General features: G+C 69.8%; 52 protein-coding genes and 1 pseudogene (1 of these 53 running past the window's edge). 24 read left to right on the plus strand and 29 right to left on the minus strand.

All coding sequences use genetic code 11. The features are described 5' to 3' along the window. Positions 1 to 2 precede the first annotated feature (2 nt). Together ACIHCQ_RS28765 and ACIHCQ_RS28770 are read left to right on the plus strand one after the other, a co-directional pair. Positions 3 to 809 (plus strand): MBL fold metallo-hydrolase, encoded by an 807-nt coding sequence (locus ACIHCQ_RS28765; protein ID WP_399668414.1) that lies wholly within the window; start codon positions 3 to 5, stop codon positions 807 to 809. Beyond that, the gene (locus tag ACIHCQ_RS28770; protein ID WP_399668417.1) at positions 800 to 1,213 is read left to right on the plus strand and encodes a nuclear transport factor 2 family protein; all 414 of its coding nucleotides are present in this window, start codon (positions 800 to 802) and stop codon (positions 1,211 to 1,213) included. The genes ACIHCQ_RS28765 and ACIHCQ_RS28770 overlap by 10 nt, the downstream gene beginning before the upstream one ends. Positions 1,214 to 1,245: 32 nt before the next feature. On the opposite strand, the gene ACIHCQ_RS28775 is transcribed toward ACIHCQ_RS28770, so the two are convergent. Further along, entirely contained in the window at positions 1,246 to 1,962 is a 717-nt protein-coding gene (locus ACIHCQ_RS28775; protein ID WP_399668420.1) for a class F sortase, read from the minus strand. Positions 1,963 to 2,086: 124 nt separating this feature from the next. After that, complete coding sequence (locus tag ACIHCQ_RS28780; protein WP_399668423.1) at positions 2,087 to 3,103, minus strand: hypothetical protein; 1,017 nt, start codon at positions 3,101 to 3,103, stop codon at positions 2,087 to 2,089. A 481-nt stretch (positions 3,104 to 3,584) separates the two neighbouring features. Here ACIHCQ_RS28780 and ACIHCQ_RS28785 point away from each other — a divergent pair, with 481 nt between their 5' ends. Both ACIHCQ_RS28785 and ACIHCQ_RS28790 read left to right on the plus strand, forming a co-directional pair. Further along, positions 3,585 to 5,960 (plus strand): helicase-associated domain-containing protein, encoded by a 2,376-nt coding sequence (locus tag ACIHCQ_RS28785; RefSeq protein ID WP_399668426.1) that lies wholly within the window; start codon positions 3,585 to 3,587, stop codon positions 5,958 to 5,960. A 40-nt stretch (positions 5,961 to 6,000) separates the two neighbouring features. Then, positions 6,001 to 6,597 carry an HD domain-containing protein gene (locus ACIHCQ_RS28790; protein WP_399668430.1) on the plus strand — a complete coding sequence of 199 codons (597 nt, stop codon included), beginning with the start codon at positions 6,001 to 6,003 and terminating at the stop codon, positions 6,595 to 6,597. 26 nt (positions 6,598 to 6,623) lie between these two features. Here the strand turns inward: ACIHCQ_RS28790 and ACIHCQ_RS28795 are convergent, their stop codons facing one another. The 11 genes from ACIHCQ_RS28795 to ACIHCQ_RS28845 all read right to left on the minus strand — a co-directional run bounded on the left by ACIHCQ_RS28795 (position 6,624) and on the right by ACIHCQ_RS28845 (position 19,231). Further along, the gene (locus tag ACIHCQ_RS28795; RefSeq protein WP_399668433.1) at positions 6,624 to 7,496 is read right to left on the minus strand and encodes an ATP-grasp domain-containing protein; all 873 of its coding nucleotides are present in this window, start codon (positions 7,494 to 7,496) and stop codon (positions 6,624 to 6,626) included. Between the two features lie 154 nt (positions 7,497 to 7,650). Continuing rightward, positions 7,651 to 8,676, minus strand: coding sequence for a glycoside hydrolase family 11 protein (locus ACIHCQ_RS28800; RefSeq protein WP_399668436.1), 1,026 nt, complete (start codon positions 8,674 to 8,676; stop codon positions 7,651 to 7,653). Between the two features lie 525 nt (positions 8,677 to 9,201). After that, positions 9,202 to 9,930: an ABC transporter gene (locus ACIHCQ_RS28805; RefSeq protein WP_399668439.1), complete on the minus strand. Its 729-nt coding sequence runs from the start codon at positions 9,928 to 9,930 to the stop codon at positions 9,202 to 9,204. Further along, positions 9,927 to 11,453, minus strand: coding sequence for an ABC transporter permease (locus tag ACIHCQ_RS28810; protein ID WP_399668441.1), 1,527 nt, complete (start codon positions 11,451 to 11,453; stop codon positions 9,927 to 9,929). Before ACIHCQ_RS28810 ends, ACIHCQ_RS28805 begins: the two co-directional genes overlap by 4 nt. Beyond that, a complete protein-coding gene (locus tag ACIHCQ_RS28815) occupies positions 11,450 to 12,316 on the minus strand; it encodes an ABC transporter ATP-binding protein (protein ID WP_399668444.1) in 867 nt (288 codons plus the stop codon). The genes ACIHCQ_RS28810 and ACIHCQ_RS28815 overlap by 4 nt, the downstream gene beginning before the upstream one ends. After that, positions 12,313 to 13,176, minus strand: coding sequence for a zf-HC2 domain-containing protein (locus ACIHCQ_RS28820; RefSeq protein WP_399668447.1), 864 nt, complete (start codon positions 13,174 to 13,176; stop codon positions 12,313 to 12,315). Before ACIHCQ_RS28820 ends, ACIHCQ_RS28815 begins: the two co-directional genes overlap by 4 nt. Next, a complete protein-coding gene (locus tag ACIHCQ_RS28825) occupies positions 13,173 to 13,715 on the minus strand; it encodes an RNA polymerase sigma factor (RefSeq protein ID WP_399668718.1) in 543 nt (180 codons plus the stop codon). The genes ACIHCQ_RS28820 and ACIHCQ_RS28825 overlap by 4 nt, the downstream gene beginning before the upstream one ends. Positions 13,716 to 13,947: 232 nt before the next feature. After that, complete coding sequence (locus ACIHCQ_RS28830) at positions 13,948 to 16,995, minus strand: tetratricopeptide repeat protein (protein ID WP_399668449.1); 3,048 nt, start codon at positions 16,993 to 16,995, stop codon at positions 13,948 to 13,950. 316 nt (positions 16,996 to 17,311) lie between these two features. Beyond that, positions 17,312 to 17,731 (minus strand): hypothetical protein, encoded by a 420-nt coding sequence (locus tag ACIHCQ_RS28835; protein WP_399668452.1) that lies wholly within the window; start codon positions 17,729 to 17,731, stop codon positions 17,312 to 17,314. A gap of 204 nt (positions 17,732 to 17,935) precedes the next feature. Continuing rightward, positions 17,936 to 18,193: a hypothetical protein gene (locus ACIHCQ_RS28840; protein ID WP_399668455.1), complete on the minus strand. Its 258-nt coding sequence runs from the start codon at positions 18,191 to 18,193 to the stop codon at positions 17,936 to 17,938. A gap of 51 nt (positions 18,194 to 18,244) precedes the next feature. Beyond that, positions 18,245 to 19,231, minus strand: a complete 987-nt coding sequence (locus ACIHCQ_RS28845) for a formylglycine-generating enzyme family protein (protein ID WP_399668458.1) — start codon at positions 19,229 to 19,231, stop codon at positions 18,245 to 18,247. A 131-nt stretch (positions 19,232 to 19,362) separates the two neighbouring features. Here ACIHCQ_RS28845 and ACIHCQ_RS28850 point away from each other — a divergent pair, with 131 nt between their 5' ends. From ACIHCQ_RS28850 to ACIHCQ_RS28875, 6 genes are all read left to right on the plus strand, one after another. After that, complete coding sequence (locus ACIHCQ_RS28850; RefSeq protein WP_399668461.1) at positions 19,363 to 20,565, plus strand: ROK family protein; 1,203 nt, start codon at positions 19,363 to 19,365, stop codon at positions 20,563 to 20,565. A 31-nt stretch (positions 20,566 to 20,596) separates the two neighbouring features. After that, positions 20,597 to 21,403: an ABC transporter permease gene (locus ACIHCQ_RS28855; protein ID WP_399668464.1), complete on the plus strand. Its 807-nt coding sequence runs from the start codon at positions 20,597 to 20,599 to the stop codon at positions 21,401 to 21,403. Beyond that, positions 21,400 to 22,179, plus strand: a complete 780-nt coding sequence (locus ACIHCQ_RS28860; RefSeq protein ID WP_399668467.1) for an ABC transporter ATP-binding protein — start codon at positions 21,400 to 21,402, stop codon at positions 22,177 to 22,179. Before ACIHCQ_RS28855 ends, ACIHCQ_RS28860 begins: the two co-directional genes overlap by 4 nt. 153 nt (positions 22,180 to 22,332) lie before the next feature. Then, positions 22,333 to 23,313, plus strand: coding sequence for an aliphatic sulfonate ABC transporter substrate-binding protein (locus tag ACIHCQ_RS28865; protein WP_399668470.1), 981 nt, complete (start codon positions 22,333 to 22,335; stop codon positions 23,311 to 23,313). Beyond that, a complete protein-coding gene (locus ACIHCQ_RS28870) occupies positions 23,310 to 24,824 on the plus strand; it encodes a sulfatase-like hydrolase/transferase (RefSeq protein ID WP_399668473.1) in 1,515 nt (504 codons plus the stop codon). Before ACIHCQ_RS28865 ends, ACIHCQ_RS28870 begins: the two co-directional genes overlap by 4 nt. 372 nt (positions 24,825 to 25,196) lie before the next feature. Next, complete coding sequence (locus ACIHCQ_RS28875) at positions 25,197 to 26,540, plus strand: family 43 glycosylhydrolase (RefSeq protein ID WP_399668476.1); 1,344 nt, start codon at positions 25,197 to 25,199, stop codon at positions 26,538 to 26,540. 110 nt (positions 26,541 to 26,650) lie between these two features. Here ACIHCQ_RS28875 and ACIHCQ_RS28880 read toward each other — a convergent pair. Next, positions 26,651 to 26,860: pseudogene (locus ACIHCQ_RS28880) on the minus strand (peptide-methionine (R)-S-oxide reductase); the annotation flags it as partial. 298 nt (positions 26,861 to 27,158) lie between these two features. Here ACIHCQ_RS28880 and ACIHCQ_RS28885 point away from each other — a divergent pair. Then, on the plus strand, positions 27,159 to 31,511 hold the full coding sequence (locus tag ACIHCQ_RS28885; RefSeq protein WP_399668479.1) for a hypothetical protein: 4,353 nt from the start codon (positions 27,159 to 27,161) through the stop codon (positions 31,509 to 31,511). Further along, a complete protein-coding gene (locus tag ACIHCQ_RS28890) occupies positions 31,508 to 32,383 on the plus strand; it encodes a serine peptidase (RefSeq protein WP_399668482.1) in 876 nt (291 codons plus the stop codon). Before ACIHCQ_RS28885 ends, ACIHCQ_RS28890 begins: the two co-directional genes overlap by 4 nt. An 82-nt stretch (positions 32,384 to 32,465) precedes the next feature. Here the strand turns inward: ACIHCQ_RS28890 and msrB are convergent, their stop codons facing one another. The 4 genes from msrB to ACIHCQ_RS28910 all read right to left on the minus strand — a co-directional run bounded on the left by msrB (position 32,466) and on the right by ACIHCQ_RS28910 (position 35,693). After that, positions 32,466 to 32,873 carry a peptide-methionine (R)-S-oxide reductase MsrB gene (gene msrB / locus ACIHCQ_RS28895; protein ID WP_399668485.1) on the minus strand — a complete coding sequence of 136 codons (408 nt, stop codon included), beginning with the start codon at positions 32,871 to 32,873 and terminating at the stop codon, positions 32,466 to 32,468. A 34-nt stretch (positions 32,874 to 32,907) separates the two neighbouring features. Further along, positions 32,908 to 34,308, minus strand: coding sequence for a UDP-N-acetylmuramate--L-alanine ligase (gene murC / locus ACIHCQ_RS28900; RefSeq protein WP_399668488.1), 1,401 nt, complete (start codon positions 34,306 to 34,308; stop codon positions 32,908 to 32,910). Positions 34,309 to 34,370: 62 nt separating this feature from the next. Then, on the minus strand, positions 34,371 to 34,841 hold the full coding sequence (locus ACIHCQ_RS28905; protein ID WP_399668491.1) for an indole-3-glycerol phosphate synthase: 471 nt from the start codon (positions 34,839 to 34,841) through the stop codon (positions 34,371 to 34,373). Positions 34,842 to 34,919: 78 nt separating this feature from the next. Beyond that, on the minus strand, positions 34,920 to 35,693 hold the full coding sequence (locus ACIHCQ_RS28910; protein WP_399668494.1) for a pyrimidine reductase family protein: 774 nt from the start codon (positions 35,691 to 35,693) through the stop codon (positions 34,920 to 34,922). Between the two features lie 37 nt (positions 35,694 to 35,730). Between ACIHCQ_RS28910 and zapE the strand changes: the two genes are divergently transcribed. The 4 genes from zapE (at position 35,731) to ACIHCQ_RS28930 (ending at position 40,294) form a co-directional block, all read left to right on the plus strand. Continuing rightward, positions 35,731 to 36,828 carry a cell division protein ZapE gene (gene zapE / locus ACIHCQ_RS28915; RefSeq protein ID WP_399668497.1) on the plus strand — a complete coding sequence of 366 codons (1,098 nt, stop codon included), beginning with the start codon at positions 35,731 to 35,733 and terminating at the stop codon, positions 36,826 to 36,828. A gap of 42 nt (positions 36,829 to 36,870) precedes the next feature. Then, entirely contained in the window at positions 36,871 to 37,296 is a 426-nt protein-coding gene (locus tag ACIHCQ_RS28920; protein WP_399668500.1) for an OsmC family protein, read from the plus strand. Positions 37,297 to 37,446: 150 nt separating this feature from the next. Continuing rightward, the gene (locus ACIHCQ_RS28925) at positions 37,447 to 38,805 is read left to right on the plus strand and encodes an alkaline phosphatase PhoX (RefSeq protein ID WP_399668503.1); all 1,359 of its coding nucleotides are present in this window, start codon (positions 37,447 to 37,449) and stop codon (positions 38,803 to 38,805) included. 133 nt (positions 38,806 to 38,938) lie between these two features. Then, entirely contained in the window at positions 38,939 to 40,294 is a 1,356-nt protein-coding gene (locus ACIHCQ_RS28930) for a nucleobase:cation symporter-2 family protein (RefSeq protein WP_399668506.1), read from the plus strand. On the opposite strand, the gene ACIHCQ_RS28935 is transcribed toward ACIHCQ_RS28930, so the two are convergent. Next, positions 40,284 to 40,700: an organic hydroperoxide resistance protein gene (locus ACIHCQ_RS28935; RefSeq protein WP_399668509.1), complete on the minus strand. Its 417-nt coding sequence runs from the start codon at positions 40,698 to 40,700 to the stop codon at positions 40,284 to 40,286. The genes ACIHCQ_RS28930 and ACIHCQ_RS28935 overlap by 11 nt on opposite strands. Before the next feature lie 106 nt (positions 40,701 to 40,806). Between ACIHCQ_RS28935 and ACIHCQ_RS28940 the strand changes: the two genes are divergently transcribed. Then, a complete protein-coding gene (locus ACIHCQ_RS28940) occupies positions 40,807 to 41,301 on the plus strand; it encodes a MarR family winged helix-turn-helix transcriptional regulator (protein WP_399668512.1) in 495 nt (164 codons plus the stop codon). A 54-nt stretch (positions 41,302 to 41,355) separates the two neighbouring features. Here ACIHCQ_RS28940 and ACIHCQ_RS28945 read toward each other — a convergent pair whose 3' ends face one another. From ACIHCQ_RS28945 to ACIHCQ_RS28975, 7 genes are all read right to left on the minus strand, one after another. Continuing rightward, positions 41,356 to 42,201: a DUF3152 domain-containing protein gene (locus ACIHCQ_RS28945; protein WP_399668514.1), complete on the minus strand. Its 846-nt coding sequence runs from the start codon at positions 42,199 to 42,201 to the stop codon at positions 41,356 to 41,358. 207 nt (positions 42,202 to 42,408) lie between these two features. Continuing rightward, positions 42,409 to 43,224 carry an ABC transporter permease gene (locus ACIHCQ_RS28950; RefSeq protein WP_399668517.1) on the minus strand — a complete coding sequence of 272 codons (816 nt, stop codon included), beginning with the start codon at positions 43,222 to 43,224 and terminating at the stop codon, positions 42,409 to 42,411. Further along, a complete protein-coding gene (locus ACIHCQ_RS28955; protein ID WP_399668520.1) occupies positions 43,221 to 44,207 on the minus strand; it encodes an ATP-binding cassette domain-containing protein in 987 nt (328 codons plus the stop codon). Before ACIHCQ_RS28955 ends, ACIHCQ_RS28950 begins: the two co-directional genes overlap by 4 nt. Positions 44,208 to 44,371: 164 nt before the next feature. Further along, complete coding sequence (locus ACIHCQ_RS28960; protein ID WP_399668522.1) at positions 44,372 to 44,824, minus strand: SRPBCC domain-containing protein; 453 nt, start codon at positions 44,822 to 44,824, stop codon at positions 44,372 to 44,374. Next, positions 44,821 to 45,177 carry an ArsR/SmtB family transcription factor gene (locus ACIHCQ_RS28965; RefSeq protein WP_399668525.1) on the minus strand — a complete coding sequence of 119 codons (357 nt, stop codon included), beginning with the start codon at positions 45,175 to 45,177 and terminating at the stop codon, positions 44,821 to 44,823. The genes ACIHCQ_RS28960 and ACIHCQ_RS28965 overlap by 4 nt, the downstream gene beginning before the upstream one ends. 173 nt (positions 45,178 to 45,350) lie before the next feature. After that, entirely contained in the window at positions 45,351 to 46,739 is a 1,389-nt protein-coding gene (locus ACIHCQ_RS28970) for a S1 family peptidase (RefSeq protein WP_399668528.1), read from the minus strand. A 144-nt stretch (positions 46,740 to 46,883) separates the two neighbouring features. Next, positions 46,884 to 47,396, minus strand: coding sequence for a cupin domain-containing protein (locus tag ACIHCQ_RS28975; protein ID WP_399668532.1), 513 nt, complete (start codon positions 47,394 to 47,396; stop codon positions 46,884 to 46,886). A gap of 137 nt (positions 47,397 to 47,533) precedes the next feature. On the opposite strand from ACIHCQ_RS28975, the gene ACIHCQ_RS28980 reads away from it, so the two are divergent. Further along, positions 47,534 to 48,376, plus strand: coding sequence for a polysaccharide deacetylase family protein (locus ACIHCQ_RS28980; RefSeq protein ID WP_399668535.1), 843 nt, complete (start codon positions 47,534 to 47,536; stop codon positions 48,374 to 48,376). Here ACIHCQ_RS28980 and ACIHCQ_RS28985 read toward each other — a convergent pair. From ACIHCQ_RS28985 to ACIHCQ_RS28995, 3 genes are read right to left on the minus strand one after another with little or no spacing between them, the layout of a single operon-like run. Continuing rightward, a complete protein-coding gene (locus ACIHCQ_RS28985; protein WP_399668538.1) occupies positions 48,336 to 49,034 on the minus strand; it encodes an ABC transporter in 699 nt (232 codons plus the stop codon). The two genes, ACIHCQ_RS28980 and ACIHCQ_RS28985, sit on opposite strands and share 41 nt — an antisense overlap. Further along, entirely contained in the window at positions 49,031 to 49,873 is an 843-nt protein-coding gene (locus ACIHCQ_RS28990) for an ATP-binding cassette domain-containing protein (RefSeq protein ID WP_399668541.1), read from the minus strand. Before ACIHCQ_RS28990 ends, ACIHCQ_RS28985 begins: the two co-directional genes overlap by 4 nt. 44 nt (positions 49,874 to 49,917) lie before the next feature. After that, the gene (locus ACIHCQ_RS28995; protein ID WP_399668544.1) at positions 49,918 to 50,595 is read right to left on the minus strand and encodes an AIM24 family protein; all 678 of its coding nucleotides are present in this window, start codon (positions 50,593 to 50,595) and stop codon (positions 49,918 to 49,920) included. 72 nt (positions 50,596 to 50,667) lie between these two features. On the opposite strand from ACIHCQ_RS28995, the gene ACIHCQ_RS29000 reads away from it, so the two are divergent. The 6 genes from ACIHCQ_RS29000 to ACIHCQ_RS29025 all read left to right on the plus strand — a co-directional run. Continuing rightward, the gene (locus ACIHCQ_RS29000) at positions 50,668 to 51,453 is read left to right on the plus strand and encodes a peptidyl-tRNA hydrolase (RefSeq protein ID WP_399668547.1); all 786 of its coding nucleotides are present in this window, start codon (positions 50,668 to 50,670) and stop codon (positions 51,451 to 51,453) included. 112 nt (positions 51,454 to 51,565) lie between these two features. After that, a complete protein-coding gene (locus tag ACIHCQ_RS29005; protein ID WP_399668550.1) occupies positions 51,566 to 52,339 on the plus strand; it encodes a DUF4142 domain-containing protein in 774 nt (257 codons plus the stop codon). Between the two features lie 153 nt (positions 52,340 to 52,492). After that, positions 52,493 to 53,905, plus strand: coding sequence for a DUF692 family multinuclear iron-containing protein (locus tag ACIHCQ_RS29010; RefSeq protein WP_399668553.1), 1,413 nt, complete (start codon positions 52,493 to 52,495; stop codon positions 53,903 to 53,905). Then, positions 53,902 to 54,855: a TIGR04222 domain-containing membrane protein gene (locus ACIHCQ_RS29015; protein ID WP_399668556.1), complete on the plus strand. Its 954-nt coding sequence runs from the start codon at positions 53,902 to 53,904 to the stop codon at positions 54,853 to 54,855. The genes ACIHCQ_RS29010 and ACIHCQ_RS29015 overlap by 4 nt, the downstream gene beginning before the upstream one ends. A gap of 146 nt (positions 54,856 to 55,001) precedes the next feature. Then, positions 55,002 to 55,829 (plus strand): DUF4142 domain-containing protein, encoded by an 828-nt coding sequence (locus tag ACIHCQ_RS29020; protein ID WP_399668559.1) that lies wholly within the window; start codon positions 55,002 to 55,004, stop codon positions 55,827 to 55,829. Beyond that, a protein-coding gene (locus ACIHCQ_RS29025; RefSeq protein ID WP_399668721.1) for a TIGR04222 domain-containing membrane protein crosses the window boundary here: on the plus strand, positions 55,748 to 56,068 show its 5' portion. 408 nt of this gene lie beyond the right edge of the window; the window shows 321 of its 729 coding nt (coding positions 1-321); it begins with the start codon at positions 55,748 to 55,750; its stop codon lies off the right edge, out of view. The genes ACIHCQ_RS29020 and ACIHCQ_RS29025 overlap by 82 nt, the downstream gene beginning before the upstream one ends.

The raw sequence follows: 56,068 nt of genomic DNA on the forward strand, positions 1-56,068 counted from the left end.
CCATGAGCACCCTCTCTTTCAAGGTCCTCGACCTCGACTTCCCCGTCGGCAGCAAGAACAAGACCGCCACCCTCGTCACCGGCGAGGACGAGGCCCTGCTCGTCGACGCCGGCTTCACCCGCGCCGACGGCCACCGCCTGGCCGCCGAGATCCTCGACGCCGGCAAGACGCTGACGACCGTCTTCATCAGCCACGGCGACCCGGACTCCTACTTCGGCGCCGAGGTCGTCGCCGACACCTTCCCCGACGCGACGTTCGTCGCCACCCCGCACGTCATCGAGCACATCCAGCACTCCTACGAGGGCAAGCTCAAGGCATGGGCGGCCCTCGGCGCGAACCTGCCCACCCGCCTGGTCGACCTCACCCCGCTCACCGGCGACATCGCTCTCGAAGGCCACCGCTTCGAGCTGAAGGGCGGCCCCGCCGGCCTGCCCGACCGCCACTACCTCTGGCAGGCCGAGTACCGTGCGATCCTCGCGGGTGTGCTGCTCTTCCAGGGCGAGCACGTCTGGGTCGCCGACACCGCCCGGCCCGAACAGCGTGCCGCCTGGATCGCCCTGCTGGACGACATGGCCGCGCTCGACCCGCGGCTCGTCGTCCCGGGCCACCGGCTGCCCGGTACCGCCACCGACCTGAGCGCCATCACCGGTACCCGTGAGTACCTGGTCGCCTTCGAGGAGGAGCTGAGCAAGGCCGCGGACGGGGCCGCACTCACCGACGCGCTGACCCGGCGCCACCCCGGCCACGGCATGCTCATCGCCGCGCAGATCGGTGCCAAGGTGGCCAAGGGTGAGATGACATGGGGCTGACCGGCTCGCCCGCCCCTGCCCCTGCCGACGTCGTACGCCGCCAGTACCTGGCCTCGGCCGCAGGAGACCTGGAAGCCCTGCGCGCCACCCTCGCCCCGGACGTGGAGTGGACCGAGATGGCGGGCTTCCCGCTCGCGGGCACCTACCGGACCCCCACCGGCGTCACCTCCCAGGTAATGGAGAGACTCGGCGCCGATTGGGACGACTGGACCGCCCACGACGACACATACGTCACCGAGGGGCAGAACGTGGTTGTCCTCGCCCTCTACACGGCCACCAACAAGGCCGCCGGCAAGGCACTCAACGTACGCGTCGCCCACCACTTCACGGTGCGCGGCGGGCAGATCGTACGCTTCGAGCAGTTCGTGGACACAGCCGGCGTCCACGCCGCCATGCGGCCCTGACCCTCGCCCTGCTCCTACGGCTCGAGATCGGGTCAGGCGCGCTTGGCCGAGTCGAGGTGGGCGAACACCACGACGTTGTCCTCGTAGTTCTGGGTCTCCTGGTCGAAATTGCCACCGCAGGTGATCAGGCGCAGCTGCGGCGAAGGAGTGTCGGCGTAGACCCGGTCGTCCGGGAAGTCGGCCTTGCTGAAGGTATCGACGGTGTCGACCTTGAACCGTGCGACGATGCCGTCCGCACGGGTGATGTCGACCCTGCTGCCTGGCTTGAGCAACCTGAGCTCCAAGAACACGGCCGGACCGGTCATGGTGTCGACATGGCCCACGACGATCGACGAACCGCGCTCGCCGGGCGACGCCGCGCCCTCGAACCAGCCGACGAGGTTGTTGTCGTCCTTGGGTGGTGCGTTGAGCCGTCCGGAGGCACCGATCGACAGCGCGGTGAACGGCGCGTCGACGTCGATCTCCGGGATTGAGATCCGCTTCGGCACAGACCTCGGCAGCGCCAGACCGGCGCGGGCAGCCGACTGCGACGGGGAGGGATGTGTGGCGTGGGGTGTGGCGGGGGCGACCGCTGCCGGACCGGCCTGCGGTTCGAGACCTGCGGGGGTGTCCAGGTCGTTGTGGATCAGCAGGGCACCCAGCACCACGGCTGCTACGGGCAGCAGCAGAGCGCGGCGGCGCGTGCGGGACAGGGGTGCGGTCCGGGGTGGCTTGGGTGGCTTCGTCTGGGGAGACTGCCGGGCGGCCATGGCGCGGTTGCCTTTCGTGACCAGGGCGGTGGTGAGGGGGCGGGCCGAAGGGGCCGGCGCCGCGGTCGCCCCTCCGGGGATGAAGGCGACCGCGGCAGCGCAGCGACTGGCAAGGAGAGCGTGATCAGGACGCGGCGGAACCCGATGTGCGGCGCCGCAGGATGTACGTCCCGGCACTCAGGCCCCCGAGCAGCAGCACGGAGCCTGCGGCAAGGCTGCCTCCGGTCTGTGTCATGCCGCCGCCGCCGGCGTGGACACCGCCCTCAGGCTTGTCTTTGTCCTCGTCCTTGTCCTCGTCCTTCTTGCCGTTGTCCTTGTCCTCGTCCTTGTCCTCCTCCTTGCCGTTGTCCTTGTCCTTGTACTCGTCCTTGTACTCGTCCTTGTCCTTGTCCTTGTCCTTGTCCTTGTCGCCGTTGTCGTCCTTCTTGTCGTAGTCGCCCTTGTCGCCCTTGTCGTGGTCGCCCTTGTCGTGGTCGTCGTCGCCGGCCGGGGTCATGGCGAGCGCTCCGGCACCCGCGTGGACACCGCCCTCGGGCTTGTCCTTGTCTTCGTCCTTGTCCTCGTCCTTCTTGCCGTTGTCCTTGTACTCGTCCTTGTCCTCCTCCTTGCCGTTGTCCTTGTCCTTGTACTCGTCCTTGTACTCGTCCTTGTCCTTGTCCTTGTCCTTGTCCTTGTCGCCGTTGTCGTCCTTCTTGTCGTAGTCGCCCTTGTCGCCCTTGTCGTGGTCGCCCTTGTCGTGGTCGTCGTCGCCGGCCGGGGTCATGGCGAGCGCTCCGGCACCCGCGTGGACACCGCCCTCGGGCTTGTCCTTGTCTTCGTCCTTGTCCTCGTCCTTCTTGCCGTTGTCCTTGTCCTTGTCCTTGTACTCGTCCTTGTCCTTGTCCTTGTCCTTGTCGCCGTTGTCGTCCTTCTTGTCGTAGTCGTCCTTGTCGCCCTTGTCGTAGTCGCCCTTGTCGCCCTTGTCGTGGTCGCCCTTGTCGCCCTTGTCGTGGTCGTCCTTGTCGTGGTCGTCACTGCTGTACGAAGTGCCACTGGCCAAAGACACAAGCTCGGCGGCCGTCACAGCGTTCGCTGCCGGAGCGGAGATCGCGAGGGCCGCGGTGACGGCGGCCGAGGCGAACAGGGTGCGGGTAATGCGCATGGGGTCATTCCTTTCGCCACGACTGCGAAGGCCGGCCCTGTGCCGGCTCAAGCGGATCGCAGCAGCGACGTGATCACCTTCAACCGGATCGCGACTCCTCACCACCGGAGAACGTCCGCATGGGAGTAAGGCCATGGGCCCTTCGGGTGGCTGACGCTCCATAACGCCCGGTCGGGCAGCACGTCAGTGCCGCAGAAGCTTCACCCGTGCGGGAGGGGCAGACGGGTAACGGCGGCCGGGATCGCCGCGTGGAGCAGAGCGAGGCTGTTCCTCTTCGCGGATTCACGCGTCTTGCGGACCCTCATCCCGGCGACGGGCACCGTCGGCAGTCCGGGGCCGTCCGCGGATGCCCTGGCACGGGAATCGCGGGGCACGCGGGGCATCACTAGAAGAGTCGGCCGGTTTTGTCAAGCCCGCAGGGCCAGGCGGAAGACAGACACTACCGTGGGGAGGTCAATCTCAGTTCGGTACCTCAGAACAGGTGATACCCATCAGCGGCTCCCGCAGTTCAGCGCTGACCCGTTGGCTCCGCACGCTCGACGCCGACCGGCTGCGGCGGATCCTGGAAACCCGCCCCGACGCCGTACGCGCCCCGGAGCCGGCGACTCTCGGCGAGCTCGCCGACCGGTTGCAACGGCCAGGTTCCGTCGCCTTGGTCATTCCCCGGCTGCCGCTGCCGTGCCTGCAGGCCGCCGAGGCGCTCGCCGCGTTGCGGCCGCCTGTTCACCCGGCCCGCCTCGAGCAGCTGCTCGAGGCGGACGGCGCCGCAGTCGAGGTGGCGCTGAGCATGCTCGCCGAGCACGCCCTGGCCTGGCCCGGCGCGTCGGGTGAGCTGCACATGGCGGCGGCACTGCGCGAGGCCTGGCAGACGCCGCTCGGCCTCGGGCCCGGACTCGAGGAGCTGCTCGCCGCCAAGACCTCCGAAGAACTGCGCCAGATCGCGTCGGCATTGGGGCTCCCGCCCGTGACCAGAAAGCAGGATCGACTCCAGGCCGTACTGAAGCACCACGGCGACCCCGGTCTGCTCGGCAAGCTGATCGCCTCTGCCCCGCCACGCGCCCGGGAGCTGCTGGAACAGCACACCGGCGAGGAGCCGCCGGTACTCCTGATGAGTGGCGCACCCGCTCCGGACTCCGCGAGGCGCTGGCTGCTGGACCGGGCGTTGCTGGTCGGGCACGAGTGGGCGTACCAGCCTGCCCGGGTGCCCGCCGAGGTGACACGCGCGCTCCGCGGCCCCGGCTGGCACGCCCCGTTCACCCCTGGGCCGCCGGAGCCCAAGCTGGTGCGTCTCATGGCGGCCGAGGTGGACCGCGAGGCAGCCGCCGCGGCCACGGCCTTCGCCGGGCAGGCCGCCGCGCTGCTCGCCGAGTGCGCGGCGCACCCGCCGGCCGCACTGAAGTCGGGTGGGATCGGGACCCGCGAACTGGCCCGCATGGGCAAGGCCGTCCAGTGCGAGGAGCCCGTGGTCCGGATGGTGCTGGAGAGCGCCTACGCGGCCGGGCTCCTGGCGTACGAGGGCAGGGCGCTGCTGGTCACGGCGGCGTACGACGCCTGGGCCGGGCAGGAGCCCGCCGACCAGTATCCCGTACTGCTCCAGGCCTGGTGGGAGCTCGGCTGCACCCCGTCGGGCTCGCGCGACGACGAGAACAAGGCGGTGCCGGCGGTGGGCCGGACCCCTCCCTGCGCCGGTTGCCTGGCTGCCCGGCAGGGGCTGCTGACCGCCCTCGCGGACCTGCCTGAGGGGTACGGCGTGCGCGATCCGGCCGACCTGGGTGACCGTATCGCCTGGCAGCGTCCTTTCGCGGACGAACTCCCGCAGGACGCGACACCGTTCGCCGGGCTGATCCGGGAGGCCGAGCTCCTCGGCGTGCTCGGGCGCGGCGCCCTGTCCTCGCTCGGAGCCGCCCTGACCTCGGACGATCCCGCCATGCTGCGCGACCGGGCCGCAGGTCTGCTGCCCACCGCCACCGGCACGGTCCGCCTCGGCGCGGACCTGACCGCCGTGGTGACCGGTCAGCCCACCGCCGGCCTGGCGGCACTCCTGGACGCGCTCGCCGACCGGGAAACCCGCTCGGCCGCCTCCGTGTGGCGATTCAGTACGGCCTCACTGCGCCGTGCCCTCGACGCGGGACGCACCGCGGACGGCATGAGGACCGATCTGTCCGCCGTGACAGACGGACCACTGCCGCAGCCCCTCGGCTACCTGATCACCGACGCGGCGCGCCGTCACGGGCAGGTCCGCGTGGCCCCGGCGGCATGCGTACTCCACAGCGACGACACGGCGCTGCTCGGCGAGATCACCGCACACCGCGCGCTGTCCGCACTCGGCCTGCGCAGGCTCGCCCCGACTGTCCTGCTCTGCCGCCTCCCACTGCCCGAGACCCTGGACGCACTGCGCGCCGCGGGATACGCCCCGGCGGCCGAAACGGACGACGGCACGGTGCGCCTCGAACGCCCCGAACGGCCCCGCGCCACACCCCGCCCCCTCCCCCGCCCACGCCGCACCGCGACACGACCCCAGCGCCGACCCCCGGAGCTCGCGGTCCGCCTGCTGGCCGCCCCCGACCGAGCGCCTCACCCCGATCCGGAGCAGGGCATCCCTTTCCAGACCGACACCGAGGAGATCCTCGCGGGCTGGGCGAAAGCACTGACGCTCACCGACATCCGGCAGCTCGCGCATGCGATCCACGAGAAGGAACCGCTCACCATCGAGTACGTCGCGTCGTCGGGCAACCACACCATCCGCACGCTCAGCGCCCTCAGATTCGACCCGCCTCTTCTCTACGCCTACTGCCACCTGCGCGAGGACGAACGAGTCTTCAGCCTCTCCCGTATCCATGCCGTCATGCCCGCCTGACGGACTCCGGCCGGGCGGCGCGCCCCAGTAGCCTGACCCGGTGGCATCATCAGACGTCCTGTCCCGAGCCCTGTACGCCCCCGCCGACCCGCCACTGCGGCCGCTCCCGCCTCCTGTGGCAGATCTCCTCCGCTCCCTCAACGCTCCGCCGCGGCTGGCTGCCCATTTGCGTGCCGTCCACGACGTAGCACTTCAACTGGTCGACTGGGCAGAGCATCGCTATCCGGACCTCACTGTCGACCGTGAAGCTGTTCTTTTCGGAGCAGCGACACACGACATCGGCAAAACGGTGCACATCGCCGAACTGTCCGGACCCGGCTCATCGCACGAAGAGACCGGGCGGGAACTGCTGTTGGCCCACGGATTCGACCCAGATCTCGCCCGCTTCGCCGGCACCCACGCCGCATGGACCGATCCCGATGTGACCCTCGAAGACCTGCTGGTGAGCACAGCCGACAAGGTCTGGAAGAACAAGCGCGTCTCAGATCTCGAAGACCTCGTCATCTCACGACTGGCCCGAGCGACAGGCAGACAGCCGTGGGAGGAGTATCTCGCCCTCGACGAACTGCTCGGTCGCGTCGGCAACGGAGCCGACTGCCGACTTGCCTTCCAAGCGTCCTTCCCGGTGTACGTCTAGAGGTCACCGTGTCTGTCGCATCGACCTCAACGTGTCCCGGCAAGCAGCGGTGTGATGAGTGTGGCGGGGTCGGTGCCGACGGGCAGGTCGCTGACCTGGCCGTCGCCCACCTCGATAACGCGCCACGTGCCGTCCGTACGCTGGGCGAGGTCGGTGGTGACGAACCGGCAGGCCAGCGCGCGCACCGCCGGCCGGATGCTGTCGAGGGCGGGCCGGGGCCGCAGACCGGGGGTGTCGGGGTGGGCGGTGCTCAGCACCGGTTCGCCGTCCAGCCACCACACCCTGGCTTCGCCGGCCGCCCGACGGAGCGGCTCGAAGGCGCGCAGCACGATGCCGCCCGCCAGGGTGTCTTCCTGGAGTTCGACGAAGCGTGCCACTACCCGGTGTACGGCGGCGGTGTCGGCGAGGTCAGGCAGGTAGCAGGCCTGGTCCCAGTCGTGCTTGCGGGACTTGACGTAGTCCTTCACGATTCCGGGCCCGGCCGGAAGGGTCGCGGCGACAGCGGCCAGCACCGTGGGTGGGGGCGGCTGGTACGGGGCGCAGGCCGTCCACGCGCTGGTCGGGGTGACATCGGCGAAGGCGTCGTACCAGCCGGGCAGTTCATGCGCCCTCCGGTACATCGGCGGGCCGGTGCACAGGCGGGCGCCGCGAACGGCCAGCGCCGCGTCCAGGTCCGCGTAGGCCGCCGCGGGGATCATCCAGCCCCGGTACCACGCCGGCCCGAGGCCCTGCGGCACGCGGCGCACGGCTTCGTCGGCGCGGCCGGCGAGCAGGGCGTCGTGGTCGATCAACGCCACCGTCGCCCCGGCGAGCCGGGCAGCCGCGGCCTGTGGGGCGAAGTGCGGGTCACAACGGGTGGGGCGCAGCGGGTCTGCGCACAGCAGCAGGGAGGCGGTCACCGGCCCACCGTAGAGGGGCCGGGCCTCGCTACGGTGAGAATTACCGCGGTCAGGTACGTCGATGGCGGCTTACCCAAGCCTGTGGGAACGGCGGTAGTGGCGCGGCGGCCACGGGCCCCCGCGCCACTGGTGTCGTGTTTCGGGTGTTCGGGAGTCAGCTCGTACTGCAGGAGACGGCCGGCCAGGTCCAGTTGCCGTTGGACTGGATGGTGACGCCGAAGTTGTTGCCGCTGCCGTTGGGTTTGGCGGTCAGCACTTGGGCACTGGGATAACCGGCGCTGATGTTCCAGGTCGAGAGCACCTTCGCCGGGGAGGGAACATTCATCGTCACGGTCCAGTTACTGGAACCGGAAACCGAGACGTTGAGGTTGTACCGGTCGCTCCACTGCTGGCCCGCGGACAGAGTCGCGGAGCAGCCACTACCACCACCGCCGCCACCGCCGCCGCCACCGCCGCCCGAACCGGCGTCGCCGACAGTTATGTTGGAGTTCCCGCTGCTCTGGTATCCCTCGCTCGCGAGAATCATGTAGTTGAAGGTGCCCAGGTTCATGCCGGCGCCTGCCCAGGCGTCGAAGTGGTTGCCGGTGGTGATGGTTCCGCCGGTCCTCTTCGACTGCCGCACACTCCAGTACTGGTCGAAGGTGCGAATGCCCTCGATGGAGGGGGCGTTGTATCGCGTCGTCTTGTAGATGTCGTACGTGCCGCCGTCGCTGGTGATGGTGCCCTTGTACGTTCCCGTGGGCCGGTACGTGCCCCAGTTGTCGACGATGTAGTACTCCACGAGCGGGTTGGTGGTCCACCCGTAGAGAGTCAGGTAGGCGTTGCCGGACGGGTTGAAGGTGCCCGAGTAGGTCACACTGCGGCGTCCGCCGGTGCTCCAGCCCTTGCCGAGAACAAAGTTGCCGGTGTTGCTCCACGAGGTGCTGTAGTTGCCACCGGAGGCCAGGTTCATGGAGACCGACCCGCCCCTGTCGGTCCAGAACGAGTAGTAGTAGCCGTTGTTGGTGCCGGTTTGGTTTGTGGTGATGACCGTGTCGGCGCTGGCGGTGCCGGGCAGGGTCAGCGCGGCCACAGCGACCAGCACTGTGGCGCAGGCACTGGTGATGAGCAGCCTTAAGCGGCTGAGCGTCCCGAAGGGGCCGCGCCTGCGGCTCGTCGAGGGTGCGGGGGCGTCGTTCATGTGTGTGCTTCCTCCTCGTCCTCGTGAGGGCGGTCGGGGCCAGGCAGCGTGACACGACCCTGCGAGGTTGTCGCTGAACAGACGACGGCCTGGCTTGCCGGTCGTCGTGCGCTCGGCGACCGGAGGACCGGGTCACCGTGGCGACCCGGATCAACAGTGGTTGAGCTCCGCCAACGGCGACAGTGTTGGCCTGACCCTGTCAACTGTCAATAGTTTCGGCGGTGATTGCGAAACCTTTGCGGAGTCAAGGCCCCTTGAAACAGCCTTCATCCTGGTCAAATGACCATCCCCGACCACTCCAATCGGGTGATGGTTAAAACTCTCGCGTGTCACGAGAGCCAGTCCAAGGCATACCCTCATCGAAAGTTTCGAAGCTTTTTCGGATAATCCCGCACGGCGACGTGGTGGGCATCTTCCCCTGATGACTCGGCGCCTGCGGCGCTGTCGACAGCCATCGAGCCGCCTGAGCGGGCGCCCAGCTCCGCTCTGCTCGATCCCATCCGACGTCCTATGACGCCGGAGGCGCTACTCGCCGGGTCGCAGACGAGTGGACCGGGTCAACCTCATCCGCCACGGCCCGGGGCGTCCGCCACGCGCGCCGCCGACCCGGCGGTGTGGCTCCGGACCGCACAGCGCCCAGGCGGCGAGCACGGCGGCCAGAACGCCGCTCCACAGCAGGTGGGCGTCCTCCCAGCGCGGGTCGCCCAGCGGTACGAACAGCGCGAAGGGTGGCGGGAGAAGCACACCGGCCATGACCGGCAGCACCAGCGCGGTGCCCGCCACGGCCGGTCCGGGTACCTGCACCGCGCTGAACCGCACCACCGCCGCGGCCAGCGCGAGCGCCAGCCCGGACAGTGCGCCGGCCTCGACCGTCACCGCCCCCGACGGCAGTGCGGCCCATCGTGCGGCGTCGGTGCCCGCCCGTACGACACCCAGCACCGCCGTCCACCATGCCGCGCCCACCAGCAGCACCACAGCCGCACGCAACGCCTGCCGCAGCGGGCGCGGTACAGGAGGCACTCCGGTGGTGTGCCGGGCCGGGTCGTCCAGGACGAACGCCATCCCCACCGCCCCGCACAACGCGGCCACCCGCACCACGTTGACCAGCACCGCCGCCGAAAACTCCGTCGAGAACAGCACCGGTACCGCGGCGATGACCAGTCCCAGCCCCCAGCCGGCGGCGAGCAGCGTCCACGGCAGCGACCGCACCGTGGGGCGCATCAGAGCCGCTGCCACCATGATCCGCTGCCTCATGCGCACTTCCACTCGCGGTCGTCAGCCGTCTCCGCCGGGGCGGTGACGCCCAGCAGAGTGGCCGCGCGGTCGGTGGTCGTACCGGGGGCGGAGAGCTCCGCCCAGGACGCCTTCACCTGGCGCGCCACCGCCCCCTGGGGCTCGGCGAGCAGCCGCTGGATCACGGCGTATTCGCGGCCCCGCAGGTGGATCGGGTCGACCGGAGCCAGAATCATCCCGGGGCTGCCGAAGTTGTCCCCGGTCCTGGCGAACATGGCCTCGCCGTTCCGGGTCGCGCGGATCGCCAGCCAGACCATCAGCACGCTCTGCGAGCCACAGTGCGCTCCCCGGTACTGCTCGTCCCCCACCACCAGGCCCCGGGCCACGCTCGCCGCGAACTCCAGTTCCCGCTCGCCGCCCCACGCCGTGCTCGCCGTCAGCTCCCCGGGCGCGGCGGGGGAGAGTTCCGCGATGCCCGACGGTCCGTCGAGGGCGGCGACCTTCTGCCGTACGGTCAGTGCCCGCGTCGTCTCCGGTCCGCCGGCCAGCGACCGCACCTTGTCCGCCACCCGCGCCCACTCGTCGATCCAGGGCGTGAACTCGGGGAAGGCACAGTACGTCGTCCCCCCGCGCCGCTCGCACTCCTGCACCGCCACCGGAGTACGAGTCGCCACCTCACGTGCCTCCCGCACCGCGTCCGACGGCGCCATGCCCTGGAACACGACGGCGGCCACGACCGCGCCGAGTGCCCCCAGGGCGGTGGCTCGTACGACCCGCCCCCGGCCGCCACTCGCCCGTACCGCTCCCGCCGCCGCCAGCACCGAGAGCGCCAGCAGATACAGCGCGTGCCATCCCGCGGGCCGCCCCAGCAGGTCGGACGGAAGCGGCCGTGCGCCCTCGTCGAACACCACCGGGGCCATCCCGCGCAGCCACGCCACGGTCCCCGAGGAGGCCGCGAAGATGAAGATGCCCGCCAAGAAGGCGACCGCGGCCAGCGGAGCCGCGAAAGCCGCCCGGACCACCCGGCCGAGCAGCACCCCCAGGACCGCGGGCAGAAGTATCAGCAGCGGCCCCGTCAGCAGTTCGAACAGCGACCCGTGGCCCACCGCCCCGGGCTTCAGTGCCGCTGCCGTGAACTGCCCGGCCACGATCAGCGCCCCCACCAGCACCGTCGGCAGCACCGACAGCACATGCGCACAGGTGCGCTGCCACGGCTCCAGTACCATCACCCCGAAATACCCGTCCGTGCCGTGCCGATGTGAGCGCAGTACTGCCAGGTTCGCGGCGATCATCACCACCAGGCCCAGCATCAGCTGTCCCAGTTGTGTCTCGCGGTCGATGTCCTGCAGTACCGGATAGTCGTCCTCCGGCGCGCTGCCCGGCCACAGCAGGAAGGTCAGGTACGCCACCGAGGCGGCCAGCACCAGGGGATGCGACAGCAGGCGCCGTGCCTCCACCCGGGCCAGCGCGAGCACCGCCCGCCGTCCGTCCGCGGTCGGCGCCGGGGGCGGCGCCGTGACCGGGGCCTCGGTCACGGCCGTCATGCCGCCACCTCCGACACCGTGTCGCCGCCGAGCGTCAGCAGATAGCCGTCCTCCAGCGTCGGCTCGACCAGCCGGGCGCCCGCCGGCGGATCCCCGACGTTACGGAATTCGCCCGTCCCGGTGCGCCATCCGGCCCGGGCGCCCGGCTGCCGCTCCCCGCTGCTCCACACCCGGCCATCGGCCACCGCGGTCAGTTCCGCGGGTGTGCCGTCGAAACGCACCCGGCCCTCGGCCATCACCACCACCCGGCGGCACAGCATCGCCACGTCCTCCGTCTGGTGGGTGGACAGCAGCACCGTCCGGCCCTCGCCGGCCTCCGCGATCAGCTCCCGGAACCGCATCCGCTGCTCCGGGTCCAGCCCGACCGTGGGCTCGTCCAGAACCAGGAATCCCGGATCGCCGACCATGGCCGCCGCCAGCGCCACGCGCTGCCGCATGCCACCGGAGAGTTTCCGTATCCGCTTGCCGCGCACATCCGCGAGACCGACCGCGTCGAGGACCCGCCGGGCCTCGGCGTGCCGGACCCGCCGGTCCGTCAGTTCCTTGAGGATCGCCACGTAGTCGATGAACTCGAAGGCGGTGAAATCCGGATGGAACCCGGGATTCTGCGGCAGATAGCCCAGCGTCCTTCGTGTTTCCCGCCGTCCATGGACCGTGCTCGGATCGTGCCCGAGTACGGTGAACGCTCCGTTGTCCGGCGGCGTCGCCGTCGCCAGGATCCGCAGCAGCGTCGTCTTGCCCGCACCGTTCGGCCCGAGCAGGCCGGTGACACCTTCGGTGAGCAGCAGCGTCACCTCGTCCACCGCCCTTGTGCCGCGATAACTCAGGGTCAGCCCGGCGGCCGAAACCGTGGGTGGTGTCATGACAGCCTCCTGGCTGCGAATCGAAGGGATCGAAGGGATCGAAGGGAAGGATCGAGAGCACGACCGCTGTCGAAGCGGTCCCGCGCCGCCACCAGCAGTACCGTCGCCACCACCGTGACCACCGCCGCCGCGCCCTGCCCAGCGGCGGTGAACGGCACCGGTGTACCGGACGCCAGCAGGTGGTTCAGCACCACGAGGGCGGTCCAGCCGCCACCGACCAGCGTCGGCGCGAGTACCGGCCCCAGCCGGGCCATCAACGCGACCCCCGTCGAGGTCAGCGCGAGGGCCGGCAGCAGCCAGCCGAGCGCCGCCAAGCCGAACGACGGCAGCGCCAGGCTCGCCAGCCCGCTCAGTGCCGTCGTCGTCGACAGCACGGCGACCGTCCGTACCATCAGCAGGCGGAAGGTGTGCATCGGCGCGACCACTGCCATCTCGTACGTCGGGTCCAGCCCCGGCCCGAACGACACCGCCACCCCCGCCAGCGGCAGCAGCGGCGCCGTGGCCAACAGCATCAGCGGCGACGCGGCCAGACCCACGACGACCGCGAGCAGCAAGGTGAGTACCACGGCCCCGAGCCACGAGCGGCGCAGCACCGGTGTCGCCGCGAGCAGCCGCGCGGTGTGGTCGGCGACCCCCACCCGGGTCAGCAGCGACTCGACCGGACCGGGCCTCGGGGCATCCAGCTCGGCGTCCAGACGGGCCCAACCGGCGCTGATTTCGGCGGGCGGGACATGTGCCGAGAGCGCCGCCCGGCAGTCGGCGCAGGCGGCGAGGTGAGTCTCGACGGACCACAGCCGGGCCGGCGCCAGAACCCCGTGGGCGTACTCCCGCAAGTCCCCGTCATCCGCGTGCCAACTCATACCAGCCCTTCCCGCAGTTGCCTTCGGGCGCGCATGGCCCGGGTCTTGACCGTGCCCGGCGGGATACCGAGCAGGACGGCCGCCTCACGTGTCGTCAGGCCGTCGATCACTGTGGCCTGCAACACCGCCCGCAGCTCCGGCGAGAGCCGGGCCAGCGATCCCGCAAGGTCGCCGTGCTGCACCTGGGCCAGCACATGTTCCTCAGCGGACGCCTCATCGCGATGGCGCAGCCGCGAGAGCGCCTGGCGCAGTCGGCCACGGGCCCCGTCGCCACGCAGCGCGTCCACCAGGCGGCGCGACCCGATCCGCCACAGCCAGCCAGCCACGTCACCGTCACGGTGATAGCGGGCAGCTCCCCGCCACACGTCCAGGAACGCCTCCTGTACGACGTCGTCGACCAGCGCCGGATCGGCGCACCGCCCGCGCAGCCGCAGCACAAGCCACGGTGCGTAACGGCGGTACAGCTCCTCGAAGGCACGACGGTCCCCGTCCGCGACGGCCCGCAACAGTTCGGCGTCGCCCGGACTCCCCCGGTTCATTTCGCTCACACACCCTCATCGGACGAGACACCCCCAGCGGTTCACGCAGGGGCTCCATCGTCGGCTTCAGGGGCGCCTACCGTGCCCGACGGTGCTCCGTGCGGGCGTCCTTGACTGTCGCGAGCCACCGGGTCCTTCGGCGGTGGGCGGCGCCGGCCACCATGGAAACCGACCACCACTGACCTTGACCGATGCAGCCGTTCTCGGCGCCGTGCTCACGTCGGCCCGCCGATCAGCCTCCGCTCGATGCGACGGGATCCCATTCGGTGGCTATGGAACCGTCCAGCTCCCAGCCGTACCGCTCCAGACTGTTCCCTTCCTCCATGCGTCCCCACTCGCGCAACATGCCGGCGGCTGCGGCCAGGGCTTGTTCTTCGCCCGCGAACGCCGCACGGCGGTACCAGGTCAGCGCGTCGTCGACGCGGCCCTGCGCGTGCAGCATGTACGCCGCCGCCGTCAGAGCGTGAACATCCCCGCCCGCAGCGGCTCGCTCGTACCAGGCTATGGCCAGGTCTACGCTGCCGCTGTCGGCCAGTTCCCCCGCAGCAAATGTCAGGGCCCACTCAATGCCTTTGGCAGCGGCTTTCGTGTAGTGGTCGAGGGCCTCCTCCAGTCGGCCCGCTCGCGCCAACAGGGACGCCGCCTCGCACAGGGCCAGGGCATCGCCTGCTTCGGCGGCCTGCTGGTGTGCCTCAATGGCCTCCTCGATCCGCCCCTTGTCCGCCAGCTCCGAGGCGGCCCGCCGCAGCGCTTCCGCAGGGCCGTTGTCACGATCCTTCAGGACATTCGAACCGCGCGCCGCCTGAGAGAGGGGGGCCCGCTCGACAAGTCGTCGGCTCAGGGCTGCCGCCTCGTCGGATCGCCCGTACTTCACGAGCATGTCCGCAGCCGCGTACAGGGCACCCGGGTATCCGGCCGCGGCGGCCCGCTCGTACCAGGCAAGCGCCTCGTCGGGCCGGTCACTGGCTGCCAGCATGTCCGCGGCCGTCCTCAGTGCCTCGGTGTCCCCGCTCTGTACTGCTCGTTCGTACCAGACAAGTGCCTCGTCCACGCGGCCTTCGGTGTGCAGTGCGCGAGCAGCTGAGCCGAGCGCGACAGGATCGCCGGCGTCGGCAGCCCGCTCGTACCGGACGAGCGCGTCCGCCAGGCGGCCCTCGGCGTACAGCAGGTCGGCCGCAGTGCTCAGGGCTGCGCGATCACCCATCGCGGCAACCCTCTCGTACCACGCGATCGCCTCCTCGACCCGTCCCTCAGTGGCCAGGAAACTGGCGGTCCTGCGCAGTACCTCGATCTTGCCGGAGGAGGCGGCACGCTGGTGCCAGTCGATCGCGTCCTCCAGGCGTCCCCGCGCGATCTGGATGTTCGCCGCCCACCGCAGCGCCTCCAGATCCCCGGTGCGTACCGCCTTCTCGTACCAGTGCAGGGCTTCGTCCAGTCGGTCTTCGCGCTCCAGCATGTTCGCCGCCCAGCGCAGTGCGTCGTCGTCACCCGCCACGGCTGCCCGCTCGAACCAGTCGAGCGCCTCGTCAGTGCACCCGGCGAGGTCCAGCATGTTGCCCGCCCAGCGCAGTGCCTCCGGCGTGCCCGCTCTCCTGTACCAGTCGAGTACGCGTGACACGTCACCGCTGAAGGCCTGATGCGTGGCCACCCATCGGAGTGCTTCGGCGTCACCCGCTGCGGCAGCCCGCTCGTACCAACCGGTGGCTTCCTCTGTCCTGCCCAGTCCGATGAGCATGTTGGCGATGCCCCGCAGGGCTTCCACGTCACCGGCCGCCGCGGCGCGTTCACGAAGGAGTAGCGACGTGCGGTACAGACCTCGCTTCTGCGCGGCCGAGCCGAGTTGAGCTGCGGACGCCGGGCCGGTGTGATGCAGTGCGGCGTACCAGAAACCCACGGGAATCGGCGCCGCGCCGCGGGCACGGCGGGCATGCTGCTCCAAGTAGTCGGCCAGCCGGTAGCGCGTGTCCCCCGGTTCGGCCCGCCCGGCACGGGGGCGGATCCGGGTCAGTACGCCCCGGGCGCCGCGCACCGGTCTGGCGCAGTAGGCCAGTGCCTGCTCCAGCCAATCCTCAGGCAGCAGGTCCCACTCCTCGTCTTCGAAGTAGGCCTCGGCCGCAGCCGCGAGGAAGGCCTGGGGTAGTGCAGGACCGTGTTCGAGCCGCCGGGCATCCATGGCCACCGTCAGCAGAGCCTTGGCACCCGCGGGTGCCGCCTCGAAGCGGTCGAGGAGTGTGGGAGCCCCGGCAAGGTACTGCGTGATGCCGCCGCCCGCGGCCCGCTCGGCAGCGATGGCCAGGCGCGGGTCTGCGGCTGCGGCGCTCTTCAGGTCGTGCATCGCGGCTCCGTCGAAGTGCCCGGGCACCGCGATCTCGCGCCCGGTGAGCAGCAGTCGGGCCTGCGCGTGCGGGTTCTTCTCCTGGGCGAGCGGCTCGGTCATCAGCGTGGCCCGGTATTCCGGCCACATCGTGCCGAGGACGAGGACGGGTCCGCGCCGACGGTCCCGCAGCAACTCGCGCAGGCCCGCGGCGATCTCTTCGCCCGCCGGATTTCCCGGCGTCAGGAGGTAGTGCTGCGACTCATTGAGCCAGACGACCGTGTGCGGACCTACGCGGTGCAGTGCGGCCTGCGCCGCCCTGGGCCGTTCCGGGTCGATGGGATGCCATAGGCGCCATTCGTCAGGCAGGGTCTGCACGGCTTCCCAGCACGCCCGGGTTTTGCCGGTGGAACTGCCTCCGACCAGCATTGCGATCGTGCTGTTGCCGACGACTGCCTCGTCGACCACATCCCGCAGGAGGTCGTCGTGGGGACGCCGGACATAGGCAGGCAGCAGGGGGAGCGGCTCGCCGACCGGGCCGGGCACCTCGATGGCGCGATGCACCTCCAGGTCCCAGGGATCGACCAACTCACGAATAGGCCGGCCCAGCGGGCGCTCAAGTTTGGCATCCGTCCATAACTGAGTGGCGCGGTGTGTGAGTTGCCCTGCCTGCTCCGGTGGAACGCCTGTCCATCTGTTCAGAACCGAGACCAGGGCACACACATCCGCCAGCTTCGGCGGCACGTCGGACGAGCTGAGGATGCGCTGGATGGTGTCACGGGACGGTGCGCAGCTGAGGGAGTCGTCGCCCGCGATGGCTGCGGCCATCTGGTCGAGGGTCGGGTTCCCGGCCGCGAGGTAGAGCTCGTAGAGAAGTTCCTTCAAATCACGCAGCGGTCCCGGAGCCACCTCCGGACGGCGCAACGAGCGCCCCGAGCCGACGGTCCGCACCCCATCGCCCTTCATCCGCACCATCTTCCCTCACGCCCGTCCGTACTTCTGCGTCGCCAGTCTGCTGGGCTCGTCAGGAGGGCGTACGTGAAAACGGCATCCTACGGCGGCACCTCGCCGAGGAGATGCCCTGATTCCGCGGCCCCGCCCCGCGGTGGGTGTCAGCGCGCCGTCTCAGCTCGTCCGACAGCCTGCGACCGCCTGCCATGCGGGCAGCGCTGAACAGGCCTGATGCGACAGGGGATTGGTACCTCGTCGCAATTCGGAGTGGATCTTCTCCGAGCCCGCACGGTGGTCCTCAAGCCGGCCGGCTGTTCACGACCGATCTCACTCAGCCCAGGAGGGCACCATGTCCAGGACTCGTCTGACCCGCCAGGAACGCGTCAAGATCGCCTGCGCGGCAGTCGGCGGAGTGATGTCCGGCATCGCACGGACGCTCGTCGGCTGGCTGATCAGGCAGCACAGCTGAGGGCGGTCCGATCCCGGCCGCATGTGGCCGGCCGCCGACGCTGTGGATGATCTGGCCGCCGGCCGCGTGCTCGTAGAAGTCGCCGACCGTGATGACGTCCTGGACCTGCTCGACGAGGTCGTCCTTGGCCGGCTCGGACTGCGGGTCCATACGGAATTCACGATGGCCACCGACCGCCCGGCCCGCGTCGCGTCCGTCCGGACCATCATCGCCCCGCCGCCAGGGCTGACCGAGCAGCAGCGCGCGGCCCTGCTCGCCGTCGCCTCGCACTGCACCGTGCACAACACCTTCCACCAGCCGCCCGAGACCGGCGACGCGCCGTCCCCGCTCCCCCCTCCTGGAGCGCATCCACCGGGGGATCGTCGGCCACGACGAGGTGATGGGCGGGCCCTACTGCCCTCGGCGCGTCGTTTACGCGGACTGCACCGCCTCCGGCCAATCGCTCGACTTCGTCGAGGACTTCATCCGCGACCATGTCCTGCCGCGCTACGCCCATACGTACACCGCGAGCTCCAGCACCGGGCTGCAGACGACCGGGTTGCGCGAGGACGCCCGCCGGATCATCCGTAACTTGGTCGGCGGCACCGACGACGACATCGTCATCCTCTGCGGATCCGGCGCCACGGCCGCGGTCACATGCAACGCGGCTCCGCCGCAGTGCCCGGGCACTGCGATCTCGCGCCCGGCGAGCAGCAGCCGGGCCTGCGCGTGCGGGTTCTTCTCCTGCCCGAGCGGCTCTGTCATCAGCGTGGCCCGGTACTCCGGCCACAGCGTGCCGAGGACCCGGATATCCGGTTACACGTCACGCGCGCAGCGGAAGCCGAGGTTTCCCGCGGTGCTGTCGGGAGTGTTGGAGCTACGGGCGGCGACGCGGTAGCGGTTGCAGTAGGAGTGATGGCACATGTATGAGCCGCCACGGGTGACCTTGGCCGTGCCGCCGGCCGGGCCGACGGGGTTGGTGCGTGTCGTGGCGGTGTGGTCGGTGTGCCACCAGTCGGCGCACCATTCCCACACGTTCCCCGCCACGTTGTACAGGCCGAACCCGTTTGGTTCGAAGGCATCCACCGGGGCAGTGGCCCGATAGCCGTCCTCGGCTGTGTTCTTGCTCGGGAATCGCCCCTGCCAGATATTGCAGCGGTGCTCGCCTCCGGGCATGAGCTCGTCCCCCCAGGGGTATCGGCGCTGCTCAAGCCCGCCCCGGGCCGCGTACTCCCATTCGGCCTCCGTCGGAAGCCGGGTGCCGGCCCACCGGCAGTAGGCGATCGCGTCGTTCCAGGACACATGGACCACGGGATGACCGAACCGTTCGGCGAGCCCGCTGCCCGGCCCCTGCGGTGCCTTCCAGTACGCGCCGGGAACCCCGCACCACCAAGGCGTCTGCTCCGGCCGTGCCGCACCGCGACGGAGCGCGGCCGGCAGGAACCCGGCGAACACATACGACCAGCCGAACCGCTCGGCCTCGGTGACATGGCCCGTGGCGTCCACGAACTCGGCGAACCGCTCGTTGGTCACCGCGTGTACGTCGATCCAGAAGGGCGCGAGAGTCACCTCGCGTACAGGACCCTCACCGTCGGAGCGGAAGCCTTCCGCGTCCTCGGTGCCCATCAGGAACGTACCGCCGGACAGTCGCACCATGCCCCCGGTGCCCATGCCCGCGGTGCCGCCGGTCCGGAAACCCGGCGCGAGTTCGACGGATGCGGCGCCGGCGCCGCGTGAGGGCGAGCAACAGGCCTTCACCTCAGGTGCCGCTGCCGTGTCCGCATCCGTTTCTGTGTCGTTCATGGTCTCCCTGCCTGGCGTACGTGGCGGACTCGGCGGCGACTATACGAGCACAGACACTGTCCCGGCGAGGGGTTCAGCAGCCTGGAAAATTCTTTTTTCCGGACTGTTGACGAAAACATGAAGTCGTCCGCATGCTGTGCTGCATGCAACATCACGACAGCCCCTTGGCACGGCTTCGGCGGGGGCACGAGGACCGCGTACTGGACCTGCTGCGCAAGCACGGCCCGCTCAGCCGGGGCCAGCTCGGCAAACAGAGCGGGCTGTCCCGCACAACCCTCTACGACATCATCGCCGAGCTCGTGACCAGCGGCGCCATTGTCGTCTCCGCACCGAACCCGGCGCTGCGCAAGCGTGGCCGACCGGTGGAGACGCTGGCCCTCAATCCCGAGGCCGGCCAGGCGATCGGCATCGACTTCGCCCGGCGTGCGGTGCATGTGGCCTCGGTCAATGTCGCACACGAGGTCATCGGGTCGGCGAGCGAGCCGCACGCCGCGGATCTGCCCTGGGAGGAGCAGGTCGACATCGCCGAGCGCCTGATCGCCACACTGGCCGAGGGGACGCTGCGGCTCGGCGCACTCAGCGCGATCGGCGTGGGCGTGGTCGGTCCCGTCGGTCCCCCGGGTGCCGAGGTCACACACGCCAACCGCATCAATGGCCTGCCCGGACTCCTGGGCAAGCGGTTCGGGGTGCCGGTGCTGCTGGACAACAACACCAGGCTGGCCGCGCTGGCCGAGTCGGTGTGGGGTGCCGCGGCCGGCGACGAGGATGTGCTGTATCTGCGGCTGTCACACGGTGTCGGTGGCGGCCTTGTGGTGGGTGGCTCGCTGCACCGCGGTGTCGACGGACTGTCCGGCGAGTTCGGTCACATCACCGCCGAGACGGCCGGGGAGCGCTGCGAGTGCGGCGGAACCGGGTGTCTTGAGACCGTGGCCTCGATCGGCGCGGTCCTCGACTCCTATCGCGCCGCGGGCGGGCGTGCGGACGATATCGCCGCCTTTCTGGCAGCGTCTCAGGCCGGCGACTCGGTGGCACATGCCGTGCTGCGCCGGGTCGGCACCCGGATCGGCACCGTGCTCGCCGCGGTGTGCAATGCGATCGGCCCCGGCGTGATCGTGATCGGCGGTGAGCTGGCCGAGGCCGGCGCGGCGCTCATCGAACCGGTCGAAGAAGCCATCGGCACCCACATCCTGCCACTCTCGCGGCACCGGGTCGATCTGCGCCGGGCGACTCTCGGCGAGGTCGGCGGCGCGCTCGGCGGTATCGCCCTTGTGCTGCACGAATCCCCCCTTCTCTCCCGCTACCCCGCACAGCCGGGCCCTGAGGAGCACGTATGAACCAGACGAGGCTGAACCAGACGAGGCATCCATGGCCGTGATCACCCCACCCGAGAAGAAATCCGCGCCACCCTCGGAACGGCGGGCCGTACGCCGCTCCCGACATCCCCTCGTACTCAATCTGATCGCCCTCATCATCGGCCTGGCCGTGTGGGCCCTGGCGTCGCTCGGTATCGACAATCTGCCAGGACCACGCCCCGTGGTGAAGGAAGCCGGCGAAATGATCGCCGACGGCACTCTGCTGGATGACTCGCTGGCCAGTCTGCGCCGGGTCCTCCTCGGCTTCGCACTCGGTACGGCACTGGCCATTCCGGTCGGGTTCCTGATGGGCTGGTACCCCACGGCCCGGGGGTTGATCGAACCGTTCATCCAGTTCTTCCGGACGATCCCGCCACTGGCGCTCATCCCGATGGCGATCGTGTTGATGGGCATCGGCGAGACACCGAAGATCGCGGTGATCTTCCTGGCGGCGTTCATGTCCTGCGTGGTGGCGGCCTTCCAGGGTGTGACCGATGTGGACCGGACGCTGATCAATGCCGCGCGGGTGCTCGGAGCATCGGACCGGACCATCTTCGTCAAGGTCGTTGTCCCGGCGTCCACCCCCTTCATCCTCGTAGGGATGCGGATCGGACTCGGCGCGGCCTGGGCGACCGTGGTGGCGGCCGAGCTGATCGCGGCCCAGGAGGGCTTGGGCTACCGCATGCAGTACGCCTCGACGTACTACGAAATCCCCAAGGTGTTCGTGGGGCTGATCACCATCGGCGTGCTCGGGCTGGTCATGGACCGGCTGCTGTTGCTCGCCGAACGACGACTCACCGGTTGGCAGGAGCGCCGATGAAAACCAAGATCTCATTCCAGAACGTGGTCAAGACCTACCCGATGAAGGACACCACCTTCACCGCACTCGACCATGTGTCACTCGACATCGCCGACCGGGAGTTCGTCACCGTCGTCGGACCGTCGGGCTGCGGCAAGAGCACCATGATGAGCATGGCGGCCGGTCTGCTCGAACCCACCGCCGGCCAGGTTCTGGTGGAAGGGAAGCCGGTCGACGGACCGGGACCGGACCGCGGTGTGATCTTCCAGCAGTACGCGCTGTTCCCCTGGCTGACAGTCCGCCACAATGTGGAGTTCGGGCTGAAACTGGCCTCGATCCCCGCCGCCGAGCGCAAGCGGCGGACCGAGCACGCCATCGACCTCGTCGGGCTCGGCGACTTCGCCGACGCACTGCCCAAGACGCTGTCCGGCGGTATGAAGCAGCGCTGCGCCATCGCCCGCGCCTATGCGGTGAACCCGCAGGTCCTGCTGATGGACGAGCCCTTCGGAGCGCTGGACGCGCTGACCCGGGTGCAGTTGCAGGACCAGCTGCTCGACACCTGGAGCCAGGAGCAGCGCACGGTCATGTTCATCACCCACGATGTGGACGAGGCGGTCTATCTGGCCAGCCGGGTGGTCGTGATGGCCGCCAGGCCGGGCCGTATCCACTCGGTCATCGAGGTGGATCTGCCTTACCCCCGCACCGAAGAGATCCGGCTCTCTCCCGAGTTCGGCCGGATCCGCAACGAGGTCTGGCACGCGGTCTATCACCAGACGGCCGCCGCACCCACCGCATGAGTGCCTGAGCATCAGAGCACCGGCACCAGAGCACCAGAGCACCAGAGCACCAGAGCACCAGAGCACCAGCGTCTCAAAGCACCGGCCGTCCGAGCCCCGGCGACTGAGCGCGCTGCCCCTCTACCGAGTTACTCCCGAGAGGACTGTCCCGCCATGCACAGCAGCAGAATCCGGCGTGCCCTCGCGACCGCCTCAGCGGTGACCATGCTGACACTCTCAGTGAACGCATGCTCCGGCGACTCCGCCAATGACACCACCGTCGACTTCGGCTACATCAGCGACTACAACGGCGCGAGCCTGCTGGCGATCGCCGAGAAGCAGGGCCTGTGGAAGAAGGCGGGCCTCACGCCGAAGATCAAGGCCTTCAACAACGGCCCGGTGCAGATCCAGGCACTCGGCGCCGGCGACCTCGACTTCGGCTACATCGGCCCGGGCGCCATGTGGCTGCCTGCCTCCGGCAAGGCCAAGGTCGTCGCGATCAACACGCTCGCGTACGCCGACCGGGTCATCGCCCAACCCGGAATCGACTCGATGAAGGACCTCAAGGGCAAGAAGGTCGGCGTGCCCGAGGGCACTTCGGGCGACATGGTGCTCAACTACGCCCTCGAACAGGCCGGGATGACGGCCAAGGACATCGACAAGGTGCAGATGGACCCGGCCACGATCGTGTCCGCGTTCGCCTCCGGACAGATCGACGGCGCCGGCATCTGGTATCCGCTCATCGACACCGTCAAGGCGAAGGTGCCGGAACTGCGGGAAGTCGCCAGTACCCGGGACCTCGACAGCTCCTTCCCCACCGCCTTCGTCGCGGGCAACAAGGTGAAGCCCGAGTTTTCCAGCAAGGTGGTCAAGGTGCTGCAGGAGGCCAATGACTGGCGGGCCGCGCACCCGGACGAGGCGATCGCCGAGACGGCCAAGCTGCTCAAGCTCGACACGGACAAGGTGAAGTCGGACGCCTCGAACGTGGAGATCCTGACGACCGCCGATCTCGTCGCCAAGACCAAGGACGGCACCGTCGACAAGTGGCTCAACGGGCTGAGCGACTTCTTCGTCCGCACCGGCCAGCTCAAGTCGAGGCCCGACCCGTCCTCGTACTACACGGGCGACCTCTACACGAAGGCAGCTGCCAAGTGAACCTGCTGTTCCTCATGACCGACCAGCACCGCGTCGACACGCTGGGCTGTTACGGCAATCCGCATGTGGCGACCCCCAACCTCGACCGGCTGGCCGCGACCGGCACACGCTTCGACCGGTTCTACACGCCCACCGCCATCTGCACCCCGGCCCGCGCCAGCCTGCTCACCGGCCAGGCCCCGTTCCGGCATCGGCTGCTCGCCAACTACGAGCGCAACGTGGGCTACTTGGAGGATTTGCGCGAGGACGCGTTCACGTTTCCCAGCGCCCTGCGGGAGCGCGACTATCAGCTGGGCCTGATCGGCAAGTGGCATGGCGGCACGCACCGCAACGCCGCGTCGTACGGCTTCGACGGGCCTGACCTGCCCGGCTGGCACAACCCCGTCGACCACCCCGACTACCTGGCCTACCTGGCCGAGCGGGATCTGCCGCCGTACCGGATATCCGAGCCGATCCGCGGCACCACCCCCAACGGCAACCCGGGCAACCTGCTGGCCGCGAGGCTGCACCAGCCGGTGGAGGCGACCTTTGAGTACTACCTCGCCACCCGGGCCATCGAGCAGCTGGACAAGTACGCCGTGGACGGCCGGCCGTTCTTCCTGGCCACCCACTTCTTCGGGCCGCACCTGCCCTATCTGCTACCCGACGAGTACTTCGACCTCTACGCCCCCGACCTGGTCGAGCTGCCCGCGTCGATAGCCGAGACCTTCGAGGGCAAGCCTCCGGTGCAGCGCAACTACAGCGAGCACTGGACCTTCGACACAATCCCGATCGAGGTCACCCGGAAACTGATCGCCGTCTACTGGGGCTACGTCACGCTGATCGACGAGCAGATCGGCCGCATCCTGACCCGGCTCGACGAACTCGGCCTGAGCGACGACACCTCGGTCTTCTTCACCGCCGACCACGGCGAATTCACCGGTGCCCACCGGCTGCATGACAAGGGCCCGGCGATGTACGAGGACATCTACCACATCCCCGGAATCGTGCGTATCCCCGGCGCCGCCCCGCAGGTGCGCCACGAGCTGGTCACGCTCACGGACTGCACGGCGACCATCCTGGAGCTGGCGGGCTGCGATCCCTCGCCCGCGGTGGACAGCCGCAGCCTGGTGCCGCTCGTCCGCGGTGAACACCCGGAATGGCCCGGCGAGCTGGTCGCCGAGTTCCATGGCCATCACTTCCCCTACCCGCAGCGGATGATCCGCGACGACCGCTACAAGCTGATCGTCAACCCCGAGTCGGTCAATGAGCTGTACGACCTGGTCCAGGACCCGCACGAGCTCCACAACCGGTATCCGCACCCGGAAATGCAGCCCGTGCGCCGACGCCTGATGCGCCGTCTGTACGACCTGCTCCGCGAGCGGGGCGACAACTTCTTCCACTGGATGACGCCCATGTACGACATCGGGGCGTCCGACCACGACCCGAGCCTGAGCTCCTTCGAACCGGAAGGAGCCACCGCACCGCTCCCCGTATCAGGTCTCAACGAGAAGATCACGGAGCCGCAGTGAAACGGATATCCAGCACGGATCCGACCGCCTTCACCTGGTCGCAGTCGCCATCGGCGTCCTGACCTTCCCCGCCCCGGTCCTGATCCGGGGAGCCCCGGGCAAGCGTTGTTCGCGGACCCTGGACATCACCACCGCCCTGGATGAGGGAGTCGGCTCCACCAAGGAACGGGACCGGTGCCCCGGTCCCGGCTGCCACCACCACGGCCACCCTGGCCGCCCGCTTCGGAAATGCTTCGGCGCCCGAGCTCGTCAGAGCGTCAGGCGCTCCGGATTATTTTTCCGGGCTGTGAATGAAATCGCCGGGCGTTCACATGCTGTGCATGCCTGCCAGCAGGGCACCGGCGTCCTCGACGACGAAGGAGAACGTGACTGATGACCAGCTCCGAGAACAGGCTGCACATCGACCGACGGTCCTTGTTGGCCGGTGTCACCGGCTCCTTGGGAGTGGCGGCACTGCCCGCGAGCGCTGCGCAGGCGGCGCCGGCGGAGGCCGCGTCGCAGCGGCGCCACCCGTCGAACTGGCCCGCCCCCGAGCCCTACGGCCTCGCGGACACCCGGCTGGACCTGTGGCCGCGTAAGGACAACTCCTTCCTCCTCCCGCTGGAGCTGCGCCCCCGTGACGAGGAGCGCGGCCAGGTCTGGATGCGGGACACCTACGTCAACTGCTTCGTTGTCGACGGTCGTCCTCTCTACGTCGCCACAGGCACCTCCCGGGCGCCCGGGCTCAGCACAGCCGCTCCGTGGAACGACGGCATCTTCGTGTGGGTGGCCCCGTCCCTGAAGGGGCCGTGGCGTCTGGTCGACACGAGCGGCATCCGGCCCGAAGCCGAGCGGGGCAAGGTCTGGTCGCCCGAGTTCGTCGGCGAGAACCGCCCCGGACGCACGGTCGTCGCTCCGTGGCAGGAGTACTGGCACGACGAGCGGTTCGGCAAGCGCGGCGAGGTCTGGGCCCCGGAGCTGCACCACTTCCGGGGCAGGTGGTACATCGTCGCGTGCATGGGAGACCACTCCCAAAAGGTCGGCTCCTTCATGCTGGTGAGCGAGGGCGGGATCGAAGGCCCCTACCGGCTCGTCAAGGGCAACCTCAACAAGCCCTTCGGCGGCTCGCTCGTCGGGGGCCCGGCGTTCATCGAACCCGGCGCCTACCACCACATCGACGGCGGCCTCTACACCGAGGGCGACGACGCCTGGCTCGTGCTGCACAACGACCTGTACGCGAAGTTCCGCGACGACATGGAAGACATCGTCCCGACAAGCAACCTTCCGAAATTCCAGCAGACACCCTACGCACCCGAGCCGTACCTCGAAGGTGCCTCCGTACTCAAGTACAAAGGCAAGTACTACCTCCTCCACGCCGCGTGGTCGCGGACGTCCATCAATCCCGACGGCAGCACGCGCTGTGCCTACGACCCGCCCGGCCCCGGCCGCGTCCAGTACCAGTACGACGCGGTCGTCGCCGTCTCGGACAACTTCGAGGGCCCGTACTCCAAGCGGTGGACCGCGGGCGTCGGCGCGGGCCACAACAACTTCTTCGTGGATCACAGCGGCCACCTGTGGGCGACGTTCTTCCGCAACCCGGCCGCCGGCTACTGGGCCGACCCCTCGCGCATCACCGACGCCGCCGTGCCCGGCGTCGTACGGCTGGAATGGACCGGCCCCACGGGCAATCGCCTGTACGTCCAGCGCCAGAAACAGGCTTGCACGACCGGCGGTTGACCGCCCCCGCGGCAGCCGAGGGCGAGCGGAGGCCGCCGCCCCCGCGCTCGGCCGACATGGTGCACCGGTAGTACGCGAGGGAGGTCTTCACCCCGGGGCTCGCCTTGTCGTCAGTCCTGGTCGGGGGCCAGCCGCAGCGAGATCGAGTTGATGCAGTACCGCTGGTCGGTCGGGGTCGGGTAGCCCTCCCCCTCGAAGACGTGCCCCAGGTGGGACCCGCAGCGGGCGCACCGCACCTCCGTGCGCACCATCCCATGTGAATCGTCGGACACGAGTTCCACGGCGTCCGAGTCGCGTGCGTCGTAGAAGGACGGCCATCCGTGCCTTGCTCCACCCCAGGAACCACGGGAGTTCACACCCGCCACGCTCACACCGAGGCCGCGCGAACGTCGGGCGGCTGCAGCACCTCCAGGGTGCGCCTGAAAGTCATCCGAGTCGCTCGGGAAGATCACCGCCAACTTCCCCTCCCCAGCCGTCGACTCCGCCGCAGTCGCACCGATGGTCCTGCCGCACTCACCGGCCTGATCCGTCGCCGTTGGGTCCCGTCTCGACACCAGCCCCCCGACTGGCACAATGCATCGAACACTCAGGGGTGTTCACGGGGACAGGTGGTGCGTGATGCGGCGTCAGGCATTGGCGGTCGGTATCGAAGGACCTGCCACGGACCCTGCCGACGACTCGCCCCCACGGTGGCAGCAACTCACCTACGCGGCACCGTGCGCGCAGCGGGTGGGTGAAGCGCTGGAGAAGCAGTATGCCTATGTTCTCCTGGACCCTGGTCGCGACCCTGCGGCTACAGCCGTCGCATTGGGGGACGCCCTCACTCAGGCTGTCCGCAGCGAGGCTGACTTCATCGTCATTCATCTCCTCGCGCACGGAGAACCGACCCGCAACGGTCACGGCATCCAGGCGGTGGGTGGGGACGGCCGCCTCACCGAGACGTTGGCCCGTTGGATCGACATGGCAGAGAACCGGGACACGGGCGGCATCGGCGATCCAGCCGTTCTGCTGATCCTCGATCTGTGCCATTCCGGAGCCGTGGTGACCGAGCATCTGCGGTCGCTGGTCCGGCCGGAGCGCCGCCGTGTCTGGGTGCTCGCCGCCTGCCACTCGGAGCAAGATGCCTACGACGGCCGCCTGAGCACCGCCGTCGATGAGGTGCTCCGTGGCTTCGCCTCCGGGGCTCTGAAGCTCGACACGTCGGTGCCATACATCCCGATCGCCCGGTTCTGCCGCGAGGTGGCCCTCCGTGTGGAGTCGCGGAGCACAGCCCTGAATCCGCAATCCGTCGAGCAGCCGCTGGCCGCGCTCGGCGCGGACCTGTCGCATCTGAAGTTTTTTCCCAACCCCGGATACGTACCGGCTAGCGCTCGCAGACTTGCCGGCGTGAATCCTGCTGTGTTCACCCTTCTCGACGAAGTGGCCGACGCCCGCCACTTCGTGATTCGGGCGCATGGCGCCGACAGTGCCTTCGGTGACCTCGGCGCTCCGTCCTTCACCGGACGCAGCAGTGAACTCCGGGAACTGGCAGGCTGGTTGGAGGGCCGTGGGGCTTCGTTGCGCGTGGTCACTGGCGTACCGGGGGTCGGCAAGTCCGCTCTGATCGGTACCTTCGTGTGCGCCGCGCATCCAGTGCTGCATGAGGCCACCGAGCAGTTGTGGCGGCCGTCGGGCGGCGACATTCCCCAGGCCGCCGACGGGCTTGCGATCGTGCATGCCCGGCGGCGCGGTGTCTCAGAGATACTCACCTCGCTCGCCACCCAGTGGGAACTCGGCTCTCCCGGCCACGCGACGATGTGGACAACGGACCAGTTGGTCACTGCATTGCGGGCCAAGCCCGTACCCCCCTGTCTCGTCATGGACGCGGTGGACGAGGCCGAGCACCCGGCCGATCTGGTCAGCGCCGTACTGCTACCGCTGGCGTCGATTCGGCGATCGGACGGATTACCTCTGTGCAGAATGCTCGTCGCGACGCGCCCGGAAGCGGCACTGCGGCCGCTCATCGAGGGGTCCCGTGCACACGATGGACTGATCGACCTGGACGGGGTGTCGCCCCTTCAACTCCGCAAAGACTTGGCTCAGTTCGTGCTGCGCGTACTGCGGCCTCTGCACCCCGGCGTGACGCCCTGGTGCTCACTCGCGGCAGCCGAGAGCCTGGGCAGCACGCTGGCCGACACCTTGTTGAGCGGGTTACGCGATTGGGGCGAGTTCCTTGTCGCCGGGCTCTACCTGCGGCTCCTCCAGGAACAGATGACACCGCCGGAGACGGCCGAACAGGCCGTGCTCCTGGGCGGTGACGTGCCCCGCACGCTCGACGCGGTACTCGACCTCCACCTCCAGCTCGACCCCCGACCGGGCCTGCACGAGCTGCTGGCTGCGCTGGCCTGGGCGGAAGGCGCGGGGATGCCGGAAGACCTCCTCGTCCAAGTCATGAAATCCGATCCGGTTCAGGCCGAGAAGGACCGGGCAAGCATCGGCGATCTGCTTCGGGCCGCGCGTTTCTACATACGCCGCAACGTCGATCGTGAAGGCGCCCCGCTCTACCGGCTCTTCCACCAGGGACTGGCCGACCGCCTCCGCGAACGTCCCGTCCTGGACGCGGTCACCGTATGGGAACGCTTGCTCACGACAGTGCATGTGAGCGGCTCCGGCCGTCGGCGATGGGCGACCGCCGAGCCGTATCTGCTGCGGTACGCCGCACGCCACAGCGCGCTCGCCGGCAAGCTCGACGAACTCCTCAAGGACAGCGAATACCTGGTCCATGCGGACCCGGCCCCACTGGCCGAGGAGCTCTACCACGGTGAACGCGTCCCGCACGGAACGGTCTACCTGACGTCGTACGGAGCCCACCACGACGGACCGCCCGACCAGCGGCGCGACATCCTGGCCGTCGACGCGGCTCGGCAGCAACAATGGCAGCTGGCTGCAGACCTCATGCAGGACACCGGCCGCCGCATTGTCTGGACCGCTGGCCGGGCACTGCACACCGGCCTCCTGGCGACACTGACCGGGCACCGCGGCAGGATTTGGGACCTGACGACCCTGGAGATGCACGGCCGCCCACACGCCTTGACAGCCGGCCAGGACGGAACAGCTCGACTGTGGGACCTCGACTCGGCGACGACGACGCTCGAACTCGGAGACCACGGTGCTCCGGTGGGAGGCGTGGTCGCCGGGAAGGTCAACGATCGGCACGTCGCCGTGACGGGCTGCGACAGCGGCGAACTCCTGGGATGGAACCTGGCAACAGGGCATCTCCTGTGGAGGGCCCCGGCCCATGAGGGACCGATCTGGTCCATGGTGGGCGTGCAGTACGAGGGGGCACCCGCGGTGGCCAGCGCGGGCGACGACCGAGTAATCCGCTACTGGGCCCTCGCCACCGGCGCTCCGCTCGCCACCACTGAGTTGTCCGCCATCAACGGCTACGTGTGGCAGCTGTCCCGCGTCACCGTCGACGGCAAGGGCGACTGCGTCGTTGCCTGCTACGACGATTGGGTCAAAGTCCTGACCGTCCATGGCGAGGAGGTCGAGCTGCCGCACACCAACCAGGAGCGGCTGTCGTGCTACCGCTACCTCGACCTGAGACACGGCCCCGAGCCCGTCGCGGGCGATCGCGACGGAACCGTCTGGACCGGCAACGAGTTCCCGGAACTCCTCAACGAGGATCGCCTGCATGCCGACGCAGTCACCGACCTCGCCGCCGTAGTGCTGAACGGATCCATGTACATCCTCAGTGCAGGCACAGACGGTGTCGCACAGTTGAACCCGCTGGACGGCGATGGCAGCACACGGCAGGTCGCCAGCCACACCACGCCGATCACCCGGGTCGCGGTCGTGTCCGAACCGCACCGGACTCGAATACTCACGGCGAGCAACGGCGGCACCGTCCGCATCTCGGACGCGGCCGGGCACGAGATTCCTCAACACCAGCCCGGGCACGCCCATGCCATCAATGCTCTGACGGTGCTGCCCGACGGCCGTCTGGTCTCGTGCAGCGAGGACGGAAGCCTCGCTCTGTGGACCGTGGACGGTGTGATCGGACAGCGGATCAACCTGCTGTACCACTCAGATTTCCCGCTGCCGGACCGAGCCACCGGCATCGCGGTCCTGGAGGCCGGCAAGCATCCACGGATTGTCGCCTCGTGCGCTCACAACGGGGTCGCCGTGTGGAACACGAACACGACGGAGAAGCAGCTGGAACGGCGCGACCTGGGTGAAGGCCCAGGTGCCTCCGCCGTCGTCACCCTCACCCTTCGTGGAACCCAGCACGTCATCTACGCCTCCGACAGAGACGGGGTCAACATAGCCAGCGCCGATCACCTGGACCGAATGACCCACTGGCCCGACGTCGACGTGACGGACCCTGCGTGGGCAGGAGAGCCCGAGCGCGTCCTGCTCGCGCCCTCCGAGGCACGGACCGTCGACGAATGGGGAGTGACGGTCCCTGTGACAGCACCCGCAACTTGCCTGGCAGCCTCCACCACCCACGTTCTGGCCGGGTACCGCTCCGGCCATGTTCGGGCCGCACGTCTGCTGGGCCCGCCCCTGCCGCAACTCGTCGCCCAGCACCCCGTCGCCGTCCACACCGTCGCCACCGTCGACATCGACGGACAGACGTACGCCGTCAGTGGTGACGACCGGGGCGAGGTACGCATGACCGCACTCGACGCAACCCGGACATTCACACTGGCCGGACACACCCGTGCGGTCTTCGCCACGATTCCGGTCCTGCTCAACGGAGACCCATACCTATTCACCGGCGGACTCGACCGCTCCCTGCGGCTATGGGACCTGAAAAGCGGCAGCCAGGTCGACGTCTTCTGGTTCCCGGACACCGTGTGCGCCATCGCCATCGCCCCCAACGGCGCCCTCTACATCGGGGTGGGCCCGGACGTCATCCACATGGCACCGCAGGACCGGCTTCCCGTACGCCCGTACCCGACCCACGACCAAGGGACAAGCATCCGATGACCGCCTTCGTGGCCGTACATGGCGTAGGCCACTATCTGTCCGCCGTCCCACTGGCAGATATCGTCACCGCCCGCTCAGCTGTCTGGGCCAAAGACCTAGCCGCCGGGCTGGGCACGGCCGCCGAGCACGTCCCTGTCACTTATGCCTATTACGCCCACCATCTCCACCGCGGCAGGCCCGTCGCCCAAGGCTCCGAGGACCTTGATCAGCTGGAGCACGAGCACCCGCACCTGGCCGAGGACGTCGCCCACTGGGCGGAATCGCTGGACGAGTCCCTGGGCCTGAGGCTTCCGCCACCCGCAACGGCTCAGGGACGCCTGGCCGTTCCACTCCGGCAGCTCGTCTCCGCGGTCTCCGAGCACCTGAGTCTCGACGGCCGCCTGACCCGCGCTTTCATCGCCACGCTCTTCCGCGACGTCACGCGCTATCTCGGCGGACCGGACGACACTGCCCGCGCAGCGGCCCGCGAGGAGATCGCAGGCGTCATCTCCTCGACGGGCGCCCGCGTGGTCATCGCCCACTCCCTCGGAAGCGTCGTGGCCTACGAGGCCCTCCACGCCCACCCGGAACTCGAAGTTGACCTGCTCCTGACACTCGGCTCCCCACTCGCACTCCGCCACGGGGTCTTCGACCGTCTGTCACCAGCCCCGGCCAACGGCACCGGAGAGCGTCCGCCAGGCGTACGCCGGTGGGTCAACCTGTGCGATCACGGGGACATCGTCGCCGTCCCGCGCCCCCTCAAGCAGCGCTTCCCGTCGGTGGATCTCGATCTGACAGACAGCATCGCCCCGTTCGACTTCCACCGCGTATCTCCCTATCTGAGGTCCGCTGCGGTGGCCGCGACGCTGGCGCCCTTTCTCCACACCTCCTGACACACGGCTTGATAAAACGAGAAGATGACCGCACAGAACTCCCTGTGCGGGCATCAGTCGGCCCATCGTCAGCCGATTACGGTCAGGCCTCGTCCGGCGTCAGTCGCAGCGAGATCGAGTTGATGCAGTACCGCTGATCCGTCGGGGTCGCATACCCCTCACCTTCGAAGAGATGCCCCAGGTGGGAGCCACACTTCGCGCAGCGGACCTCGGTGCGGACCATCCCGTGGGAACGGTCGGACACAAGTTCCACCGCGTCTGAGTTGCGTGCATCAAAGAAGGACGGCCAGCCGCAGTGCGACTCGAATTTCGTGTCCGAGCGGAACAGCTCGGCGCCGCACGCCCGGCAGGAGTAGACACCCTCCGTCTTGGTGTCCGTGTACTCACCGACGAAGGCCGGCTCCGTTCCGGCCTGCCGCAGGACCTGGTACTCCGCGGGCGACAGCTCCGCGCGCCACTGCTCGTCCGGCTTTTCGACGTCGTACGACATGAATACGGCTCCCTCGGTTTGCAGGGTGGCGGTTCTACGAACCGGCCAGGCGGTCCAGGATCAACGGGCCCAGGTCCGTGACATCCCCCGCGCCCATCGTGAGAACCAGATCGCCCGGCTTCGCCATTCCCGCCACCACGTCCGGCACGGCCGCCTTGTCGTGCACGGCCGTGACCTCCGCGCCCGCCGCGCGCGCCGCGTCGATGATCAGGGCGCTGGTGACCCCCGGAATGGGGTCCTCGCGGGCCGGATAGATGTCCAGGACCACCGAGGCATCGGCCAGCGCCAGGGCCTGGCCCATCTCCGTGGAGAGCTCCTGGGTGCGGGAGAACAGGTGCGGCTGGAAGACCACCAGCAGCCGTGCGTCGGACGCCGACGCGCCGCGCATGGCCTCCAGGTCCGCGGTCATCTCCGTCGGGTGGTGCGCGTACGAGTCGATGACCTGGACGCCCGCGGCCTCGCCCTTGAGCTGGAGGCGGCGCTTGACACCGGTGTACGTGCCGATCGCCGACGCCAGGTTGTGCGCCGGGAGGCCGAGCGCGACGCCCGCCGCGAGCGCCGCCACGGCGTTGTGCGCGTAGTGGCTGCCGGGGACCGAGACCGTGAAGGTCAGGAAACGGCCGCCGAGCAGGACCGTGACCTCGCTGGTGAGGCCGCGCGGCGTGACCTTGTGGACCCGTACGTCCGCGGACTCGGACGCGCCGTACGTCACCACCTTCAGCGTGGACAGGTCGCGGATACGGGAGGTGAGCTCGACCGCGCCGGGCTGGTCCGCGGAGATCACCAGTGTGCCGCCCGGGACCACCTTGCCCACGAACGTCTCGAACGAGTCGTAGATCTCGTCCATCGAGGCGTAGTTGGCGTGGTGGTCGAGCTCCACATTGAGGACGATCGCGACCTCGGGGTCGTACTTCTGGAAGCTGCGGTCACTTTCGTCGGCCTCTGCGACGAAGATCTCGCCCGCGCCGTGCCGGGCGTTCGTCCCCGGTCCCTCCAGGTCGCCGCCGATCGCGTACGAAGGGTCGAGACCCAGCTCGGTCAGGGCCACGGCCAGCATGGACGTCGTGGTGGTCTTGCCGTGGGTGCCCGCGACCGCGATCGCGCGCAGGCCGGTCATCAGCGAGGCCAGCGCGTCGGAGCGGTGCACGACCGGGATGGACAGCTCGGTGGCGCGCGCCAGCTCCGGGTTGTCGGCGCGGATCGCGCTGGAGACGACGACGCAGCTGGCGTCGTCCGCGAGGTGCGCCGCCGCGTGGCCGATGTGGACGGTGACGCCGAGCGCGCGCAGGGACTGTGCCGTCGCCGAGTCCTTCGCGTCGCTGCCCGCGACCTTCGCGCCTCGCTGGGCCAGGATCTTCGCGATGCCCGACATTCCGGCGCCGCCGATGCCGATGAAGTGCGGGCGCTCCATGGCGCTAGGGACGGCGGGTGCCATGCGGGTGTCTCCCAGGGTGTCGGGTGTGACGTACGGGTGTGACGTACGGGCGGGGCCCCAGCCTATTCGCTGTGCGCGAAGAGCTTGAGCACGGGGACGCCGACCCGGTGGCGTGCCCTGGATGCCCAGTCCCGGTGGAAGAACTCCTCCACATAGTGCGGAGCGGTCAGCACGATCACCTCGTCCACGTCCCACCGCTCCACCACGGCCGTCAGCTTGTCCAGCGGATGGCTCTCGACGACCTGCCCCACGGCCTCGCAGCCCGCCGCGCGCAGGTCCGTGAGCGTGCGCTCCAGGCCCTTCACCGCGGGGCCCCTGGCCGCCGGGCCCTCGGGCTCGTCCGGTTCGTGGACGGCTTCCTTGAGGTCGCCGAGCGCGACATCGTCGATGGCGCGCAGCAGTACGTCAGCCTGGTCGCCGCGCGGCTGCATCAGCACGATGAAGGACACCGGCTCGTCCCCGTGCAGCGTGGTGACGAACTCCACGTCCAGGGACGACAGGGGCTTCTCGATCATCAATACGCTTGTGAACACGTCAGTAGCCCTTCTGCAGCCCTATCCGCGGAAACGCGGAAACGGAAACTACGCGTACAACCATTTTTCACCCGATTCTCAGACGCGACGGTAACGGGTGAAGAGGAAGCCCGCCTCCTCCAGCACCGACGCCAGGGCGAATCTCTCCGGAAGGTCCAGCGCCGGTCCGCCCGCGATCCGCTGCGCGTCCCCCGCCGTCAGCATCGGCGACACGGTCAGACACAGTTCGTCCAGTACCCCCGCCGCGACGAACTGACCCAGCAGCCGGGGCCCGCCCTCGGTCAGTATCCGCACCAGGCCGCGTGCCGCCAGTGCCCGTACGGCCCTGCCGGGCTCCACCCCGGGCCCGTCCCCGGCGACGATCACCTCCGCGCCCGCCTTCTCGGCCGTACGGATCCGGTCGTGCGGCGCCGCCGCCCCCGTCAGCACCAGCGTGGGTACGAGCGGCCCGGTGAACAGCGGAAGCGAGAAGTCCAGGTCCAGCGAGGCGCTGACCACGGCGATCACGGCGGCGGGGCCCTGTCCGGCCGCCTCCCGGCGCTCCGCGAAGGCGTCACGGGCGCGGGCCGGGCGGTACCCCTCCATGCGTACGGTCTGCGCGCCCACCACGATCACATCGGCCAGTCCGCGCAGGGTGCCGAAGATCCGCATATCGGTGGCGGAGGAGATCGGCTCCGAGCGGCCGTCGTGCTGGGCCGCCCCGTCCAGCGTGGAGACCATGTTGGCGCGCAGCCAGGGCTGGTCCTGTTCGGGGTACGCGTAGGCCTCGGCCAGCTCGTCCAGCGACCAATCCCGGTCGTGGGCAGCCGCCCTCTGGTCACTGTGGTCGGTCGCGGGGAACAGGCATCGCATATCGTGCAGTCTGGCACGGCGCTTACAGTTGAGAATTGTGTCGACCAGCTCCAGCGCCACCACCGGCGCCATCCCCAGCCCGATCCCGCTGTCGTTGTGCGCCCGCGAGCCGCACGTACGCGCCGAACACCTGGTCGCCGAGATGGTGCCGCCGCCGCGTTTCGACTCGGTGCGCTTCGACACGTACGTCCCCGATCCGCATCAGCCCAGCCAGCGCGAGGCCGTCACGGTGCTGAGCTCCTTCGCCGCGGGCCTGGGCGGTGGCGCGCACGCGAGCGGCGGCGGCAGCGGCAGGCGCACGTGGTTCGCCAAGAAACCCGCCGCACCGACCGGGCCGCGCGGCGTGTACCTCGACGGCGGCTACGGCGTCGGCAAGACCCACCTGCTGGCCTCCCTCTGGCACGCCACCCCGGCGGAGCCCTCGCTCAAGGCCTTCGGCACCTTCGTGGAGCTGACAAATCTCGTGGGCGCCCTCGGTTTCCAGCAGGCCGTACAGACCCTGAGCGGACACCGGCTGCTCTGCATCGACGAATTCGAACTGGACGACCCGGGCGACACCGTCCTCGTGTCGACGCTCCTCGGCAAGCTCGTCGACGCGGGCGTCGCGCTGGCGGCCACCTCCAACACGCTGCCGGGCAAGCTGGGCGAGGGCCGGTTCGCCTCCGCCGACTTCCTCCGGGAGATCCAGGGGCTCTCCGCGCGCTTCCGCCCGCTGCGGATCGACGGCGAGGACTACCGCCACCGCGGGTTGCCCGAGGCTCCTCCCCCGTACTCGGACGAGCAGGTCACCAAGGCCGCGTACGCCACGGAGGGCGCGTCCCTCGATGACTTCCCGCGGCTCCTCGACCACCTGGCGAAGGTGCATCCGAGCCGGTACGGGGCGCTCACCAGCGGACTGCGCGCGGTCTGCCTGACCGATGTCCAGCCCGTCCCCGACCAGTCGACGGCGCTGCGGCTGGTCGTGCTCGCCGACCGGCTGTACGACCGTGAGGTGCCCGTACTGGCCTCGGGTCTGCCCTTCGACCAGCTGTTCAGCGAAGAAATGCTGAACGGCGGCTACCGCAAGAAGTACTTCCGGGCAATCTCCCGGCTCACCGCACTGGCCCGTGACGCGAAAGACTTGGTCGCCCAGTAGGTTGGGGCCGGTTGGGATCAATCCATCTGAAGGGGTACCACCATGGCCACCACTCGTCAGGCGCACAACATCTGGGAAGGCAACCTGCTGGAGGGCACGGGTGTCGTGACCTTCGACTCCTCCGGTATCGGCGAGTACCCGGTCTCCTGGCCCGCGCGCGCCGAGCAGGCCAACGGCAAGACCAGCCCGGAGGAGCTCATCGCGGCGGCTCACTCCAGCTGCTTCAACATGGCCCTCTCGCACGGCCTCTCCAACGCCGGCACCCCGCCGACCCGGCTGAATACGCGGGCCGAGGTCACCTTCCAGCCGGGCACCGGCATCACCGGCATCCACCTCACGGTGGAGGGCGAGGTCGAGGGACTGGACGAGGCGGGCTTCGCGGCCGCGACCGAGGACGCCAAGGCCAACTGCCCGGTGAGCCAGGCACTCTCCGGTACGACCATCACGCTCACCGCGAAGCTGAGCTGACCAGGTTCGTCACACGAGGCACAACGAGGCACAGTGACCCGCATGGTTCACGCGCCACCCATTCGGTGGTACACACATGCGGGTCACGTCATCCTGTTCCTCCCCCATAGCCTTCGGCATGGGGGTGCCCCCACAGGGAGTAGTTGCCTCATGTCCGCAACACGACGTCAAGTCCTCGCCCGTACCGGTGCCTTGAGCGCCGGTATCGCTTTTACCGGTGCTTTCTCCGAACTCTTCGCCGGTACCGCCGCCGCCCGAGGCCACAGCGGTTACGGCCCGCTCATCTCCGACCCCGCCGGGCTGCTCGATCTGCCGAAAGGCTTCCGCTACCGGGTCCTGTCCCGCGAGGGCGAGCCCATGAGTTCGGGCGAGGGCATGGTGCCCAGCAACCACGACGGCATGGAGGCCTTCGCCGGCCGCCGCGGGCGCGTACATCTGGTCCGTAACCACGAGAACCGCGTCACCGGCAGGATAGGCGTGCCGACCGTCGACGGCCTCACCTACGATCCGGTCGCCAAGGGCGGCTGTACGGCCCTGGAGCTGGACGGCCGGGGCAACGTCCTGTCCGAGCGCGTCGCCATAGCGGGCACCGCCGTCAACTGCGCGGGCGGAGCCACCCCCTGGGGCACCTGGCTGACCTGCGAGGAGACCGAGGACAGAGCCGGCGTCAACGGCTACACCAAGGACCACGGCTTCATCTTCGAGGTCGACGGCGCGGATCCGCGCCGCACCGGAGCCGTACCGCTGACCGCGATGGGCCGCTACGCGCACGAGGCCATCGCCGTCGATCCGAGGAGCGGCATCGTGTACGAGACGGAGGACGCCTTCGAGCGGCCGTTCGGGCTCTTCTACCGCTTCCTCCCCAACAAGCCACTCGGCGGCACCGGCTCGCTGCGCGCGGGCGGGGTGCTGGAGGCGATGCGGGTGCCGGGCGTGCCCGACCTCTCCGCGATCCAGGAGACGGGCGCGAGTTTCGAGGGGATCGAGTGGGTCCCCGTACCGGACAGCCAGGCGAAAGAAACCCCGATACGACTGCAGGACTTCGGCCCGAAGGGCATCACGCACGCCCAGAAGCTGGAGGGCTGCTACTGGGGAGGGAGTTCGGTGTACTTCGTCTCCAGCTACGCGCGCAGTACGCAGGGCTCGGCGGGCGACCACTTCGGGCAGGTGTGGAAGTACGAGCCGCGGCGGCGCCGCCTCACGCTCGTGATCGTCTTCGGTCCGAGTACGGACATCCAGTTGCCCGGCGAGTCCCCGGACAACATCTGCGTCACGCCCAGCGGCGGCCTGATGGTGTCCGAGGACGGCGACGGCGTCCAGCATGTGTACGGGCTGACCAAGCGCGGGGAGGTCTACCCCATGGCACGCAACGCCCAGAACATAGGCACGCCGGAGGAGCCCTCGTGGGGCGAGTTCGCCGGGGCGGCCTTCTCGCCGGACGGCGACACGATGTACCTCAACTGCTACACGCCGGGCACGACCTTCGCGATCACCGGGCCGTGGCGCTGACAGGCTGACCCGACAGCGGAGAAGGACGGGGGCGGGTGCGGCGCAACGTGCGCGTAACGCGTCCGCCCCACGTCCTCAAAGATCGCCTGCGTCAATGCTGGTCGGTCAGGTCAGTCTCCCGAAAGGCCCTGCCATGGACGCCGCTGCCGCTTCCCGCCACCCCGTAGACCAACGGCCCCCGCTGACGCGGCTGGCCGCACTCGGCATCCAGCATGTGCTGATCATGTACACCGGCTGTGTCACCGTGCCGCTGATCTTCGGCGCGGCGGCCGGGCTCGACTCCTCCGCCATCGCGCTGCTCATCAACGCGGATCTGCTGGTGGCGGGAATCGTCACGCTGATTCAGAGTCTGGGCGTCGGCAAGATCCTGGGCATCAGGCTCCCCATCGTCACCGGGGCGACCTTCGCCGGGGTGACCCCGATGATCCTGATCGAGCAGGAATACGGCATGCAGGCGGTGTACGGGTCCATGCTCGCCGCAGGCTTCTTCGGGCTGCTCATCGCCGTACCGTTCGCGCGGCTGGTGCGTTTCTTCCCGCCGCTGGTGAGCGGCACGGTGATCACGGTCATCGGCCTCTCGCTCATCGGCGTCGCCGCCGGGCTGATCACCGGCAACGACCCGAAGGCCGCGGACTACGCCTCCGGCTCGCGGCTCGCCCTGGCGGCCGGGGTGCTGGTCTTCATCGTGCTCTTCGCACGGTTCGCGCGCGGTTATCTGGGCCAGATCGGCGTACTGCTCGCGCTCGTCGGCGGCACGCTGGTGGCCGTGCCGATGGATCTGACGGACTTCTCCGGGGTCTCGGGCGCGAACTGGCTGGGGCTGGCCGCGCCGTTCCACTTCGGGGCGCCGCAGTTCCCGCCGACCGCGGTCATCGCGATGTGCGTGGTGATGCTGGTGATCTTCACGGAGTCGACCGCGTCGATGCTGGCGGTGGGCGAGTCCACCGGACGGCCCGTCAGCGACAAGGACCTGGCGCGGGGCCTGGCGGCTGACGGGCTCTCCGGCGTACTCGGCGGAGTGATGAACTCCTTCATGGACACCGTCTTCAGCCAGAACGTCGGTCTGATCGGCATGACGAAGGTCGTCAGCCGGTACGTCACGGCCGTGGCGGGCGCCATTCTGGTCGCGCTCGGTCTGGTCCCCAAGCTCGGCGAGGTGGTGGCCGCGCTGCCCGGACCGGTCGTCGGCTCGGCGGGCCTGGTCCTGTTCGCGACCGTCACCATGGTCGGCATCAATACGCTGCGCCGGGTGGACCTCGACCAGGGCCAGAACCTGACGATCGCGGCGGTGGCGCTGGGCGTGGGACTGCTGCCGGAGGCGGCCGACGGGATCTACGACGGCTTCCCGTCCTGGGCGCAGATCATCACGGGCAGCGGCATCACCAGCGCCGCGGTCACCGCGTTCGTACTGAATCTGCTCTTCCACCACACCCACACCCTCGCGAAGGCGCCCGAAGGCGAGGCGGCGCCAGCCAGCACTACTCGATGACGAGCTCGACCGGGAGGTTGCCGCGGGTGGCCTTGGAGTACGGGCAGTAGGCGTGGGTCTTCTCCAGAAGGTCGCGGCCCGCCTCGCCCTGGAGGTGCTCGGGCAGCTCGACCCGCATGACAACGGAGAGGGCGAAGCCGCCGTCGGCGGGGTCCTTGCCGATGGAGACCTCGGCGGTCACCGAGGCGTCCTTGACGTCGATCTTCTCCTGACGGCCGATGGCGCCCAGCGCACTGGCGAAGCAGGCGGCGTAACCGGCGGCGAAGAGCTGCTCGGGGTTGGTGCCTTCGCCGTTGCCGCCCAGCGCCGCCGGGAAGGCGAGCGGCAGGTCGAGGCGCCCGTCGGAGCTGACGGCACGGCCTTCACGGCCGTTGGCGGTGGCGGCGGCGGTGTAGATCGCATCCATGAGTCGCGTCCTTCTTCTTCGTACGTGGAGTGGAACCGACAGGCATGATGGTGACACACAATTTAGTTGTGCACAATCGAATGGCGCATAGGTATACCCTGACTCCATGGAGAAGACGACGACGCCGACGCTGACGAACGTGCCGGACGAGGAGCTCCTCCGCCTCGACAACCAGATCTGCTTCTCACTGCACGCCGCGTCCCGCGCCTTCAACAACGTCTACCGGACCGCGCTCAGGGACCTGGGCCTCACCTACCCGCAGTACCTGGTGATGCTGGTCCTCTGGGAGCACGGCGAGCTGCCGGTCAAGCGGATCGGCGAGCATCTGCGCCTGGACTCCGGCACCCTGTCACCGCTGCTCAAGCGGCTGGAGGCGGCGGGTTACGTGGAGCGCACGCGCAGCCGGGAGGACGAGCGCTCCGTCACCGCCCGCCCCACCGCCGCGGGCGCGGCGCTCCGCGCGAAAGCACTGGGCGTACCGCGCGGGATCGCGGAGGCCACCGGCCTGTCGCTGGATCAGATCCGCGAGCTGCGCACGGCCCTCGAGACCCTCACCACGACGCTGGACACGGCCGCGCTCCGGCCCGAGCGCCTCGGCTGAGGCCCCGGGCCGTGCCGTGCCGTGCCCGTGGTGCCGTGCTGCCACGCCGGCGGCTCAGGGGACGGCGGGACCGGACAGATAGCGGCCCTCCTTGTCGTACGGCCAGGCGTTGGCGACGCACCCCTTGAGGCCGTCGATCTGCTGCATCATCGCGGGGGCGGGCTTACCGGCGCCGGGGCAGGTCTCGTGGCCACGGCCGAGGCTGTGGCCGACCTCATGGTTGATGATCAGCGCCCGGTACTCCCCGATCGGCCCGTCGAACTGGGGTGAACCCTGTAACCACCGCTTGAGGTTGACGACGACGGTCGGGCCGATGCTGCAGTTCACCTCGCCTCTCGTACGCAGACCGGCCGCGCCGCAGATGTCGTCGACCGTGTCAGGGGTGGCGATCTTCACCGTGAGATCGGCGTTTTCGTCCGAGGAGACCCGCCGGAAGCCGTCGCGGCCGGTGGCGGTCCAGCCGCGGCTGTCGCCGAGTACGGCGGAGATCTCGTCGGCGGCACTGTTCACGGACAGTCCGGTGGCGGTCTCCACCTGCACCTTGTAGCGGTGGATGGTGCCCTTGCCGTGCACCTTGCTGTCGGCTCGGGCGGTGCTGAAGCTGCCCGGCGCGGGGGTGGTGCGCGGCCGGGCCGGGGGCGTTGACGGTGAGCCGGCCGATGAGGGGGAAGCCGTAGGGGAAGCGGGCGCGACGGGCACTCTCTGTTCCTGGCTGTCAGTGGCATCGGCGCCGGCGGCCTTGTCGCTGCCGGCGTCGGTGCCTGTGCTGTTGTCCCGGAGGGCCGTGAAGGCCGCCCCGCCGACCACCGCGGCCGCGATGGCCACGGTGGTGAGGGTGCGTATACGCGCCTTCCGCTGCCGTTGCAGCGCCGCCGCGCGGCGTCCGCCTATTCGGCCCACGGCTCAGTGGCTCCGAGTCGCGACGACGCCGGCTGTCTGTCGGTTCATGGTGTTCGCTCTCCAGGTGGGGGCGCATGTCGTACGTATGTACGTGTTGATTGACGGCGAAAGCATGGCTGCGGTTTACCGATTTACGGGTTTGCCGGTTTAGCCGCTTCGGACGCCGGCATGCGCGCGAACTCCTCGACCCCGTACCGGTGGTCCCGGTCAGCGCCGCCGGTAGCGGGCGAAGGCCAGGGGCGCGAAGACTGCGATGATCCCGGCGCTCCAGAGCAGGGCACGCAGCAGGTAGTAGCCGGTGCTGTGGCCGAGCAGCGCTTCGGCCTGGGACCCCTGGGTGAGGCACCGGATCGTGTTGATCATCACAGTGACGGGCTGGTGTGCGGCGAAGCCCTGCAGCCATCCCGGCATCGTCGCGACGGGCACGTACGCGCTGGAGGCGAAGCTCAGGGGCAGCACGAGGAACCCCAGGCCCTGCGCTGCCTGGGCGTTGCCTGCGTACAGGCCCAGCGTGACGAAAACCCATATGAACGCGAAGCCGAACAAGACGCACAGGCCGAACGCCGCGAGGGCGTCGCCCGCTCCGCCATGGATACGGAAACCGATGGCGAAGGCCACGGCGGTGGTCAGGATCAGACACCAGGTGATCAGCGCGGTGTCGGCCAGGACGCGTGCGATGACCACCGCGCTACGGGGTATGGGCAGGGACCGGAGCCGGTCAAAGACCCCGTGGGTGAGATCGTCCGCGACGGCGACGGCGGCGCCCATGCCGGAGAAGAGCAGAGCGACCGTGAGCAGGCCGGGGACCATGTAGTCCACGTAGGAGAGGCCGCCGGTGGGGATGGCGCCGCCGAAGACGTAGCGGAAGATCAGCAGGAAGGCGATCGACTGGACGGTCGCCATGATGACGATCTGCGGAGTGCGCTGGATTTTGCGCAGATTGCGGCCGGTGACGGCGGTGACGCTCGCGAACAGCGAGCCGCCGGCCCTGGCGGGCGGGGCGAGGGGGGCGGCGGCGGTCATGCGGTGCTCCTGGGGGCGGCGGAGGTCTCGGTCGAATTCGCAGTTGGCGCGGCTGTCGGTTGGCCTGTCAGGTGCAGGAAGACCTCGTCCAGCGTCGGGCGGCGCAGAGCGATGTTCTCCACCCCCACCCGGGCGTTGAGCAGGGCCTGGGTTGCCGCCATGAGCTCTTCGGAGCCGTTGACAGCGGTCAGCCGGAGTACGCGCGTGGGGGCGTCGGTCTCCAGCTCGCCGAGGTGGGCCAGGGCCGAGGCGGCGACCTCGACGTCGGCGTGGCTGCGCAGCCGTATGTCGACCATGTCGTGTCCGGCGCGGGACTTGAGCTCGGCCGCTGTGCCTGCGGCGATCGCGCGCCCCTGGTCGATGATGACGATCCGGTGAGCGAGCTGGTCGGCTTCTTCCAGGTGCTGGGTGGTCAGCAGTACGTCCGTGCCGGCTGCGACCAGGGCGCGGATGGCCTCCCACAGCTCGATGCGGCTGCGCGGGTCCAGGCCCGTGGTCGGCTCGTCCAGCAGGAGCAGCCGCGGGGCGCCGACCAGGCTGGCGCCCAGATCCAGGCGGCGGCGCATGCCACCGGAGTAGGTGCGCACCAGCCTGCCGCCGGCGTCCGTGAGCCCGAGCTGCTCCAGTACGGCATCGGCGCTGCGTCGCGCGGTGCGCCGGTCGTGGCCGAACAGGCGGGCCACCATGACCAGGTTCTCGCGCCCGGTCATGGCTTCCTCGACCGCGGCGTACTGCCCTGCCAGACCGATGATCCGGCGTACTCGCGCGGGGTGGGCGACAGCGTCGAGTCCGTCGATGCGCAGGGTGCCCGCGTCGGGGCGGAGCAGTGTGGCAACGGCGCGTACGAAGGTGGTCTTGCCTGCTCCGTTGGGGCCGAGCACGGCGGTGATCCGGCCCGCCTCGGCGGTCAGGTCGAGTCCGTCGAGCGCGGTGGTGCGCCCAAAGCGTTTGGTGAGGCCGCGGGCCTCTATGACGGGGGGCATGCGTTGTCTTCCTTCGGGGTGGGTGGGCATGGCGAAGCAAGGCTCGGCCCATGGCAGGGCGGAGCTCGGTGAAAGGGGAGGGGATCGCAGGAGATCGCAGGAGATCGCAGGAGATCGCCGGCGGATCCGGTCAGCTGATGGGGTCGGGGTGCCGACGGCGGTGGCTACATCCGGTCGAGTACGGCTTCCAGGCCACGGATCACGCCCGAGCGCCAGCCGCCGTCCATGATCGCGCGTGCGCGCTGCTGGAGCGGGTTGTCCGGGTCGAAGCCCTCATGCAGCAGGAACAGACGGGTGCCGGTGCCTTCCGGCCGCAGCGTCCAAGTGATCGTCCAGTCGGCGTCACTGCCGTCCTGGGGGTTGGCGTCCCGCCAGCCGACGCGGAGCATCTTCTGCGTCTCGAACGCCAGCACCTCGGCCGCGACCGTGCCGGAGAAACCGGTCCCGGGCATCGCTCTGGCCTGCAACGTATAGCGGTGGCCGACGACGAGCCGGAAGTCGCCGGGCATCAGCCACTGCGCGATCAGCTCGGGTTCGGTCAGCGCCCGCCACACCTTGGCGGGCGGATGCGCCAGGAACTGATCAACATGGACGGTGGTCAGATCGTCGTCGCTCATGACTCATCGTCATCCATGGAGTCGAGCAGATCACGCAGCCCGGCCAGCTTCTCGCGCCAGAACTGCTCGAACGGGCTCAGCCACTCCTGCACCTCGTTCAGCGGGCCGGCCTCCAGCCGGTACAGCCGCTGCCGGCCCACCTTGCGCTCGCTGACCAGCCCAGCCTCTCTCAGAACCCGCAGATGCTCCGAGAAACTGGGCCGGGCCATGCCGAACCGGGCGGCGAGCTGCGCCACCGGCTGCGGCCCCTCCTCGCGCAGCAGCCGCAGCACCTCACGGCGTACCGCGCTGGCCAGAGCCGCGAAAATCTGGTCGTCGGATGCCTCTACGACGGCCGTGTCGGCGATGTTCATGCCCCGACTATAGGTAGGAGATTCCCTACCTGTCATCTCGATCTTGCGCCCGCAGCTGCGGAACGCAGATCCGGCCCCGGGCATTCGCCGATGCCCGGGGCGCGGAGCTCCTCCCCGTGGGGGAGTCCTGTGGGGGGTGTGGGGGGTTCTGTGGGGGGATTCCGTGGTGTGCGTCAGCCGGTCTGGCCTACACCGTCCTGGGCCGCGCCGCCGTCCTGGGCCGCGCCGCCGTCCTGGGCATCGCCCTGAGCATCGCCCTGGTCCGCCGCGCCACCGCCGTTGTCCTCTGCGCCTGCCTCACCGGCACCGGCGTCGCCCGCGTCACCGGCACCCGCGTCACCAGCACCCGCATCGCCGGCACCCGCGTCACCGGCACCCGCGTCACCGGCTTCGCCCGCGCCGTCACCGGCGCCCGCGTCACCCGCACCGCCGGCGGCGCCACCCGCGCCGATCTCCGCGCCGACCGCGGCCAGCGCCGTCGTCACCGGCTGGAAGAACGTCTCGCCGCCCACCGTGCAGTCTCCGCTGCCGCCCGAGGTCAGACCTATCGCGCCGCCGTCCTGGGTGAAGAGCGGGCCTCCACTGTCGCCCGGCTCCGCGCAGACGTTGGTCTGGATGAGCCCGGTGACCGTGCCCTCCGGATAGTTCACCGTGGCGTCAAGACCGGTGACCTGCCCGTCGTTCAGCCCAGTGGTGCTCCCCATACGGATGACGTCCTGGCCGACCGCAGCCTCCGCGGCCTGCGCGATCGGAACGACTTCGTTGCCCGTGTTGACGTCGCTCGGGGCCTCGGTCGCCGGGTCGTCGTACGTGACCAGCGCGAAGTCGCCGTCGCCCGGGAACGTAGCCGCTTCTACGGTGCCGATCGGCGCGCCGTCCGCGGATTCGGACCACTGCTCGGCGGCGACACCACAGTGTCCCGCGGTGAGGAAGCCGGGCTGGCCGTCCCCGGTGGTCACGTTGAAGCCGAGCGAACAGCGCGCGCCGCCGCCGAAGATGGCGTCGCCGCCGGAGACGAGGGGCTTGAACTCACCCGCGGACTTCTGGATCCGGGCCATGCCCGAACCCAGGGTCTGCACCGCCGACTCCAGTTTGTCCCAGCGCTCACCGGCGACCGTGCGGTCGGCCGTGACCAGGACCTGGTTGGTCTTCGGGTCGATGGCCCACGCCGTTCCCGGGATGGTGGCCTCTTTGGTGAGGGTGCTGGTGGCGGCCTTCAGCTCGCCCATGCTGTTCTCGACGGTCTTCGCCACCGCACCGGCCTTGTTGACCTGGACGATCACGTTGTTGTCGTTGCCCACGACATTGACGATGACCTGCTGCTTCTCGGCGTCGTAGTACGCGCCGGCGTATGCCTCGCCGAGTTGCTCACCCAGCTGTGCGACGAGATCTCCCGCCGACAAGGCGCTCATCGTCTTGGGGGTCGACCGCGCCTCGGCTCCAGACTCGGATCCGGACTGGGAAGCGTTGGCATTGGGCAGCAGGATGGCGGCGGCGGCGATGCCTGCCGCCCCCGCTCCCGCGAGAATGGCATTCCGCTTGGATACTCGCCTGTGACTCAACTCGTCGCCTCCTGTGGGGGATACGGAGTCCGGTAGCCGGTGGTGGCCACCGGGGGGACGCGTCCGACCATGAATACGGACGGGGCGGGAGTTGCACTCATCTCGGCAGTGGAAAAGGTTTATTGATGGGCTGTCAGCCCCATCTCACGACGGCAGTTGTGTGCCGCACCGGCTGCAGTAACGTGCGCTGACGTCCTCCGTCGGGCGGTCGCAGCCAGGACAGACGCGGTTCAGCAGACAGGCGGCTTCGCCTCCCTCCGCTCCCTCCGCTTCGACTACGGCAGAAGCGGCGGTACCGCGGATCATGAGGCCCGGACGGCGGCAGTGCGCCGTCACATAGACGAGTCCGTCCTCGTCGGCCAAGAGCGAGCGGTGGACGCCGTGCGGCAGCCACGCCACACACCCCGCCTCCAGCCGCTGCTGTCCACCGGCCTCCGTCTCCAGCCGCCCGCTGCCGCCCAGTACGCACAGCAGCACATCCAGATCCGGGTCGACATGACCGGCGACCCGTGCTCCGGGGAGCATCCGGATCACGTTCGCGTCCAGCTGCCTCCCTCGCTCGGAGAGCCGCCACAGGGCTCCGCCGCGGTTTGCGGGCAGGTCCTGGAGCAGGTCGGTGAGTCCGGCGAGTACGCCGGCCGTGGGGGGCACGGCCATGTTTTTCCTCCTGGGCTCGATCGGGCCGGGACGCCCGAGAAGTACGCGCGACGTGACCGCCGCGTTCAACGGCGATGCTGACAGTGAATATCTGATTGATCGTATAGCTTCCGTTAATGATCATTTTTGTACGAAGATTGGCGTCATTTGCTGTTATCGGCGTCCTGCTGGTTGGCTGCGGCAGCGACGTCAGGAGTGTCAGCGGTGTCGGCAAGTCCGCAGAGAAGGCAAAGGAAGCCCCGGCCGTCGCGTCCGGGCCCGGGCCCGGACCCGCGCCCGGCGGACTGACGCCCGTCTTCGCGCACGCAACCCGGTCGGCCGAGAAGATCGTGGCGCTCACCTTCGACGCCGACATGACCGCCGACCAGGGCCCCCGCGCGACCGACGGCGAGCGTTTCGACAACCCCGCCCTGATCGCCGCGCTGCGGCAGCTGAACGTCCCCTCGACGGTCTTCATGACGGGCCGCTGGGCCGAGGAGTACCCGGACCAGGCGAAGGCGATCGGCAACGACCCGCTCTTCGAGATCGCCAACCACTCCTACAGCCACTACGCCTTCACCTCCTCCTGCTACGGCCTGCCGGTCGTCGGGCAGGAGGCCATGCGCGCCGATGTGGACCGGGCCTTCGCCGCGTTCCGGAAGGCCGGTGCGCGCAATGTCGTGCCGTACTTCCGTTTCCCCGGCGGCTGCTACAACGACGCCGCGCTGCGCGCCATCGCCCCGGCGAAGGTGACCGCCGTCCAGTGGGACGTCGTCAGCGGCGACGCCTTCGCGACGGACGCGGACGCCGTCGCCGAACAGGTCCTCGCGGGCGTACGTCCGGGTTCCGTGGTCGTGCTGCACTGCACGCGCAGCGCCGCGCCGGTCACCGAGCAGGCGATCCGGACGATCGTCCCCGAACTGCGCGGGCGCGGCTACCGCTTCGTCAAGGTGTCCGACCTCATGCGTGACCGGCCACGCCCGCCCCGCCCTCGCCCCTGAGCGAGCTGAGGGCGCAGGCCACCGTGCCCGCCACCGCCGCCACCAGCACCGCCGCGACCAGTGGCAGTACGGGCTGGTGCACCGTCCCCGTCCGGGAACCCGTGATCAGCCCCGTCAAGGCGTACTTCGCGGGCGAGCCGCTGGTCACCAGCGCCAGCAGCGCGGCCAGCGCGGTGGCCCCCAGCGACCAGCCCCGCCCGTACAGCAGCGGCCTGGTGCACAGCGCCCCGACCGCCGCGCCCGTCAGCAGGCAGACCGCCGCGGCGAGGAACCCGGCCGCGGCAGCGGGGAGCAGCGGGATCGCCACCTGGCCGTCGGCGCTCGTGGCCTTGCTGATCAGGACGACCACGGTGGTTCCCGCCCCGCCCAGCGCCCCCGCACACGCCACGGCGGCGAGCAGGGACGCCAGATGCACGCGCGGCGGGGTGGTCGCGGCGGCCACGATATTGCGGGCGGCGGGCGGCTCCTGCGTGGCGCAGACCCGGACCAGCCACGCGGTGACGGGCAGCAGCGCGGCTGCCGCGTAACCCAGCGAGTCCAGCACGGGCTGCCCCGACTGCACGCCGATGGCCAGGAAGATCGCGTACAGCAGTACGGGCGGCAGCCAGCGCTGCGAGCGCAGCAGCAGGGCGGTCTGGTAGCCGAACAGTGCGGTCATGTGGTGCTGTGCCTCGTCGTCTTCGCGGCCGATTCGGTTTCGCTCAGCTGCTGGATGTGCCAGGGCGGCCGGGCTGTGAGCAGTGCCCTGAGCAGTGCGTCGGAGTGGACCGCCGCGACCGTCAGGACCGTGCTGCCGTCGTCCGGTCCCGGCTCGTACGTGGGCGCGCCCGGCAGGGCGTCGGGCACCGGCGCGCCGGGCGGCCCCGACACCACGATCCGTACCCGAGGGACCGGGCGGCCGGTCGGGTCCCGTTCGGCCGCGCCCGGCTCGGGCTGCTGCCGTACCAGCGCACCGCCCCCGCCCACCACGTACACCGCGTCCGCGGCGCCCGCGAGCCTGCGCGGGTCGTGGTCGACGTACACGACCGTGGCCCCGGCCGCGACCCGTTCCACGACCGCCCGGTCGAGCTCCTCGCGGGCGCCCGTGTCCAGGCCCGTCCACGCCTCGTCCAGCACCAGCAATCCGGGCTCCGCGAGCAGCGCCTGAGCCACCGCCACCTTCTGGCTGGTGCCCTTGGAGAGCTCGGCGAGCGGGGTACGGGCATGGCCGGCGGCCCCGAAACGCGCGAGCCACTCGGCCGCCCGCGCCCGGGCGGCGGACCGCCCGAGACCGTGGATCCGTCCGAGGTGCGTCAGATACCCGGCCGCCGTGAACGGCAGCGCGGCCGGGAAGCGTTCGGGGACGTACGCCGTACGCGGCCGGTCGCTGATGCGTCCCTCGGTGGGTGCGTCGATCCCGGCGAGCAGCCGCAGCAGTGTCGATTTGCCGCTGCCGTTGGTCCCCTCGACGCGGACCAGGGCGCGCGCGGGCAGGTCGAGATCGATGCCGCGCAGCACCCACGGTCCGCCGAGGCCGTAGCGGCGGCCGACTCCTTGGAGTTTCAGCTCGCCGACGCCTTCTCGGGCTTGAGCTCGCTGGGCCGTACGATCACGAACCCGTCGCCCTGAAGCATCAGCTGGACGGCCTCTCCGGAGCCGCCGCGGATCATCGAGCCGACGGACTGTGAGCGGTGCAGCGACGTCTGGAGGTGGGTGCTCCACCCCACGATCGCGTCGGTGTCGACGTAGACCGGCTGAGCCGCGGTGACGGGGATCACGATGGGGCTGCCCTCGCAGATGACGGCGAGCTTGCCGTACCCGGAGAAGACGCTGTTGAAGAGACCGCCGCCGGTCATTCCGGCGCCCTTCACGGTCTTGATCTCGTACGAGAGTGTGGCGTCGAAGCAGAGGACGTTGCGGCCGTTGATGGTGAGCGAGTCGCCCTGCTCGATGTCGACGATGAAGCAGTTGGCGGCCTCGTGGGCGAACCAGGCCTCGCCCTGCCCGCGCACGGCCATCAGGGCCAGGCCCTCGCCTGTGACGGCTCTTTTGAGCATGCCGCCGATGCCCTGGCCCTTGCGTTCGAACTGGAGATTGCCGCGGTAGGCGATCATCGCCCCCTGCCGCGCGTGCATCTCGCCGTTGACGGCGTACTTGACCGACTTGGCGTTCTGCAGGCTCATTCCGGGCATGGTGGCTTGCTGCGCCATGTTCTCCGAGGAAAAAAGATCACTTTTCATGGGGTGCATAGTGTCCCGGACGTACCCGTTCCGCCAACAGAGCGGACGACAAGGACTGGCAAACTGTTCGAGGTGAGCAGCGAAGAGATCCAGCCCGACAGTCCTCCCGGCAGTCCCAGCAGTCCTCTCAGTCCTGTCAGTCCTGTCAGTCCTGTCAGTCCTGTCGACAGTCCTTTCCGGCATGAGAGCACCGCGCGCGACGAGGCTCCGCAGTTCGTCCTGCCGCTGGTGGTGCACATCGAGAAGGCCGATCCCCCGGCCCGTACCGACGCGCTGGAGACCACGGCCCGCGCCGTGCTCTCCTTCCTCAGCGACGAACGGTCGCACGGCGAGGGAGAGTGGGCACAGGCGATGCGGGACTGGCAGGACGCCCGGATCCGCAAGGTGGTGCGGCGGGCGCGCGGCGCGGAGTGGCGCAAGGCCTCGGCGCTGCCCGGCATCACGGTCACGGGCAGGGCCGCCGAGGTGCGCGTCTTCCCACCCGTCCCGCTGGACGGCTGGCCCAAGGAGCTGGCCAAGCTCCAGGTCTCCGGCACGGACCTGGACGACCCCGAGCCGCCCGCGGCGCCCGACCTCGCCGCTCCGGTGCTGTGGCTGAGCCCGAAGCTGGACATGTCGGCGGGCAAGGCGATGGCGCAGGCCGGGCACGGCGCGCAACTCGCTTGGTGGGAGCTGTCGGAGGCGGACCGCGCGGCGTGGCGCGAGTCAGGCTTCCTCCTGTCCGTACGCACTCCGGATCCGGCGCACTGGCACCAACTCACGGTCAGCGGCCTGCCGGTTGTCCGTGATGCCGGTTTCACGGAGATTGCGGCAGGCTCGTGCACGGTGGTCGCTGACCATCCGTCGCTGCGCGGCTGAACGCTGGGGCACCGCGTTACGTACTCCTCGGTACCGCCAAGTAGTTTGAACGATTATCAGTTGGCGGTTGGATTGGTTGCCGTGTAACGCATCGGCTCTGGAGGCACATTTGTTGCGGCGTATCAACGGGACAGCTCTGATCATCGCGGCCCTGGTCGCCACGGTAGGCGCGCTCGCGTTCCCCGTGTGGTCGTATGCGGATCGTTCCGGAACTGGACAGGACAATCTCAACGCGTCGACCGTGGCGACGCAGTGGGGGCCGCTGTCGGCGGCCGACCGTGACTTGCTGGTGAAGGTCCGGCTGGCCGGGCTCTGGGAGCTGCCCGCAGGACAGCAAGCACTCGAACGCGCTCCGACCCAGGCGATCAAGGACGTCGGCGACCACCTGATCGTCGGTCACACCGACCTCGACAAGCGGTCGCGCAATGTGGCGGCGAAGCTCGGAGTGCAGCTGCCGAACCAGCCTTCCGACATCCAGCAGGGCTGGCTGCGGGAGCTGTCGGCGGCGAGCGGTCTGGAATACGAGCAGAAGTTCGCGGACCTGCTGCGCGTCGCGCACGGCAAGACCTTCATTCTGATCGCCCAGGTCCGGCACAGCACCCGGAACATGCTGATACGGCAGTTGGCGAGCGACTCCAGCATCACGGTCCTGGACCACATGACCATGCTTGAGGCCACCGGAAGGGTCAACTTCGACGCCATCGCGAACGAGGCGGCCGGGGGTGCGACAGCCAGCCCCACCGGTCCGCCGCCGCCGAACGGGGCCCTGCCGCCGTCGCCGTCGGTGGCGGCTCCGACCGGGAACCAGACCGTTACGTCGTCGCCGTCGCCACAGCCGGGAGCGCCGACGGCGATCAACACGAACCGGCCGGCGCCCTCGCCGTGATCACGTCCCGGCGGGGCCGTGCCAGGCCCCGCCGGGACGATCCGGAACCTCAAATCAACCTCTGAACGTCCCCTCCTCCGGGTTCGTGGCCGTCCGTCGGGGCCATAGGCCCTGCACGCAGCGCCACACGGCGCTGATGGAGGGGGACAACTCATGCAAACCGAACTCGGTATCGGTATCGGCTGGCGGCCCGAGATCGCCGACGCGGTGGAACGGCTGCCCGGCGTCGACTGGGTCGAGGTCGTCGCGGAGAACATCTGCCCGGGCCATCTGCCCGCGGCCCTGACCCGCCTGCGCTCGCGCGGCACCCGGATCGTCCCGCACGGCGTCTCGCTGGGCCTGGGCGGCGCGGACCGCCCGTCCGAGCAGCGGCTGGCCGACCTGGCGGAGCGCGCGACGGCGCTGGACGCGCCGCTGGTGACGGAGCACATCGCGTTCGTACGGGCCGGAGGCGTGCTCACCGCGTCCCCGCTGCTGGAAGCGGGCCACCTGCTGCCGGTGCCGCGCACCTGGGACGCGCTGAGGGTGCTCTGCGAGAACGTCCGCATGGCGCAGGACTCGCTGCCGGTGCCGCTGGCGCTGGAGAACATCGCGGCGCTGATCTCGTGGCCGGGCGAGGAGCTCACTGAGGGGCAGTTCCTGGCGGAACTGGTCGAGCGCACGGGCGTACGCCTGCTGATCGACGTGGCGAACCTCCACACGAACCACGTCAACCGGGGCGAGGACCCGTCGGCGGCGCTGGATGAACTGCCGGTCGAGGCGATCGCGTACGTCCATGTGGCGGGCGGCATCGAACGCGACGGCGTCTGGCACGACACGCACGCGCACCCGGTGACCCGGCCGGTCCTGGACATTCTGACGGAACTCCGGGCGAGAGTGGCGCCGCCGGGGGTCCTGCTGGAGCGGGACGACGACTTCCCGCCGGAGGCGGAGCTGTCGGCGGAACTGACGACGATCCGCACGACACTGACCGCGGCGGCGGGCCGGGCAGGGCATGCGACCCCGCGGTCGGTAGCCCGGCCGTCGTACCGCGTGCGGGGTGCGGCCCGCGCCCACGAGGGCGCACCCACCGGTACGCGGACGGCGGTCCGCGCGCCGAGTGCTGAGGATCCGGCCCCGGCACCCGCTCCGGGGGACGCCACCGACCCCGCAGCCCGCGCTCACGTCGCCCTTGCGCAGGCCTCCCTGCTTTCCGCCCTCGTCGCCGGTACCCCTGCCCCCGAAGGCTTCGACTCCCGGCGCCTGCGCGTACAGAGCCGCGCCCTCGCCGCCAAGCGTGCCGATGTCGTCGCCAAGGTCGCGCCGGAGCTGCCCGAGATCCTCGGGGACGGCTACCGCGCCGCGTTCCTCTCGTACGCCAAGGACCGCCCCATGCGCGCCGGCTACCGGCGTGACGCGCTCGACTTCGCCGAGCAGCTGCTCATCGCCGGCCGTCCCGCCGACGCCGACGCCCGACGCCGGCTCACCCGCTGGTGGGAAGAGCGTGCCACCCAGAGCCCGCCGCGCCGTGCCACCCGGTTCGTACGCGCCGCCCGTGCCGTCCTCGTCAGAGGAGGCGCGGGATGATCGCGCTCGCCGTGCTCATCTATCTCGCCATCGGGGCCTCCTCCGCGGCACTGATCGCGCGAGTGTCCGCCTCCCAGCGCCGCCACCCCGCCGCCGGGGCCCGTATCCACGACGTCTACGAGGCCGCCTTCCTCAGCGGCGGCCCCGCCCGCGTCGTGGACGCCGCGCTCGCCGCCCTGCACGCCGACGGACGGCTCGTCATCGGCGGACCCGGCATCGTCGCCGTACGGAATCCTGTCGCCCATGACCTCGTCGAGCGTGCGGTGCTCGCGCGGCTGGCCGCCGCGCCGACGGGGGCTCTGCGTCACATGCGCCTCGGCGCGATGCGCGACCCCGCCGTACAGGAGATCGGCGACGGCCTCGCCGCCCGCGGGCTGGTGGCGGTACCCGGGCAGAACAGCGCACTGGCCGCCTGGGGCATCACCCAGGGGGTGGTGTGTCTGCTGGCCATACCCGCCTCCTTCATCGTCACCGTCCTCACCCTCGTCGGCGCGGGACCGTTCGAGTCCGGCCCGCCGCTCATCGTCATGGTTCTGCCGGTTCTGATCGCGGGCATCTTGATCGGCTTTCTCATGGCGGGCCGTGCCAAGCGGCGGATCAGTACGGCGGGCCAGGACGCCCTCCGCTCGTACCGGGCCGAGAACACCACTGCCTACGCGCCGGCCCTGCTGGTCGCGCTCCGGGGCCTGCCCGCCGTGCCGGATCCGGCGCTCCGGGCGCAGTTGACGGCGGCGGCACGGGGCCCCGTGCGCGGAGGCGGCGGCCACTCGCCGCCGGACACAGCGGACAGCGGCGACCCCGCGGCCGTATGGTGCGCCGGGTCGAGCCCCGGGTCCGGTTGCGGCAGTTCCTCCGGGGGCGGCGGCAGCAGCTGCGGGAGCTCGTCCGGCTCCAGCTGTGGCAGCTCCTCCGGCGGCGGATCGAGCTGCGGAGGCGGCGGCGGTTCCTGACGTACGAGAACGTACAAGAACGTACGCGGCCGTACGCCGACATACGTACGCCGACGCGTACAGCGATGCGCGGTCAATCCCCCGAACACGCCACGGGATCACGCCCAGGCCGACTAGCGTGCTGGACCGCACGCGCAGGAGGCAGCATGCGTTCCCTCACCGGCACCGGCATGGTCGTCGTCGCCCTGACGGCGACCGTCGCCGCGATTCTCTTCCCGATCTGGACCTACGAGGACCGCTCCGGCACCGGCCTCGCCAATCTCCGCGCCGGTTCCGTCCCCACCGCCTGGGGCCCGCTCTCCGCCGCCGACCGGGACTTCGTCGTACGCGTCCGACTCGCCGGACTGTTGGAGCTTCCCGCCGGGCAACAGGCCATCGACCGCGCCCCCTCCGTCGCGGTCAGGACAGCGGGCGAGCATCTCGTCCACGGCCACACCTACCTCGACGCCCGCGTCCGCGAGGTCGCGAAACGGCTCTCCATGGAGCTGCCAAACCAGCCGACCGGCCAACAGCGCGGCTGGTTGGAGGAATTCACCGCGGCGCGCGGCCTGGAGTACGAGACCAAGTTCGCCAATATCCTGCGCCGGGCCCACGGCAAGGTCTTCTCCCTCGTCGCCGACATCCGCAACAGCACCCGCAACACACTCGTGCGGGCGCTGGCCGACGACGCCAACACCACCGTCCTGGACCACATCAAGGTCCTGGAGGCGACCGGGCTCATCGACTTCGACGCCATCGCCGCCGACTCCGCCCAGTCCGACCGGTCCGCTCAGTCCGCTCAGTCCGCCCGGTCCACAGGGCGGACTCCCCATGGCATCACCACCGTCAACTCACGTAGAACTCAGTCATGTTCTGGACGCTCTTTCTGCTGGTCGCCTGGGCCCTCGCGGGCATCAGCTGCGCCCGGCTCTGCCTCGCCGCCGTCGAAGCCGCCCGCACGAACCTCACGCCCCAAGAAGGGCCCCCGGAACTGAGCCTGTACGAGGCCGCGTTCCTCGCGGGCGGCCCGCAGCGGGTCACCGAGCTCACCCTCGTCTCGATGCACCGGCGCCGCACACTGCTGCTCGCGCACACCGGCTGGGCCACCGTCGTCGACCCGGAGGGCGAGGACGACCTGGAGCGCTCCGTCATCAGCGCGATAGGGCCCGCGGGACAGGCCAGGATCGCGGCCGTACGGGCCACCGCGGCCGCCACCGACGCGGTGCGGGCCCTG

Origin of the sequence: Streptomyces sp. NPDC052236, from assembly GCF_044548015.1 — a bacterium.
In the GTDB taxonomy this organism is placed as follows: Bacteria; Actinomycetota; Actinomycetes; order Streptomycetales; family Streptomycetaceae; genus Streptomyces.

What these genes read in the sequence shown, in the direction of transcription:
- ACIHCQ_RS28765 (WP_399668414.1), top strand. Translation starts at nt 3, where the DNA reads ATGAGCACCCTCTCTTTCAAGGTCCTCGACCTCGACTTCCCCGTCGGC.
- ACIHCQ_RS28770 (WP_399668417.1), top strand. Translation starts at nt 800, where the DNA reads ATGGGGCTGACCGGCTCGCCCGCCCCTGCCCCTGCCGACGTCGTACGC.
- ACIHCQ_RS28775 (WP_399668420.1), bottom strand. Translation starts at nt 1,962, where the DNA reads ATGGCCGCCCGGCAGTCTCCCCAGACGAAGCCACCCAAGCCACCCCGG.
- ACIHCQ_RS28780 (WP_399668423.1), bottom strand. Translation starts at nt 3,103, where the DNA reads ATGCGCATTACCCGCACCCTGTTCGCCTCGGCCGCCGTCACCGCGGCC.
- ACIHCQ_RS28800 (WP_399668436.1), bottom strand. Translation starts at nt 8,676, where the DNA reads ATGAACGACGCCCCCGCACCCTCGACGAGCCGCAGGCGCGGCCCCTTC.
- ACIHCQ_RS28805 (WP_399668439.1), bottom strand. Translation starts at nt 9,930, where the DNA reads ATGAGGCAGCGGATCATGGTGGCAGCGGCTCTGATGCGCCCCACGGTG.
- ACIHCQ_RS28810 (WP_399668441.1), bottom strand. Translation starts at nt 11,453, where the DNA reads ATGACGGCCGTGACCGAGGCCCCGGTCACGGCGCCGCCCCCGGCGCCG.
- ACIHCQ_RS28815 (WP_399668444.1), bottom strand. Translation starts at nt 12,316, where the DNA reads ATGACACCACCCACGGTTTCGGCCGCCGGGCTGACCCTGAGTTATCGC.
- ACIHCQ_RS28820 (WP_399668447.1), bottom strand. Translation starts at nt 13,176, where the DNA reads ATGAGTTGGCACGCGGATGACGGGGACTTGCGGGAGTACGCCCACGGG.
- ACIHCQ_RS28825 (WP_399668718.1), bottom strand. Translation starts at nt 13,715, where the DNA reads ATGAACCGGGGGAGTCCGGGCGACGCCGAACTGTTGCGGGCCGTCGCG.
- ACIHCQ_RS28830 (WP_399668449.1), bottom strand. Translation starts at nt 16,995, where the DNA reads ATGAAGGGCGATGGGGTGCGGACCGTCGGCTCGGGGCGCTCGTTGCGC.
- ACIHCQ_RS28840 (WP_399668455.1), bottom strand. Translation starts at nt 18,193, where the DNA reads ATGACAGAGCCGCTCGGGCAGGAGAAGAACCCGCACGCGCAGGCCCGG.
- ACIHCQ_RS28845 (WP_399668458.1), bottom strand. Translation starts at nt 19,231, where the DNA reads ATGAACGACACAGAAACGGATGCGGACACGGCAGCGGCACCTGAGGTG.
- ACIHCQ_RS28850 (WP_399668461.1), top strand. Translation starts at nt 19,363, where the DNA reads ATGCTGTGCTGCATGCAACATCACGACAGCCCCTTGGCACGGCTTCGG.
- ACIHCQ_RS28855 (WP_399668464.1), top strand. Translation starts at nt 20,597, where the DNA reads ATGGCCGTGATCACCCCACCCGAGAAGAAATCCGCGCCACCCTCGGAA.
- ACIHCQ_RS28860 (WP_399668467.1), top strand. Translation starts at nt 21,400, where the DNA reads ATGAAAACCAAGATCTCATTCCAGAACGTGGTCAAGACCTACCCGATG.
- ACIHCQ_RS28865 (WP_399668470.1), top strand. Translation starts at nt 22,333, where the DNA reads ATGCACAGCAGCAGAATCCGGCGTGCCCTCGCGACCGCCTCAGCGGTG.
- ACIHCQ_RS28875 (WP_399668476.1), top strand. Translation starts at nt 25,197, where the DNA reads ATGACCAGCTCCGAGAACAGGCTGCACATCGACCGACGGTCCTTGTTG.
- ACIHCQ_RS28885 (WP_399668479.1), top strand. Translation starts at nt 27,159, where the DNA reads ATGCGGCGTCAGGCATTGGCGGTCGGTATCGAAGGACCTGCCACGGAC.
- ACIHCQ_RS28890 (WP_399668482.1), top strand. Translation starts at nt 31,508, where the DNA reads ATGACCGCCTTCGTGGCCGTACATGGCGTAGGCCACTATCTGTCCGCC.
- msrB (WP_399668485.1), bottom strand. Translation starts at nt 32,873, where the DNA reads ATGTCGTACGACGTCGAAAAGCCGGACGAGCAGTGGCGCGCGGAGCTG.
- murC (WP_399668488.1), bottom strand. Translation starts at nt 34,308, where the DNA reads ATGGCACCCGCCGTCCCTAGCGCCATGGAGCGCCCGCACTTCATCGGC.
- ACIHCQ_RS28910 (WP_399668494.1), bottom strand. Translation starts at nt 35,693, where the DNA reads ATGCGATGCCTGTTCCCCGCGACCGACCACAGTGACCAGAGGGCGGCT.
- ACIHCQ_RS28920 (WP_399668500.1), top strand. Translation starts at nt 36,871, where the DNA reads ATGGCCACCACTCGTCAGGCGCACAACATCTGGGAAGGCAACCTGCTG.
- ACIHCQ_RS28925 (WP_399668503.1), top strand. Translation starts at nt 37,447, where the DNA reads ATGTCCGCAACACGACGTCAAGTCCTCGCCCGTACCGGTGCCTTGAGC.
- ACIHCQ_RS28930 (WP_399668506.1), top strand. Translation starts at nt 38,939, where the DNA reads ATGGACGCCGCTGCCGCTTCCCGCCACCCCGTAGACCAACGGCCCCCG.
- ACIHCQ_RS28935 (WP_399668509.1), bottom strand. Translation starts at nt 40,700, where the DNA reads ATGGATGCGATCTACACCGCCGCCGCCACCGCCAACGGCCGTGAAGGC.
- ACIHCQ_RS28940 (WP_399668512.1), top strand. Translation starts at nt 40,807, where the DNA reads ATGGAGAAGACGACGACGCCGACGCTGACGAACGTGCCGGACGAGGAG.
- ACIHCQ_RS28950 (WP_399668517.1), bottom strand. Translation starts at nt 43,224, where the DNA reads ATGACCGCCGCCGCCCCCCTCGCCCCGCCCGCCAGGGCCGGCGGCTCG.
- ACIHCQ_RS28955 (WP_399668520.1), bottom strand. Translation starts at nt 44,207, where the DNA reads ATGCCCCCCGTCATAGAGGCCCGCGGCCTCACCAAACGCTTTGGGCGC.
- ACIHCQ_RS28960 (WP_399668522.1), bottom strand. Translation starts at nt 44,824, where the DNA reads ATGAGCGACGACGATCTGACCACCGTCCATGTTGATCAGTTCCTGGCG.
- ACIHCQ_RS28965 (WP_399668525.1), bottom strand. Translation starts at nt 45,177, where the DNA reads ATGAACATCGCCGACACGGCCGTCGTAGAGGCATCCGACGACCAGATT.
- ACIHCQ_RS28975 (WP_399668532.1), bottom strand. Translation starts at nt 47,396, where the DNA reads ATGGCCGTGCCCCCCACGGCCGGCGTACTCGCCGGACTCACCGACCTG.
- ACIHCQ_RS28985 (WP_399668538.1), bottom strand. Translation starts at nt 49,034, where the DNA reads ATGACCGCACTGTTCGGCTACCAGACCGCCCTGCTGCTGCGCTCGCAG.
- ACIHCQ_RS28995 (WP_399668544.1), bottom strand. Translation starts at nt 50,595, where the DNA reads ATGAAAAGTGATCTTTTTTCCTCGGAGAACATGGCGCAGCAAGCCACC.
- ACIHCQ_RS29010 (WP_399668553.1), top strand. Translation starts at nt 52,493, where the DNA reads ATGCAAACCGAACTCGGTATCGGTATCGGCTGGCGGCCCGAGATCGCC.
- ACIHCQ_RS29015 (WP_399668556.1), top strand. Translation starts at nt 53,902, where the DNA reads ATGATCGCGCTCGCCGTGCTCATCTATCTCGCCATCGGGGCCTCCTCC.
- ACIHCQ_RS29020 (WP_399668559.1), top strand. Translation starts at nt 55,002, where the DNA reads ATGCGTTCCCTCACCGGCACCGGCATGGTCGTCGTCGCCCTGACGGCG.